General features: G+C 64.5%; 42 protein-coding genes (2 of these 42 running past the window's edge). 21 read left to right on the plus strand and 21 right to left on the minus strand.

The features are described 5' to 3' along the window. On the minus strand, nt 1–9 hold the 5' portion of the coding sequence (locus ACQ4WP_RS07950; protein WP_436519467.1) for a membrane-bound PQQ-dependent dehydrogenase, glucose/quinate/shikimate family. 2442 nt of this gene lie to the left of the window's left edge; only the first 9 of its 2451 coding nucleotides appear in the window; it begins with the start codon at nt 7–9; its stop codon lies beyond the left edge, outside the window. Between the two features lie 312 nt (nt 10–321). On the opposite strand from ACQ4WP_RS07950, the gene ACQ4WP_RS07955 reads away from it, so the two are divergent. The 9 genes from ACQ4WP_RS07955 (at nt 322) to ACQ4WP_RS07995 (ending at nt 12476) form a co-directional block, all read left to right on the plus strand. Then, nucleotides 322–2019, plus strand: a complete 1698-nt coding sequence (locus ACQ4WP_RS07955) for a methyl-accepting chemotaxis protein (protein ID WP_436519468.1) — start codon at nt 322–324, stop codon at nt 2017–2019. 93 nt (nt 2020–2112) lie between these two features. Further along, complete coding sequence (locus ACQ4WP_RS07960; protein ID WP_436519469.1) at nt 2113–2739, plus strand: hypothetical protein; 627 nt, start codon at nt 2113–2115, stop codon at nt 2737–2739. Then, nucleotides 2736–3656: an HDOD domain-containing protein gene (locus ACQ4WP_RS07965; RefSeq protein WP_436519470.1), complete on the plus strand. Its 921-nt coding sequence runs from the start codon at nt 2736–2738 to the stop codon at nt 3654–3656. The genes ACQ4WP_RS07960 and ACQ4WP_RS07965 overlap by 4 nt, the downstream gene beginning before the upstream one ends. Nucleotides 3657–3730: 74 nt before the next feature. Next, nucleotides 3731–4348, plus strand: coding sequence for a response regulator (locus ACQ4WP_RS07970; protein ID WP_436519471.1), 618 nt, complete (start codon nt 3731–3733; stop codon nt 4346–4348). A gap of 42 nt (nt 4349–4390) precedes the next feature. Continuing rightward, on the plus strand, nt 4391–4753 hold the full coding sequence (locus ACQ4WP_RS07975; protein WP_436519472.1) for an Hpt domain-containing protein: 363 nt from the start codon (nt 4391–4393) through the stop codon (nt 4751–4753). After that, complete coding sequence (locus ACQ4WP_RS07980; RefSeq protein WP_436519473.1) at nt 4750–6966, plus strand: hybrid sensor histidine kinase/response regulator; 2217 nt, start codon at nt 4750–4752, stop codon at nt 6964–6966. Before ACQ4WP_RS07975 ends, ACQ4WP_RS07980 begins: the two co-directional genes overlap by 4 nt. Before the next feature lie 179 nt (nt 6967–7145). After that, nucleotides 7146–8846 (plus strand): sensor histidine kinase, encoded by a 1701-nt coding sequence (locus ACQ4WP_RS07985; RefSeq protein WP_436519474.1) that lies wholly within the window; start codon nt 7146–7148, stop codon nt 8844–8846. Nucleotides 8847–8894: 48 nt separating this feature from the next. Continuing rightward, nucleotides 8895–12317, plus strand: a complete 3423-nt coding sequence (locus ACQ4WP_RS07990; RefSeq protein WP_436519475.1) for a response regulator — start codon at nt 8895–8897, stop codon at nt 12315–12317. 33 nt (nt 12318–12350) lie between these two features. After that, a complete protein-coding gene (locus tag ACQ4WP_RS07995; protein WP_436519476.1) occupies nt 12351–12476 on the plus strand; it encodes a hypothetical protein in 126 nt (41 codons plus the stop codon). 7 nt (nt 12477–12483) lie between these two features. On the opposite strand, the gene ACQ4WP_RS08000 is transcribed toward ACQ4WP_RS07995, so the two are convergent. From ACQ4WP_RS08000 to ACQ4WP_RS08040, 9 genes are all read right to left on the minus strand, one after another. Further along, nucleotides 12484–13695, minus strand: coding sequence for an NnrS family protein (locus ACQ4WP_RS08000; RefSeq protein ID WP_436519477.1), 1212 nt, complete (start codon nt 13693–13695; stop codon nt 12484–12486). Between the two features lie 124 nt (nt 13696–13819). Beyond that, a complete protein-coding gene (locus ACQ4WP_RS08005) occupies nt 13820–14482 on the minus strand; it encodes a response regulator (RefSeq protein ID WP_436519478.1) in 663 nt (220 codons plus the stop codon). A 24-nt stretch (nt 14483–14506) separates the two neighbouring features. Further along, complete coding sequence (locus ACQ4WP_RS08010) at nt 14507–16408, minus strand: type IV pili methyl-accepting chemotaxis transducer N-terminal domain-containing protein (RefSeq protein ID WP_436519479.1); 1902 nt, start codon at nt 16406–16408, stop codon at nt 14507–14509. Nucleotides 16409–16434: 26 nt separating this feature from the next. After that, complete coding sequence (gene moaA / locus ACQ4WP_RS08015; RefSeq protein WP_436519480.1) at nt 16435–17421, minus strand: GTP 3',8-cyclase MoaA; 987 nt, start codon at nt 17419–17421, stop codon at nt 16435–16437. Nucleotides 17422–17523: 102 nt separating this feature from the next. After that, nucleotides 17524–18270, minus strand: coding sequence for a peptidylprolyl isomerase (locus ACQ4WP_RS08020; protein WP_436519481.1), 747 nt, complete (start codon nt 18268–18270; stop codon nt 17524–17526). Between the two features lie 15 nt (nt 18271–18285). Continuing rightward, a complete protein-coding gene (gene narI, locus ACQ4WP_RS08025) occupies nt 18286–18972 on the minus strand; it encodes a respiratory nitrate reductase subunit gamma (protein ID WP_436519482.1) in 687 nt (228 codons plus the stop codon). A 27-nt stretch (nt 18973–18999) separates the two neighbouring features. Further along, on the minus strand, nt 19000–19668 hold the full coding sequence (gene narJ / locus ACQ4WP_RS08030; protein WP_436519483.1) for a nitrate reductase molybdenum cofactor assembly chaperone: 669 nt from the start codon (nt 19666–19668) through the stop codon (nt 19000–19002). A gap of 9 nt (nt 19669–19677) precedes the next feature. After that, nucleotides 19678–21228 carry a nitrate reductase subunit beta gene (gene narH / locus ACQ4WP_RS08035; RefSeq protein WP_436519484.1) on the minus strand — a complete coding sequence of 517 codons (1551 nt, stop codon included), beginning with the start codon at nt 21226–21228 and terminating at the stop codon, nt 19678–19680. Between the two features lies 1 nt (nt 21229). Beyond that, complete coding sequence (locus ACQ4WP_RS08040; RefSeq protein ID WP_436519485.1) at nt 21230–24928, minus strand: nitrate reductase subunit alpha; 3699 nt, start codon at nt 24926–24928, stop codon at nt 21230–21232. A gap of 233 nt (nt 24929–25161) precedes the next feature. On the opposite strand from ACQ4WP_RS08040, the gene ACQ4WP_RS08045 reads away from it, so the two are divergent. Further along, a complete protein-coding gene (locus ACQ4WP_RS08045) occupies nt 25162–25533 on the plus strand; it encodes a ribonucleotide reductase subunit alpha (RefSeq protein ID WP_071077550.1) in 372 nt (123 codons plus the stop codon). On the opposite strand, the gene ACQ4WP_RS08050 is transcribed toward ACQ4WP_RS08045, so the two are convergent. Genes ACQ4WP_RS08050 through ACQ4WP_RS08060 form a run of 3 tightly spaced genes read right to left on the minus strand, consistent with a single transcriptional unit; the run spans nt 25519 to nt 28921 of the window. After that, nucleotides 25519–26214: a carbonic anhydrase gene (locus tag ACQ4WP_RS08050; protein WP_436519486.1), complete on the minus strand. Its 696-nt coding sequence runs from the start codon at nt 26212–26214 to the stop codon at nt 25519–25521. The genes ACQ4WP_RS08045 and ACQ4WP_RS08050 overlap by 15 nt on opposite strands. Nucleotides 26215–26270: 56 nt before the next feature. Then, nucleotides 26271–27668, minus strand: a complete 1398-nt coding sequence (locus tag ACQ4WP_RS08055; protein WP_436519641.1) for a NarK family nitrate/nitrite MFS transporter — start codon at nt 27666–27668, stop codon at nt 26271–26273. 8 nt (nt 27669–27676) lie between these two features. Next, complete coding sequence (locus tag ACQ4WP_RS08060; protein WP_436519643.1) at nt 27677–28921, minus strand: MFS transporter; 1245 nt, start codon at nt 28919–28921, stop codon at nt 27677–27679. Between the two features lie 282 nt (nt 28922–29203). On the opposite strand from ACQ4WP_RS08060, the gene ACQ4WP_RS08065 reads away from it, so the two are divergent. Together ACQ4WP_RS08065 and ACQ4WP_RS08070 are read left to right on the plus strand one after the other, a co-directional pair. After that, nucleotides 29204–29650 (plus strand): GNAT family N-acetyltransferase, encoded by a 447-nt coding sequence (locus ACQ4WP_RS08065; protein ID WP_436519487.1) that lies wholly within the window; start codon nt 29204–29206, stop codon nt 29648–29650. An 87-nt stretch (nt 29651–29737) separates the two neighbouring features. Further along, nucleotides 29738–30115 (plus strand): SirB2 family protein, encoded by a 378-nt coding sequence (locus ACQ4WP_RS08070; protein WP_436519488.1) that lies wholly within the window; start codon nt 29738–29740, stop codon nt 30113–30115. Nucleotides 30116–30119: 4 nt separating this feature from the next. Here the strand turns inward: ACQ4WP_RS08070 and ACQ4WP_RS08075 are convergent, their stop codons facing one another. From ACQ4WP_RS08075 to ACQ4WP_RS08085, 3 genes are all read right to left on the minus strand, one after another. Next, nucleotides 30120–32582: a TonB-dependent siderophore receptor gene (locus ACQ4WP_RS08075; protein ID WP_436519489.1), complete on the minus strand. Its 2463-nt coding sequence runs from the start codon at nt 32580–32582 to the stop codon at nt 30120–30122. 84 nt (nt 32583–32666) lie between these two features. Next, entirely contained in the window at nt 32667–33668 is a 1002-nt protein-coding gene (locus ACQ4WP_RS08080; protein WP_436519490.1) for a FecR domain-containing protein, read from the minus strand. Further along, on the minus strand, nt 33641–34153 hold the full coding sequence (locus tag ACQ4WP_RS08085; protein ID WP_436519491.1) for a sigma-70 family RNA polymerase sigma factor: 513 nt from the start codon (nt 34151–34153) through the stop codon (nt 33641–33643). Before ACQ4WP_RS08085 ends, ACQ4WP_RS08080 begins: the two co-directional genes overlap by 28 nt. A gap of 189 nt (nt 34154–34342) precedes the next feature. Between ACQ4WP_RS08085 and ACQ4WP_RS08090 the strand changes: the two genes are divergently transcribed. Then, a complete protein-coding gene (locus ACQ4WP_RS08090; RefSeq protein WP_436519492.1) occupies nt 34343–34855 on the plus strand; it encodes a hypothetical protein in 513 nt (170 codons plus the stop codon). Between the two features lie 10 nt (nt 34856–34865). On the opposite strand, the gene ACQ4WP_RS08095 is transcribed toward ACQ4WP_RS08090, so the two are convergent. The 5 genes from ACQ4WP_RS08095 to ACQ4WP_RS08115 all read right to left on the minus strand — a co-directional run bounded on the left by ACQ4WP_RS08095 (nt 34866) and on the right by ACQ4WP_RS08115 (nt 47675). Next, nucleotides 34866–36191 (minus strand): DUF3472 domain-containing protein, encoded by a 1326-nt coding sequence (locus ACQ4WP_RS08095; protein WP_436519493.1) that lies wholly within the window; start codon nt 36189–36191, stop codon nt 34866–34868. Between the two features lie 63 nt (nt 36192–36254). Then, nucleotides 36255–37646 (minus strand): Gfo/Idh/MocA family protein, encoded by a 1392-nt coding sequence (locus tag ACQ4WP_RS08100; RefSeq protein WP_436519494.1) that lies wholly within the window; start codon nt 37644–37646, stop codon nt 36255–36257. Nucleotides 37647–37710: 64 nt separating this feature from the next. Next, nucleotides 37711–40758: a TonB-dependent receptor gene (locus tag ACQ4WP_RS08105; protein WP_436519495.1), complete on the minus strand. Its 3048-nt coding sequence runs from the start codon at nt 40756–40758 to the stop codon at nt 37711–37713. Between the two features lie 505 nt (nt 40759–41263). Then, entirely contained in the window at nt 41264–44224 is a 2961-nt protein-coding gene (locus ACQ4WP_RS08110; protein ID WP_436519496.1) for a TonB-dependent receptor plug domain-containing protein, read from the minus strand. A 100-nt stretch (nt 44225–44324) separates the two neighbouring features. Next, entirely contained in the window at nt 44325–47675 is a 3351-nt protein-coding gene (locus tag ACQ4WP_RS08115) for a TIM-barrel domain-containing protein (protein WP_436519497.1), read from the minus strand. 359 nt (nt 47676–48034) lie between these two features. Here ACQ4WP_RS08115 and ACQ4WP_RS08120 point away from each other — a divergent pair, with 359 nt between their 5' ends. The 8 genes from ACQ4WP_RS08120 to ACQ4WP_RS08155 all read left to right on the plus strand — a co-directional run. Next, the gene (locus tag ACQ4WP_RS08120; protein WP_436519498.1) at nt 48035–49171 is read left to right on the plus strand and encodes an AgaS family sugar isomerase; all 1137 of its coding nucleotides are present in this window, start codon (nt 48035–48037) and stop codon (nt 49169–49171) included. Beyond that, nucleotides 49158–50123 (plus strand): ROK family protein, encoded by a 966-nt coding sequence (locus ACQ4WP_RS08125; protein WP_436519499.1) that lies wholly within the window; start codon nt 49158–49160, stop codon nt 50121–50123. Before ACQ4WP_RS08120 ends, ACQ4WP_RS08125 begins: the two co-directional genes overlap by 14 nt. After that, entirely contained in the window at nt 50123–51466 is a 1344-nt protein-coding gene (locus ACQ4WP_RS08130) for a D-tagatose-bisphosphate aldolase, class II, non-catalytic subunit (protein WP_436519645.1), read from the plus strand. The genes ACQ4WP_RS08125 and ACQ4WP_RS08130 overlap by 1 nt, the downstream gene beginning before the upstream one ends. A 35-nt stretch (nt 51467–51501) precedes the next feature. Then, nucleotides 51502–52269 carry a DeoR family transcriptional regulator gene (locus ACQ4WP_RS08135; RefSeq protein WP_436519500.1) on the plus strand — a complete coding sequence of 256 codons (768 nt, stop codon included), beginning with the start codon at nt 51502–51504 and terminating at the stop codon, nt 52267–52269. 3 nt (nt 52270–52272) lie between these two features. Then, nucleotides 52273–53367, plus strand: a complete 1095-nt coding sequence (locus ACQ4WP_RS08140) for an N-acetylglucosamine-6-phosphate deacetylase (protein ID WP_436519501.1) — start codon at nt 52273–52275, stop codon at nt 53365–53367. Nucleotides 53368–53404: 37 nt separating this feature from the next. Then, the gene (locus tag ACQ4WP_RS08145) at nt 53405–55192 is read left to right on the plus strand and encodes an MFS transporter (RefSeq protein WP_436519502.1); all 1788 of its coding nucleotides are present in this window, start codon (nt 53405–53407) and stop codon (nt 55190–55192) included. A gap of 200 nt (nt 55193–55392) precedes the next feature. Beyond that, nucleotides 55393–56790 (plus strand): branched-chain amino acid transporter BcaP, encoded by a 1398-nt coding sequence (bcaP, locus tag ACQ4WP_RS08150; RefSeq protein ID WP_436519503.1) that lies wholly within the window; start codon nt 55393–55395, stop codon nt 56788–56790. A gap of 77 nt (nt 56791–56867) precedes the next feature. After that, on the plus strand, nt 56868–57671 hold the 5' portion of the coding sequence (locus ACQ4WP_RS08155; RefSeq protein ID WP_436519504.1) for a DUF445 domain-containing protein. The gene runs 483 nt beyond the window's last position; 804 of the gene's 1287 nt are visible here — the first part of the coding sequence; the start codon lies at nt 56868–56870; its stop codon lies off the right edge, out of view.

Here is a 57671-nt window from a genome sequence, read left to right on the forward strand (position 1 = left end):
GGCAGTCATGATGCTCCTTTACAAGAGTCAATCGGCGGCACGCGCCTGCGCACCGTATTTAATGGCGATCAAGGAAATTACATCTTTTCACTAATTGACCAAGCGTGGCACACGCCAGAACGCAATATCCACGCGGTGTTGCTTTTCATCACACCCATCCTCCGCTCAGTCCGTTCTTCATCGGCGACTTCAAAAAAACAAAATAAATCATATGAATAACAAATTTCTCGAATAAATCAAATTTTTATCGTAAAATGAAAAAAACGAACTATGACAAACGATTTTCCCGATTTTCAACCTTCACGTGGAGCGGCACCCATCATGACTATCGCCCAACGCCTGTATGCATTGATACTCTCCGCCGTCCTGGGACTGGCCGCCCTGGCGGGCGTCGGCATGTATGAAATGGACCGCGTGTACACGGCGGCCAGCTATGCCACGGTCAACACCGTTCCCAGCCTGCTGACCTTGAACCAGACTTTCGTGCCCTTCACACAGATGCGCACGGCCGTCTGGCAGCACGTGGCCAGCAAGGATGCCGCCATGCGCGACAAGCTGGAAGCGGGCATCAAGCAAGCGCGTGCGGCAGTCGACCAGGCGCTCGACAAGTATGAAAAGGAAAACCTTTCTGATGAGCAAGACAAAGCGCTGCTGGCCACGGACCGTGCCGTACTGTTGCGCTACGATGCCGTGCGCGACAAGGTACTGGCCCTGTCGAAGGCGGGTGAACTCGACGCGGCGCGCGACTTGCTGATGCAGAACCAGCCCATCATCAAGGAACTGGTCGACGCCCTTGCCGCCCACCACCGCTACAACGAAAGCCTGGCCGCCAGGGGCGCGGCCGACGGCGCGGCCGCCGCTGACAGTGCGCGCTGGATCTCCATCAGCCTGGCCCTGGTCGTGACGGTACTGGTGGCCGGCATGGGCCTGCTGCTGGCGCGGCGCATCGTCGCCTCGCTGACCACCGCCATCGGCGTGGCCCGCACCATCGCAGGCGGCGATCTCAGCGTGCAGGTCCACGCCAGTTCGAACGACGAGGTGGGTCAGTTGATGACAGCCATGGCCGAGATGAGCGAGAGCCTGGTGCGCATCGTCTCCGAAGTGCGCTCCGGCACGGAGACCATCAACACGGCCTCGAGCGAGATAGCGGCAGGCAACCTGGACCTGTCGGCACGCACGGAACAGCAGGCCGGTTCGCTGGAAGAAACCGCCTCGGCCATGGAAGAACTGACGGCCACCGTGCGGCAAAACTCGGACAACGCCCGCCAGGCCAAACAAATGGCTGTCAGCGCCTCGGACAAGGCGGTGCGGGGCGGCGAGGTGATGGGCGACGTCATCCGCACCATGGAAGCGATCGACAGCTCATCCAACAAGATCGCCGACATCATCGGCGTCATCGACGGCATCGCCTTCCAGACCAACATCCTGGCCCTGAATGCGGCCGTGGAAGCGGCGCGGGCCGGGGAACAAGGACGCGGTTTTGCCGTCGTGGCGACCGAAGTGCGCAACCTGGCGCACCGTTCGGCGGCCGCGGCCAAGGAAATCAAGGCACTCATCAGCGACTCCGTCGAGCAGGTGGAACAAGGTGGCAAGCTGGTCCAGCAGGCCGGCGCGGCAATGACGGATGTGGTCGACACGGTACGCAGCGTCACCGACATCGTCAGCGAAATCTCGGCCGCCAGCGCGGAGCAAAGCACGGGCATCGACGAAATCAACCGCGCCATCACGCAGATGGATGAAGTCACGCAGCAGAATGCGGCCCTGGTCGAAGAAGCGGCGGCGGCATCGCAATCGCTGCAGGAGCAGGCGGGCAACCTGGCCAGCGTGGTGGGCGCCTTCAAGCTGGCGCATGGCCAGGCAAACGCGGCGCAACAGAGCACGCCGGTGCGCCATGCCCCAGCGGCCAAGCCGCCTGCACCGCGCAAGACGGCGCCGCTCAAGCTGGTCGCGCGGCGCGACCCCGGCCCGGCCCGCAGTGCGGCCAGCACCGGTGCCGGCGGCGACTGGGAAGAATTCTGAAGCCACCGCCACGCAGGATCACTGGCATCGATCGCCCTGGAGCATCGCCATGACAACCGTTTTCAACCACTCTCACTGCATGCAGGCATTGCCATGAACGCCTTCCTCGCCGTCCATCCCTACCTTCGCTGCGACGACGTCTCGCTGATGCGGCCGGCGCTGGCCCTGGCAGGCCTGCTGTTGCTGCTGGCCGCCCTGCTCTGGCGCCGCCTCCGCTGGCGCCAGGCCGGCCGCGCGCCGGCTGCCGATCTGCATCAACTGCTGCAAACGCGCAGGGTCACCCAGCCGGCCAAGGCGGCAGACACGGCGCCGCCACAGCCCCTGCCCGAAGCGCTGGACACGCCGCCGTTCGAGCTGGCCCGCCTGGATGCCATGTTCGGCTACGACCGGCGCCTGCAGGGTGAGATTCTGGCCCTGTTCGTGGCCGAGACACGCGACCGCCTGGCCGGCATCGCCCATGCGCTGCGCTGCGAACGCCCCGCCCCGGCACGCGTGCTGGCACAGGAAATTCTCGACAGCAGCCACGCCATGGGACTGCTCCCACTGCAGACCCTGGCGCGCCAGGCCGTGCATGCGGGCTTTTCCAATGATATCGGCGCGCTACGCCGCCTGCATGCGGACCTGCTGATGGCGCTCGACGTGCTGTCGCAAGCGGTCACGGCCCTGCAAACAGGCGCCGCGCAGGCGGATGACTGCAGCGGCATCGGGAGCCGGCCATGAATGCGCACATCGCTCTGGCGAGCCGGCTCGGCGGCGCCATCCTGCCCTCGCCCGCTTGGCGGCGCCACTGGCTGGCGACGCTGTGCCAGCAGCAGGTAGCGTTCGATGAGCTGGCCGAACAACTCGGCTGCGATCCGGCCCTGACCGGCAAGCTCATCGGCCTGGCGAACGCCGCCGTGCCACCGGGCGAGCGCGTGCATGCGGCAGTCGACGCCGCGATGCTGGCCGCCATCAGCCTGCCCGCCCTGCGCCAGGCGTTCGCCATCCCGGCCCTGCCAGCGGCCACCTGTGCGCACTTCGACGAGCAGCGATTCTGGTCGCACTCGCAGGCCATGGCCTGCGCCGCCCGCGTGGCGGGCGATGCGCTGCAACTGGCGCCGGCCAAAGAGCTGTACACATGCGGCTTGCTGGCCAACATCGGCCAACTGGCCCTGGCCATGCTGCATCCGCAAGCGTATGGACAACTGCTGGACCAGCACGGCAGCGCTGCCAGGGAGCTGCTGCTGTGCGAAGAATCACGGCGCTTCGGCCACCATCAACTGGCGCTGTCAGCCAGCCTCATGCGGGGCTGGGGCATGCCGGACATCCTGTGCGACGCCGTGCGCTGCCATGCCGCGCCGCCCGGCTTCGGGCAGTCCGGACGCATGACAGACCTGGCCTGGCTGCTGAAACTGGCCAGCAGTTTCGCCGACCTGATACTGCGCAATGGCGTGGGGCCGCGCGGGCCGGCCATGGCCGCCGCGCGGGTACTGGGTCTGGATGCGGAACACATGGAAACCCTGCTGCGCCACAGTAACGCGGAGTGGAGCGAATGGCGCGCGATCCTGGAGCCGCACGCCCATCTTGCCCCCTGCCGTACTCGCACGCGCACCAGAGTCCGGCCCGCCGCACAGCAGGTTTCTAGTGAATTTATCTAATTTGTTGAAATTGATTTTTTGAGCGTGATTGCGTATCATTCCATTCAACTTCACCCTCGAGCATAAAGTTCATCATGCACACTGCAGACGTATGCACTACCCAAAAGGCCGCCGAAATCCTCGGCATCTCGGTCACATCGGTGCAGCAATTGGTCGAGGCCGGCGTTATCGAAGCCTGGAAGACCAAGGGCGGCCACCGGCGCATTCCCCTCGCGGCCGTCGAGGCCTACAAGGGCAATCCCGGCCAGGACCAGCGCGCGGCACGGGCCAACCGCCCCGCCCCATCGGGGCGCCCGCCGTCCATTCTGGTGATCGAAGACAATCCGATCGAACGCGCGCTGTATGAAAAGCAGATCGGTTCATGGGGCTTGCAGGCAAGCTTGCGCTTTTGCGAGAACGGCTACCAGGCGCTGATGGAAATCGCCCGCGACCAGCCCGACATCCTGCTGGCCGACATCATCATGGAAGGCATCGATGGCTACGAAGTGATCCGCACCATCCTGGCCGACCCGCTGCTGGCTGACATGCATATCGCCATGCTGTCGAGCCTGACGCCGGAGGAACTGGAAGAACGCGGTGGCGTGCCGCCCGGCGTGGTGTTCTTTGCCAAGCCCGTCAATTACGACGAGTTGCGCGGCTACCTGCGCGCCTGCTGCGCCGGCCATGCGCGGCGCAACAGCCTGGCCGCCTAGCCTGCCGCCGCTTCCCCTCTTGCCCCTTGCCACGGAGCCGCCATGCCAGCCTATCGCCACATCGATCCAGCCGTGCTGTTCCAGGCCACCGGCCATGACCTGGAGATGTTCCGCGCCCTGTCCCAGACCTACCTCGACACGTCGCCAGCCATGTTTGCGCGCGTGGAGCAGGCCGTGCGCAGCGGCGCGGCGCAGGCCATCGTGCATAGCTGCCATACCTTGCGCGGTACCGTGGCCCTGCTGGGCGCCGGCGCGCTGGTGGCGCGCCTGGCGGAGCTGGAGCAACTGGTGCGCCACCAGGGTGTGGCGGCCGCCGGCTGGCTGGCGGAAACGGCGGCGCTGCTCGGCGCAGTGGAGCAGGAGGTACGCCGCAGCATGCTTGACTACACGGGCGCGCAGGCATGAACGCACGCCAGGCCGTCTTGCGCCTGGCGCACCGCTATCGGCCGCGCACCACGGCGGCTATCGTGGGCCTGGTGCTGGTGGGCCTGCTGGCGCTGAGCATCGTCGCCTCCGGCGTGCTGCTGCACCGCGAAGCCATCGATGACTGGAAACAGGACCTGTCCAGGCTGTCGCTGCTGCTGGCGGAAAACACGGCGCAAAGCATGACGGCGGCCCGCCTGGTGCTCGACAGTGTCAGCAACGACATCCTGGCCACGGCCCCAGTGGACGCGCACGCGCTGGCCGCCGCCGTCGGCACCCCGGCCATGCACCAGATGCTGCTGCACAAGATCAGCGGCGTGCCGCAAGTGGACGTCGTGTCCATCGTCGGCAGCGATGCCAGCGTACTGGCCTTCAGCCGCGCCTATCCCGCGCCATCCATCCGCCTCGACGAGCGCGATTACTTCGAGTATCACCGGCGCCACCCGGACGGCGGCATGCATGTCAGCGCGCCCGTGCAAAACAAGGGCAATGGCGCCTGGACCTTCTATATCAGCCGGCGCATCAGCGGGCCGGACGGCCGCTTCCTGGGCGTGGTGCTGGTGGGCCTGTCGTGCGACTTCTTCAGCAAATTCTTCCAGAGCACCAGCATCGGCGAACACACGGCCTTTTCCCTGTACCGTAGCGACTACACGCTGCTGGCCCGCTGGCCGGCCGTGCCCGCCATGATGGGCAAGCGCAACCTGACGGGCAGCACCTACCGCCTGCTGGAACAAGGCAAGACCGATGGCGTGCTGCAGGTGGACTCGCCGCGCGCGGCCGAGCAGGGGCGCATGGTCGACCGCCTGGCCGGCATACGGCTGGTGCGCGACTATCCGCTGGCCATCAACGTGACCATTACCGACGACGTCTACCTGGCGGCCTGGCGGCGCATGCTGCGCACCATGGGCGGCGCAGCGGTCATCAGCCTGCTCGTGCTGGCCCTGGCCATCGCGCTGATCATGGCCCTGCTGCGGCGCCAGGAGCGCGACGAGGCCATGGCGCTGGCGCTGCAAGCGCGCGCGGAAGCGGCGAACGCCGCCAAGTCGCGCTTCCTGGCCATCATGCGCCACGAGATCCGCACGCCCATGGCCGAACTGCTGCAGGAAACCGAACTCGGTGCCTCTCAGCAACAATATGCGCAGCGCATCGGCGATGGCGTGCAGCACCTGATGCGCATCCTGAACGACATTCTCGACCTGTCCAAGGTGGAGGCAGGCCAGATGGGCATCGAGCTGCGCGACTTCGACCCGCGTCTGCTGCTCGACGACGTGCTGGCACTGCACCGCCCGCAAGCCGACGGCAAGAAGTTGCACCTTGTCAGCGAAATCGGCAACAGCGTGCCGCAACGGGTGTGCTCGGATCGCACGCGCCTCGCGCAAATCCTCGGCAACCTGCTCAGCAATGCCATCAAATTTACGCCCTCCGGCAGCGTGACCGTGCGCCTGCACCTGGAAGCGGCTACACCGGACGGCGCCAGCGCCTGCCTCGTCGCCAGCGTCAACGACCAGGGCATCGGCATGAGCCAGCAGCAGCTGAGCCGCATCTTCGAGCCGTTTTGCCAGGCCGACGACAGCATCGGCGGCGCCTATGGCGGCACGGGACTGGGTCTGAGCATCTGCAAGTACCTGGTGGCGCTGCTGGGCGGCGAGATTTTCTGCAGCAGCGCGCCCGGCGCCGGTTCCCGCTTCACCGTGCGTATTCCCTGCCAGGCGGCCCAGGCGGCAGCCGCTGCCACGCCGGAGCCTGAGACGGCGCCAGCGCCGCCCGCCGAAGCCATACCGGTCTCGGCATCGGCATCGGTGCCGGGCGCGCGCATCCTGCTGGTCGAGGATACGGCGCTGAACCGCCAGCTGGTGTGCCTGCAGCTGGCCGCCCGCGGCTACAGCATCGACACGGCGGAGAACGGCGCACTGGGCCTGCAAGCACTGGCCGCGCAGCAGTACGACCTGGTCCTGATGGACTGCATGATGCCCGTCATGGATGGCTACCAGGCTTGCCAGGCCCTGCGTGCCCGCGAAACGGCCAGCGGCGCGGCGCGCCTGCCCGTCATCGCCCTGACGGCCGGCGTTACCGAGGACGACCGGCAGCGCTGCTTGGCGGCCGGCATGGACGATTATCTGTCCAAGCCCTTTACGGCCGCCCAGCTGCGCGCGATAGTGGACCATTGGCTGACCCGCCAGGCGGCAATGCGCTAGCCACCCAGGCCGGCGATGAATACAACACTTCTGCATAAAAATCAATTTATTCGATAAAATCAATTATATTCGCTATAATTGGCAGATCAACGCACCAGTGACGCCGGGCATCCGCGCATAGTGGCAGACCTGGCAGACCTGGCGGAGGCAGCATGCGGGAGTACAGAAACTGGAAGGCCATGGCCTGGGAGGGTTGGCAGGGCTGGCAGGGCTGGGATACGCGCAGCCTGCTGTCGCTCTTCATGGCGGTCCTGCTGGCGGGGCTATGGAGCATCACCGTGCTGCAATTGCAGCGCGCGCACGCCGCCGCCATCACCGATGCCGGGCGCGATGCGCGCAGCATGGCGCGCGTCTTCGACGAACACGCGATCCGCACGATCGAGGCGGCGGACCAGGCTGTCACCTACCTGCGCAGCCGCTACCAGGCGCTGGGCAAGCGCCTCGACATCGTGGCGGACCTGCAGCAAGGTCTCAATCCCGGCCCCCTGTACAACCTGTTTACCATCGTCGACGAACGGGGCGACACTGTGCTGTCGAGCCACCCCTTCAAACCGACCAAGCTGGCCGACCGCGAGCACATCCGGGTACACATGCAGCGCGACAGCGGCGAACTGTATATCAGCAAGCCGGTACTGGGCCGCGTGTCGAAAAAATGGTCGATCCAGATGACGCGCCGCATCAACCATGCCGATGGCCGCTTCAAGGGCGTGGTGGTGGTCTCGATGGACCCGTATTACTTTACACGCCTGTACGACGAAGTCGACCTGGGCGACAACAGCTCGATCACGCTCGTCGGCAGCGACGGCGTGGTGCGCGCGCGCCGGGTCGGCGCCGTCAACACCATCGGCCAGGATGTCGGCGGCAGCAAGGTATTTGCATTGATGCAAGGTAACACGCGGGGCAGCTTCACCGAGCGCAGTCCTGTCGACGGCACACTGCGCATTTACGCCTTCGAAAAACTCGCCAACTACCCGCTCTACATGCTGGTCGGACTGGACCGCGACACGGTATTGGCCGACTACGTCTCGCGCCGCAACCAGGCCTTGCTGATGGCCGCCGTCACGAGCGCGCTGATCGTGCTGTCCTGGGCTGCGCTGGCGCTGCTGATCGGCCGCCTGGTCGACAGCCGCGCCAGGGCCATCGCCGCCAGCGAGGCCAAGTCGCGCTTCCTGTCGAACATGTCGCATGAATTGCGCACGCCCCTGAATGGCATCCTGGGGTTCTCCGAGCTGCTGCTGGAGCAGCTGCGCGAGCCGGAACAGGCCGCCTACGCGCAAACGATACAGGACAGCGGCCGCCAATTGCTGGCCATGGTTGAGGCGGCGATGGAACTGAGCGCGCTCGAAAACGACCAAGTGCGGCTGGAGTCTGCCGCCGTGCCGCTGGACCAGCTGCTGGCGCTGGCGCTGGCGCCGCACCGGCAGCGCGCGGCGCACAAGGGCCTGCTGCTGGCCGCGCATGTCGCGCCCGCAACGCCGCTCAGCATCGATTGCGACCGCGTCCGCCTGGTGCGCGTGCTCGATATCCTGCTCGACAATGCCATCCGTTACACGTCCGCAGGGCGGGTCGATGTGCACGTCATGCTCAGTGGCGCGGACTTGCAGATCGAGGTGCGCGATACGGGCATCGGCATCGCGCAGGCGCAGCAAGCCGATATCTTCGACAAATTCTCGCAGGCGGACGACTCGCCAAGCCGCGCCCATGGTGGCGCCGGCATGGGCCTGGCCATCGCGCGCCAGCTCGTCACCTTGATGGGCGGCAGTATCGGCGTGGCATCCGCACCGGGCCACGGCGCCGCCTTCCGCCTGCGCCTGCCACTGGGCGGCACGACCCGCGCGATGGCGGCGGACGGCAAATTGACCACACTATCGCATGCATAGTCGTACGCTAACGTTGTTATCCATCCCTATCGGGTATAGCATCGCCCCATGACCTACCATACAGATGCGGCGGCGGTACGCAGAGAATGGATCGAATGGCTGTTTTTACTCCTCGGGCTGCTCCTCGTGGCTACCGTCCTTGCCTACGCGCATCTGGCCGAAGCCTCGCGGCACGACGCGGCCGAGCGTGAACGGCTCAGCGTGCTGACGGCACTGTTGGCAAAAAATATCGAAGTCGACCTGGCAGCGACCAACCTGGTGCTCGACGGCGTGATCCGCGACTATCTTGGCGCCGGTGCCGCGGCGGACTCCGGGCAAGCCCTGCCGCGGCGCCTGGCCGCGCTGGTCGACGCCATGCCGGGCGTGCGCACCATGCTGGTCATCGATGCGAAGGGCAAGCCGATCGCCACCAACATCCCGGAACTGGCCGACCAGGATTTTTCGCGCCGCGGCTACTTCCAGACGGCGCGCGACGCCCCTGATGCGCGCATGCTGTACATCTCGGCGCCCTTCCTGTCCTTCAAGCGTGACCTGGTCATCACGGCGTCGCGCATGGTGCAAGACCGGCAGGGCAGCTTTGCCGGCGTGGTGGTGGCCACCCTCGATCCTGAATACTTCACGGCCAAGTTCCGCACCGCCATGTATGCCCCCGACATCTGGGCCGTGGTGCTGCATGGCGATGGCCGGCAATTCCTGAACTATCCCGCCAGGGCTGCCAATGGCGGCAATGTGGATGTCCCCGGCAGCTTCCTGCGGCGCTTCCGCGACAGCGGCTACCAGGCTGGCGTCCTGAGCGGCGTCGAGATTGCCGGCGCCGCCACACCCCGCATCATGGCCATGGCGACCATCGCGCCTCCCGCACTGCACATGGACCGTGCCATCATCATCGGCCTGAGCCGCGAAGAGGCGGCCATCGCCGCCCCGCTGCGGCGGCAGGCACTGGCCTACGTCCTCTGCTTTGGCATGCTGGCGCTGGCCGGGGCCAGCCTGTTGTTCTGGAGCCAGCGGCGGCGCCGGCAGCAGGCCGCCTGGCATGCGGAACAGGAAATGGAGCGCCAGTCCATGCAAGCCGTGTCCGACAGCGAAACGCGCTTTCGCACGCTGATCGAAGATGCGCCCGTGGCCATCGCCATCCTGCGCCACGGCCGCTTCATCTACTCGAATCCCCGCTACCGCAGGCTGCACGGCTACACGGAGGACGACGATCTGAACGGCCTGCCCTGGTCCGCCATGATTTCCGCGCAATCGCAGGCGGCACTGGCCACCAACGAAGCGCTGATCGAGGCGGACTCACCCAGCGAACAGGTGTTCGAAGCCATCGGCCTGGACAAGCAGGGCCTTCCCGTGCCCATGTTCAAGACCACCACGCGCGTGATGCTCAAGGATGGACCGGCCACGCTGATCTTTGCACAGGATATTTCCGCGCAAAAGCAGGCCGAAGAGGCCATGCTGCTGGCGCGCGATGTGGCCGAAGCGGCCAACCGCAGCAAGGCGGAATTCCTCGCCAACATGAGCCATGAAATCCGCTCGCCGCTCAACGCCATCCTCGGCATGGCGTGGCTGCTGGAACGGAGCAGCCTGGATGGGGAAGGACTCATGATGACGCGCAAGATCCGCTCCGCCGGCCAGTCCTTGCTGGGCATCATCAACGACGTGCTCGACGTGTCGAAAATCGAGGCGGGCCACATGACCATCGAGCAGGCGCCGTTCCGCCTGGCCGAGGTGATCGAGAAAATTGCCGCCAGCATGGGCATTGCCGCGCTTGACAAGCCGATCGCCGTGCGCATCGGGCCGCTACCCGATGGTGTGGACCAGGTGCTGGGCGACGCGCTGCGGCTGGAACAGGTGCTGCTCAACCTGACCAGCAATGCCATCAAGTTCACGGCGCAAGGCACGGTCGAGCTGGTGTCCACACTGGAGCGCCGCGACGGCGCCGCCGCGGTGCTGCGTTTCAGCGTGCGCGACACGGGCATCGGCGTCGCTCCCGAAGTGCAGGAGACGATCTTTTCCGCCTTCGCCCAGGCCGACACATCCACCACGCGCCGCTTCGGCGGCACGGGCCTGGGCCTGACCATCTGTCGCCAGCTGGTCAGCCTGATGGGCGGCTCGCTGCGCCTGAAAAGCGGCCTGGGCCAGGGCAGCGACTTCAGTTTCACCGTGCCGCTGCAACTGATGCCCGCCGGCCCCCCGTCCTCGCCCGACATGCAAGCCTTGCATGCCCTGCTGGTCGATGCCAACGCCGACAGGCGCGATGCCGTTGCCGCCGTGGCGCGCGGCCTGGGCTGGAGCGTGCATGCCGTGGCCGGCGGGCGGGCGGCCCTCGACCATGCGCTGGCCTGCGCCGAGGGCGCGCGGCCCGGCGTCGTCCTGCTGGCCGCGCGCATGCCGGAGCTGGATGGCGAAGCCACGGCACGCGCGCTGCGCGAACACCTGCCACCGCAGGAATGCCCCATCATTATCCTGGCGGCCAGCGGCGCGCCAGCCACGCGGCCAGCGCGGCGCCATACCGACCCGGCCGATCCGGCCGACGCCGTCCTCAACGAACCGGTGACGGCTTCCAGCCTGTACAACGCGACGATGGACGCGCGCCGGCAGCGCGCCAGGGCCGCCGGCCAGGACACCAGTCTTGTGCCGCTGGAAGAACGCCAGCTCGCCGGCGTGCGCGTGCTGGTGGTCGACGACAGCGACATCAACCGCGATGTGATCAAGCATATCCTGTGCGACCAGGGGGCCGTGCCGTCGTTCGCCTGCGATGGCCAGCAGGCGCTGGACTGGCTGCTGGCCCACCCCGCCGCCGTCGACATCGTGCTGATGGACGTGCAGATGCCCGTCATGGACGGCTTGCAGGCGACGCGCGCGCTGCGCCAGCTGCCGCAATTTCAGGACCTGCCCGTGGTGGCGCTGACGGCCGGGGCGTTCCAGACACAGCGCACGGCGGCACTGGAAGCGGGCGTGAACCATTTCATCAGCAAACCGTTCGACGTGCCGCAAACCATCGCCCTGATCGCGCGCGCACACCGGCGTCATGCACAAGGGCTACCGGCCATGGCCGAAGCGGCGATGCCCGTGGTGCCGTGCGGTGCGGCATCCGTTATCGACCTGGCGCAAGGCATGGCGCAGTGGCTCGATGAGGCGCCTTACCGCCAGCATCTGTCGCGCTTTGGCAACACCTACCGCAACACGGTGGGCGCCATGCGCGCGCTGCTGGCGGCCAACGCACGCGGCGACGCTGCCGCGCTGGCGCACAAGCTGGCGGGCGAGGCTGGCAGTCTGGCCCTGCCCGCCACCCTGCAGGCCGCGCAGCAAGCAGAACAGTTGCTGCACGCCGGCGACGATGCGTCAGCCGCGCTTGTTACACTGGAACAGGCCCTGGCGCACGCCATCGATGCCATCGCTGCCTTCACGACGCAGACGCCCCCACCCGGCCAGCCGGCCATGCCAGAAACTCAGCATGGCAGTGCATGCCAATGATAAACTTGCCAATATGAAAATTTGGGAGACGCCATGATCTGGTGCAGGGATTTGCTGCTGAGAGCCTTGATGCTGGGCATGCTGCTATTCGTCGTGGGCGAATCGCTGTCCTACTGGACGCCGGAGATCAGGAAACTGATGGCCTGGCGCCCTTTCTGACACCCGCCTAGCCTTCGCGCCCATCCACCCTGACGCGCCACAGATAGGGCGCATACACGCACGCAAACAAGCCAAAGGCCAGCGACCAGCACGCGCCTGCTATCAGCAGCAGCGGCATGGCCAGCGCTGCGGGACCGACAGCGGCCAGCAGGCGAGCCAGCGCGCCCAGCTGGATCAGCCAGTACATCGCCGCTTCCGCCCGGCCGCCCGTCAAAGGGCGCCCCGTGTGGCCCAGGGTGGTGCGCGTCATCATGCCGATGATCAATCCCGCCATCGACCCCACCGTCAGCGCGTGAAATGCGGCGCTGGCCGGCAGCAGACCCAGGCTGGCCAGCGCCAGCAGCGCAAAGCCGACGCCTATCCACGCATACGACAGGTGCAAAATCCACAGCAAGGGCACGCGCAAGGTGCGCTGTGGCTGCCAAGCCAGCAGATTGGCCAGCGACACGCCGCTTGCCGCCAGGGCCAGCGGCGCCGTCAGCCAGGCTGGCGCACCTGCCAGCCACGCGATGGCCGCCGCCGCCATGCAGGCCACGGCGACCAGCGCCCGCTTCGGACTGGCCACCGGCGTACTGCCTGGCGCCCCATTGCGCGTAAACATGGGGATCACGCGCGCACCGATCACCGATTCGATCAGCACGATGATGAAGATGGCCGCCTGCACGGGCACGAACAGCGACAGAGGCAGCGCGCCCAGCACGGCCGCGTGGAACAGGCCATTGGCCAGCGCCAGCAAGGCCAGCAGGCCCACCAGGAACAGGTTGCGCGTATTGCCCGAGCGGCGCAGCACCTGGTACAGGGGCCAGGCGGCCAGCGGCAGGAACAGCCACTCGACCAGCGCCGCCACCAGCCCGGGGCTGCACAGCATGGCGATGCGCCCGGCCAACCATAGCGCCACCAGCGCCATCAGCCGGGCGCCATGCGGCGTGGGCAAGCCCGTCCAATTGCGCCCCGCCGTGTACAAAAAGCCCACGACGACGGCCAGCGCGAAGCCGAACACCATTTCATGCATATGCCAGCCCAGCCCCAGGTGCAGGCCGCCCGGCAGCAAGCCGGCATAACTGGCCAGCCACAGGGGTATGCTGACGGCCGCAAACAGCGCCGCCAGCAGGTAAAACGGGCGGAAACCCAGTTGCCAGACGGCGTGGCGGGCATGCCAGGGAGCGGCGCCGGCTGTTGTGGAAGAAGAGGAAGGTTCGCTGATCGGGGTGATGGCCATGATGGACTCGTATTTGAGATATATTCGTTAAAGATATATTCAATATACTACTTTAAAAGCGCGAAAACAGCCATCGGTAAAAGAACTAGCCGGCTAGCCCGCAATGACTAGCCGGCAGCGCAGGCTACTTGCCCTGGCGGTGTTCGACCGCGTACACGGCCGCCTGCACGCGGCTGGTGAGGTTAAGTTTTTTCAGCACGTTCTGCACGTGGATCTTGACCGTGCTTTCGGCCAGGTCGAGGGTGCGCGCGATGCCCTTGTTGCTCTCGCCGCGCGACAGGCAGTCGATGATTTCCTTTTCGCGCGGCGTGAGCTTGTCGAGCTCCGACACGGGTTCCTCGCGCCGCGTGCCCGCCTGCAGCTGCGCCACCAGCTTGCCCGTCATCGCTTCGGCGATGACGACTTCGCCGGCTGCCGCGCGGCGGATGGCGCGCACCAGGTAGTCGGCGTCGATATTCTTGATCAGGTAGCCGCAGGCACCCGCGCGCAGGGCCGTCGCCAGGTCTTCGGCGTCTTCGGAGACGGTCAGCATGACGATGGCCGTGTCGGGACAGTCGTGCTGCATCAGCTGCAGCGCTTCGACGCCCGACATGCCGGCCATGTTCAGGTCCAGCAGCACCACGTCGGGCTGCAGCTGGATGGCGCGCTTGATGCCTTCCACGCCATCGGCCGCCTCGCCCACCACGGAAAAGTCGGTATGCCTCTGCAGCAGCGAGCGGATGCCGCTGCGGAACAGCGCATGGTCGTCCACCAGCATGACGGTGATCGGTTTGACGGGAATCTCCATTTTTTTGTACTTTCAGATAGTTGCTTATGCGGCGCGGCGCTGCTCGCGCGACAGGTGCAGTTCGACCGTGGTGCCGCCACCGGGACAGGCATGCACGTCGAACGTGGCCTCGATGCGCTGCGCGCGCTCGCGCATGATATGGATGCCGACATGGCTGTCGCCCTTTTCCAGCACGGCGCAAGCATCAAAGCCGACGCCATTATCGCTGATCGTCAGCGCAAAGTCCTGGTGATCGGCGAGGCGCACCTCGACATGGCTGGCCTGGGCGTGCTTGCGGATGTTCGACAACGCTTCCTGCACGATGAATAGTAACTGCAATTGCTGTTCGCGGGGGAATGGCGCGCCATCGACATCGGCCAGCAGCTCGGCGTCGATGCCCGTCTGGCGGCGAAATTTGTCCACCGCCGCGCGCAGGGAGCCGATCAGGTCGTCCTCCATCAGGCGGCTGCGGAAGTTGACCAGCAGTTCGCGCACGTCGTCATAGCTTTCCTTTACGCCCGCATGCAGGGCCGGCACGATGCCCGCCACTTCATCGAAGCGTGCATTGCGCACCGAATCGTCGAGCATCTGCACTTGCAGGTTGAGGAAATTGAGGCTTTGCGCGATGCTGTCATGCAGGCCCTGCGCCACCAGGTTGCGCTCTTCGGAAATGGCCATTTCACGCTCGCGCGCGGCCAAGCGCAGGTTTTCCAGCGCGATGCCCAGCAGTTGGCCCAAAGTTTCCAGCAGCGCCAGCTCGCGCGCGGAAAACACGCGCGCATGACGGAAATGCAGGTTGAAGAAGCCCAGGTGCTGTTCGTGCGCATGGATATGGAAGACGGAGACGGTGGCAAAGCCCTCGCGGTGGCAGCGCAGCTGGTGCGCCTTGTCGATACGGCGCATGTCGTGCACCTTCGCCACCTTCATTTCGACAGCCGTGCCGCACAGGCAGTCGCCCACCTTCAGGCAATGCTCGGACGCCACCAGTTCTTCCGACAGGCCGTGGTGCACCACCATGTGCAGGTTGCCCCGCTCGGCATCGAGCACGCGCACGGTGGAGCCGTCCGCCTCGAAATAATCGACGATGCGCTGCATGAAGCCGCCGCAAATATCGGCCAAAGGTTGCGGGCGCTGCAGGAAAGCGGCGCTTTCGTACAGCAGGGCCAGTTCGCGGTTACGGTACTCCAGCGTGGCCGTCTTGCTGCGCACGCCCTCCTCCAGGTTGCCGTACAGCGCCTGCAGGCGGTCGGCCATCTGGTTGAAGCCACTGGCCAGCTGGCCGAATTCGTCATTGCTTTCGACGGCCAGGCGCACGCTGAAATCGCGCTCCTTCATGCGCTGCATGCCCAGGCGCAGCCGCGTCACCGGTTCGATGATGAGCATGAACATCAGGTAAATCATGCTGACCGTGCCGATGACAGCCATGCCCACCAGGATCAGCTGCGAGGCGCGCAGCCAGAAGGTGCGTTGCTCGCTATCGTGCTCGATCAGCCGCACCAGCTGATCGACCTGGCCGACAAAGGTATCGGCGTCATGCTCGAACTGGCGCGCGCGCGCGGTGCTATCGGCGGCCAGGGCGGCCGGGCGCAAGGCGCCGCGCCAGGCGGCGCCGATGCGCTTGAATTCCGACTTGATGGCGCTGCTGGGGGGCAGGAACAAGGGACGCTGCGGGTCGCCGTGGCCGATCTTGGCCAGGGTCTCGTCGATCAGCAGCGCTTGCTGGCGCGCCTGTTCGCGTGCGTCGCTGGCGATCAGCAGGGTCAGACGGTAAGTCTGCATGCGCAAACGGCCCGTCTCGTTGATGGCGGCAGAACTGCCTTCGAGTTGCCACGACAGGAACAGGGTGCAGCCGATGGCACTCAATGCCAGCACCAGCATGAGCAACAGCGCGCCGACGATCTTGGTCGACAGCTTCTGCCAGGAGGAAAACATCGCTTTAAATTTCATACACCCTTTACTTGGCACCGCCCCGTTCAGCCTCCGGTTTGGGCCATAAAACGGATAATCTTGTCTGGCTGCGTATTGAAATCGTGCTGCTGCGGCTTGAGTTCGATGGCGGCGCGGATCGCCGCTTCGATTTCCGCATCGGTGGCCCCGCCGCGCAGCATCGGGCCGAAGGCGAATTTCTCTTCCTGGCCCAGGCACAGATACAGGGTACCATCAACGGACAGGCGCACGCGGTTGCACGTGGCGCAAAAATGCTGCGACATGGGCGTGATGAAGCCGATGCTCGAGCGTCCATCGGGGGTCGCCATATAGCGCGCCGGCCCGCCGCCCAGTTCCTGCGCCTGCGGCACCAGGCCAAAGCGGGTCGCCAGGCGCTCACGCACGGGCCCCAGCGGCATGTAGCGGGCATTGCGGCCCGTACTGCCCATCGGCATGGCTTCGATCAGGCGCAGGATGAACTGCTGCTCGATGCAGAAGGCCGCCATGGCCTCGATCTGGCCGTCATTGACGCCGCGCATGGCCACCATATTGATCTTGATGGGATCAAAACCGGCCGCCTTGCCCGCCATCAGGCCGTCTAAAATAGGCTGCAGGCTGTCGCGTCCCGTGATCTGCTGCATGCAGGCGCGGTCCAAAGAGTCCAGGCTGACATTGATGCGGTCCACGCCCGCCGCGCGCAGGGCCACGGCGTGCTTGCCCAATTGGGTGGCATTCGTCGACAGCGACAGGTCTTGCAAACCGGGCAGTGCCGTCAGCCGCTGCGCCAGCTCGGGCAGGTTGCGCCGCAACAGCGGCTCGCCGCCCGTCAGGCGCACGCGGCGCGTACCGAGGCGAACAAAAATACCCAGCAAACGCTCGATCTCGTCGAACGTCAGCCAGCCCTTCGGCTCCTCGAAGCCGCGAAAGCCCTTGGGCATGCAATAACTGCAGCGCAAATCACAGCGATCGGTGACGGATAGCCGCACATAATCGATCGAACGGCCAAAACGGTCCTGCAACTTGACGCTACCCATGACACAACTCCTGTTTCTTCCTTGATTGTAAAGGCTGGGACACGATCTGGCTGTGCCCCAGAAGGCCTAGCGGCCTACGCCTTCCGGCCTACGCATTTCAGCCTACTGAACCAGCGGACTGGCTGTGCCTTCGAGCTCGATGCCCGCGATGTCGGCGCGCCCCACCAGCAAGTGCAGATACTGGTGCACGGCGCGCTGCCACGCTGCGCGCGACAGGCGGTCGGCGATCTGCGCCTGCACCGCCTCGTAGGCGATGGCCTGGCCTTCGACCCGGCGCTGCACCTGCACGATGTGGTAGCCGAAGCGCGTTTCCAGCAAGTGACCGGCCAGCGCGCCCGCCTCCAGGCGGAACAGCAGCGCGTCGAATTCCGGCACGCTCTGGCCCGGCGACAGCTGGCCCAGGCTTCCGCCCAAGGCGCCGGACGGGCAGTTCGAATACTGCGCCGCCAGTTCGGCGAAGCGCTCGGGCGCCAGTTTGAGGGCGTCGAGCACGGCTTGCGCCGTGGTGCGCAGCAGCTCCAGGGGCGCCTCGGGCGTCACCTGGAACAGGATGTGGCGTGCCTCGACCAGCGCCCCGCTGCGAAACAATTGCGGACGCTGCGCATAAAAGGTGCGGCAGGCTTCGTCGTCGGCCGCCGGCACTTGCACTTCCTGCTCGAACAGCGCCTCGATGCGGCCATCGTCGCTGTCGCCATGCACGCCGAGGCGCTCGGCCTCACCCAGCAGCAGGCGGCGCAGCACCAGTTCATGCACGGCCTGTTTCAGCGGATTGCCGGCACGGTCGTGGTGCGGCAATTCCAGTGCGATGTCGGCATCGTCGATATCGATGCCATTGACGGAGATTCCCATGATGTGACTCCTTTCTTAGCGGCGGCGCACCAGTTGATAGGCACGGCCAAGGTATCCGATGGCGCCAAAGCCGCTCCACACGTGCACCAGACGGGTGAACGGGAAGATGACGAACAGCGACATGCCCATGAACAGGTGCAGCTTGAAGACCAGCGGCGCATCGACGATGAAGCTGGCGGCGTCGCCGCGGAAGGTGACGATGTGCTGCGCCCAGTTCATCAGCAGGACCATCATGTGGCCATCCATGTGCGAGGCCGAGACAAAGATCGACGACAGGCCCAGCAGCAAGGTCAGCAGGATCCAGACCATCACCAGCTTGTCGCCGGCCGTGGTGACGGCGCGCAGCCGGTCATTGGAAAAGCGGCGCACCAGCAGGATCAGCAAGCCGACCAGGCACAGGCCGCCCATGATGCCGCCGGCAGCCATCGCCACGCCTTGTTTCAGGCTGTGCGACACGCCCAATGTATCCCACACCCAGACGGGGGTCAGCAAGCCGGCCGCATGGCCGAACAGCAGGCCGATGATGCCGATGTGGAACAGGATATTACCCAGGCGCAAGCTGCCGCGGTGCAGCAACTGGCTGGAATCGGACTTCCACGTGTATTGCTCGCGGTCGAAGCGGATCAGGCTACCCAAGAAAAAGATGGCCAGCGCGATGTATGGATAGATGCCATACACAAATTGATGCAAATAATTACTCATGATAACTCCTCGTCATGCGGGCGCCGTTCAAGCGGCGCGCCGCGGCTGCGGGTGAAAGTGCACGGGATGGACGCCGCCCGGGGCCTGGCCCAGACCCTGGCGCAGCAGCGGCTCGACGCCGTCCGCTCCGGGGCCGAAGGTTTCCAGCGCTTCATCCATGTCGCGGATGGGTGGTTCGGCCAGCATTTCGGCCGCCACGGGGCTGAGGCGTTCGAGCACCGTGAAGACGGGCGCATACGGACTGCCGTTGGCCGTCAACTTGCGGCCGATATGCGCCAGCACGTGGACGGCGTCACCCAGCAGCGGCGCCGATGCCGCCTCGTCGAGCTGCGCCAAAAATTCCAGGAACAGCGGCACGAAGTCGGGCAAATCGTCGCCCGTCATCTGCAAGCCATGGCGCTTGTATTCCTCCATCAGGTCGACCATGGCCTGGCCCCGGTCGCGCGATTCGCCGTGGATATGCTCGAACAGATGCAGCGAATGCGACGGGTTGCGGTCAAACGTGGCCACGTACTGCTGCTGCAGGTCGATCAGGCTGCTGTTTTCCAGGTGCGCCAGCAAGGGCCGCAACAGCGCGTGCTGCTCCGGCACGGCCGCCAGCGCCGCGTCCAACTCGGGCAGGTGCGCGATCAGCTCGGGTTCCGGATACAGCAACAGGCGCGAGAGGATTTGATAGTGATTCATAGCGTGTGTCATATCGGTTCCTTAAGCGCCTGGCGCCGTTTTGCGCGACTTCGGCATCTGCATGAAGATGGCCGAACCGTGTTTTTTCTTGCCGAACAAGGTAGGCTCGCTGGCACCGTCCGAACAGCCGTTACCGAAACTGAAGCCGCACGAACCCTTCTCGTTGAAGCTGTCTTCCGCCATTTCCTTGTGGCTGCTCGGGATGACGAAGCGGTCTTCGTAATTGGCGATGGCCATGATGTGGTACATGTCTTCCACCTGCGCCTTGGTCAAGCCCACCTGCTTCAATACCGTCAGGTTCTCTACCTTGTCGACGGTCTTGCTGCGCATATAGGCACGCATGGCCAGCATGCGGTCCAGCGCCGAGACGATGGGCGGCTGGTCGCCGGCCGTCAGCAAATTGGCCAGGTACTGCACGGGAATGCGCAGGCTTTGCGTGTCCGGCAGCATGCCATTCACGCCCAGCTTGCCCGATTCGGCCGCCGCCTGGATCGGTGACAGGGGTGGCACGTACCACACCATCGGCAAGGTGCGATATTCAGGATGCAGCGGGAACGCCACTTTCCAATCGACGGCCATCTTGTAGACGGGCGACTTGGCGGCCGCTTCCAGCCAAAGATCCGGGATGCCCTGGCGGCGCGCCTCGGCGATGATGGCCGGGTCGTGCGGATCGAGGAACAGGTCCAGCTGCGCCTGGTACAGGTCCTGCTCTTGCGGCACGGAGGCGGCAGCCTCGATCTTGTCGGCGTCGTACAACAGCACACCCAGGTAGCGGATGCGGCCGACGCACGTTTCCGAGCACACGGTAGGCTGGCCCGCTTCGATGCGGGGGAAGCAGAACGTGCACTTCTCCGCCTTGCCGGACGACCAATTGTAGTAAATCTTCTTGTACGGACAGCCGGAGATGCACATGCGCCAGCCGCGGCACTTGTCCTGGTCGATCAGCACGATGCCGTCGTCTTCGCGCTTGTACACGGAGCCGGACGGGCAAGACGCCACGCACGTCGGGTTCAGGCAATGCTCGCACAGGCGCGGCAGATACATCATGAAGGTGTTTTCGAAGGTGCCGTACATTTCCTTCTGCATGTTGTCGAACAGCTTGTCCTTGCTGCGGTGGGCGAACTCGCCCCCCAGGTCATCCTCCCAATTCGGACCCCATTCGATCTTTTCCATCTTTTTCCCCGTCAACACGGAGATCGGACGGGCGGTCGGCGGCGTCTGCGACAGCGGTGCGCTTTGCAGGTGCTCGTAATCGTAGGTGAACGGCTCGTAGTACTCGTCGATGGCCGGCAGGTTCGGATTGGCGAAGATATTCGCCAGGATTTTCAGGCGGCTGCCCTGGCGCGGCTCGATCTTGCCCGCGTCCGTGCGGCGCCAGCCGCCATTCCACTTGTCCTGGTTTTCCCACTGCTTCGGATAACCGATGCCCGGTTTCGTTTCGACGTTGTTGAACCATGCGTACTCGACGCCGTCGCGGCTGGTCCACACGTTCTTGCACGTGACGGAACAGGTGTGGCAGCCGATGCACTTGTCCAGGTTCAGCACCATGCCGATTTGCGCTCTGATTTTCATACTATGCTCCTTCTTCCTGCAACGGGCCTTCCAGCCAATCGACCTTGTTCATTTTGCGCACCAATACGAATTCATCGCGGTTGGAGCCCACCGTGCCGTAGTAATTGAAGCCGTACGCCAGCTGGGCGTAGCCGCCGATCATGTGCGTCGGCTTGGGCACGGCGCGCGTCACGGAGTTATGGATGCCGCCCCGCTTGCCCGTCATTTCCGCGCCAGGCACGTTGATGATTTTTTCCTGCGCGTGGTACATCATCGTCATGCCGGACGGGATGCGCTGGCTGACGACGGCCCGCGCCGTCAGGCTGCCGTTCACATTGAAGACCTCGATCCAGTCGTTGTCGACGATGCCGGCCGTCTTCGCGTCGATTTCCGACAGCCACACGTGCGGTCCGCCGCGCGACAGGGTCAGCATGCGCAGGTTGTCCGAATACGTGGAGTGGATGCCCCACTTCTGGTGCGGCGTCAAGAAGTTCAGCGCCAGTTCCTTGTTGCCGTTCGGCTTGGTGCCCAGCAGCGCTTCCGTCGTCTTCGTGTTGATCGCCGGCTTGTACACGCACAGGCCTTCGCCGAAATCGCGCATCCACAGGTGATCCTGGTAAAACTGCTGGCGGCCCGTCAGCGTGCGCCATGGGATCATTTCATGCACATTCGTATAGCCGGCCGTGTAGCTGACTTCTTCGCTTTCCAGACCCGACCAGGTGGGCGAGGAAATGATCTTGCGCGGCTGCGCCTGCACATCGCGGAAGCGGATGCTGTCATGCTCGCGCGGCTTGGCCAGATGCGTGTGCTCGCGTCCCGTGATGGCGGACAGCGCGGCCCAGGCTTTGACGGCCACGTGGCCATTCGTTTCCGGCGCCAGCGTCAGGATCATCTCGGCCGCATCGATGGCCGTATCGAGGCGCGGCTGGCCCTTCGACACGCCTTCATCGAGCACCGTGCGGTTGATGCCGCGCAACACTTCGACTTCATGCCCCGTTTTCCAGGAAATGCCCTTGCCGCCGTTGCCGATGGTTTCCAGCAGCGGTCCGATCGAGGTGAACTTCTTGTAGACGTCGCGGTAATTACGCTCGACCACCGTCATGTTCGGCATGGTCTTGCCCGGAATGGCGTCGCATTCGCCGGCGCGCCAATCCTTGGGATCGAAAGGCTGGCCCAGCTCGCCCGGCGTATCGTGCATCAGCGGCGTGAGGATGATGTCTTGCTGGGTGCCCAACAGTTCGCCACCGATTTCCGAGAATTTCTCGGCGATGCCCTTGTAGATTTCCCAGTCCGACTTCGATTGCCACAGCGGCTGCACGGCTTCCGACAGCGGGTGGATGAACGGATGCATGTCCGAGGTATTCAAGTCATCTTTTTCATACCAGGTGGCCGTCGGCAGCACCACGTCGCCATACAAACACGTGGTCGACATGCGGAAGTCCAGCACCACCAGCAGATCGAGCTTGCCTTCGGCGGCAGGACGCACTTTCACCTGTTTCGGCGTGATGCAGTCGTCTTCGTCGCTGAGCAAACCGTTCTGCGTGCCCAACAGGTATTTCAGGAAGTATTCGTGGCCCTTGCCCGAGCTGCCCAGGATATTCGAGCGCCAGACAAACATGTTGCGCGGGAAGTTGGCTGGATTGTCCGGGTCGTCGCAGGAGAACTGCAGCTGGCCGGCCTTGATCTGGTCGAGCGCATACGCGGCCGGCGCCTGCCCTGCTGCCTTGGCGGCCTTGGCCACTTCCAGCGGATTGGTTTGCAGCTGCGGCGCCGATGGCAGCCAGCCCATGCGCTCGGCCTTGGCGTTGTAGTCGAGCAGGGTCAGGTCGCCCGTGCCGCCGGCGGCCGATGGCGAGGCGATGTCGCCCGTTTCCAGCTTTTCATGGCGCCACTGGCTGGTGTGGGCATAGAAGAACGAGGTGCCGTTCATCTGGCGCATCGGACGCACCCAATCCTGGGCGAAAGCCAAAGGCGTCCAGCCCGTTTGCGGACGCAGTTTTTCCTGCCCCACGTAATGGGCCCAGCCGCCGCCCGACTGGCCGATACAGCCGCACATCATCAGCATATTGATGATGCCGCGATAGGTCATGTCCATGTGGTACCAGTGATTCAGGCCGGCGCCCACGATGACCATGCTCTTGCCGCGCGTCTGATCCGCGTTTTCCGCGAACTGGCGCGCCACGGTGATGACGTCGGCGCGCTTCACACCCGTGTGCTTTTCCTGCCATGCGGGGGTGTACGGCACGTCGTCGTCATAGCTTTCCGCCACGTTTTCACCGCCCAGGCCACGGTCGATGCCGTAGTTGGCCAGGGTCAGATCGAACACGGTGGTGACCAGGGCGGTGCTGCCGTCGGCCAGGCGGATGGTTTTCACAGGCACTTTGCGCAGCAGCATGTCGGCCGCATCCTTGCCGCCGAAGTAGGCAAAACCCACTTCCGTGACAGCGTCGCTGTCGTTGATCATGGACAGCATCGGCACGATAGGCACGCCGCTGCCGCCTGCCTTCTGCTCCAGGTTCCACTTGCCCGATTCGCCCCAGCGGAAGCCGATGGAGCCGGCCGGCGCCGTGATGGTGCCCGTGGTTTCGTCGATGACCAGGGTTTTCCATTCCGGGTTATTCGTTTCGTCGAGGTTGTTGTCCAGGTGCGAAGCGCGCAGGAAGTAATCGGGCACCAGGGTGCCGTTATGCTCCTTGAGCAGCACCAGCATGGGGAAGTCCGTGTACTGGCGCGCATATTCGCGGAAGTAGTCGGACTGGCCTTCCGAGTGGAATTCCTTCAGGATGACGTGGCCCATGGCCAGCGCCAGCGCGGCGTCCGTGCCCTGTTTCGGGGCCAGCCAGATGTCGCCGAACTTCACCATTTCGCCATAATCGGGCGAGATGGCCACGGTTTTCGTGCCCTTGTAGCGCACTTCCGTGTAGAAGTGGGCATCCGGCGTGCGCGTCATCGGCACGTTCGAGCCCCACACCATCAAATAGGTCGAGTTGTACCAGTCGGCCGATTCCGGCACGTCCGTCTGTTCGCCCCACACTTGCGGGCTGGCCGGCGGCAAGTCGCAGTACCAGTCATAGAAACTCAGGGCCACGCCGCCGATCAGCGACAGGTAGCGCGTGCCGGAGGCATAGCTGACCATGGACATGGCGGGAATCGGCGAAAAACCGACGATGCGGTCCGGGCCGTATTTCTTGATCGTCAGCGCATTCGCGGCGGCGATGATTTCATTCGATTCTTCCCACGTGGCGCGCACGAAGCCGCCCAGGCCACGGATGGATTTGTATTGCTGCGAGCGCACGGGGTCCTGGCTGATCCAGTCCCAGGCGGTGACGGGGTCCATGGTCTTGCGCGCTTCGCGCCACATTTCCATCAGGCGGCCGCGCACCATCGGGTATTTCACGCGCTGGGCCGAATACACATACCAAGAATAGCTGGCGCCGCGCGGGCAGCCGCGCGGCTCGTGGTTGGGCAGGTCGGGCCGCGTGCGCGGGTAATCGGTTTGCTGGGTCTCCCAGGTGATCAGGCCATTCTTGACATACACCTTCCAGCTGCAAGAGCCGGTGCAGTTCACGCCATGCGTGGAACGCACGATCTTGTCGTGCTGCCAGCGCTGGCGATAGGCGTTTTCCCAGGTACGGTCTTCATCGACCACGGTGCCATGGCCGTTGGAAAACGGCTCGGCAGGCTTGCTAAAAAATTTCAGGCGGTCCAGAAAGTGACTCATGCTACCTCCACATTGCGCCGCAGGCAGCGGCGCCAGGTCTTAAAAAACGCTGCAAGCAGGATGGCTCAAGCGTCGATACACACAGTCTATCGATGCGCCCCGCCCGGCGGTATTGGCAAGAAGTCGGTTTCCCGCACCAGGAATGCATAGGCGGGTAGTCACTATTGCCTATGGGCGCCGCGAGCGTGCTGCGGTATACCTGTCGTCATCGTTCAACACAGAGAAAGAGCATCATGTCCATTACCGATTACGCCAGCCTGCTGCGCAGCGCCCGCGACCAGGAACAGCCGCAGCGTCTGCTGTTCACCTTTACCCAGGCGCAGGCCCAGCCAGGCGGCCAGGGCAAGTCCCTCACGCCCGTGATGTGCGCCGACAAGCTGCCCGATGAACTGGGCAGCTTCGAGACATTGATGGAGGAGTCGAAACAGATGCAGACGCACTGGGACGTGGTCTTCGTGGCGGGACTGGCGGGCCAGGACGGCCAGCCGCCCGCCGCGCAGGAATGCGAGGCGCCCCTGCGCGCCATGGTAACGGCCATCGAGCAAGGGCGCATCGACGGCCTCCTGGCGTTTGACCGCAGCGGCGATCTGTTACGTTTTAGCTGAATCCGGCCAAGGGCGCTCGTGCAGGTGGCGCGCCCTTTCTATCGGACACACCAGCGGCAAAAACTGCTGCTGGCGCGCCGAATACGCCATCAGGGCGCCGCTATCGATGTCGAAATACCAGCCATGCAGTTTTAACACCCCCTGCTCCACCCGGCGCTTGAGCCACGGATAGGTCAGCAGGTTGTCCAGCGACTGCAGGATGCTGGCCAGCTCGCACGCATGGTGCTGCTCTTCCGATGAGCGGTGCGCCAGATCGCGCCGCACGCGCTGCGCCACCGGTTCGGCGATGCGCATCCACTGTCCCACGAAGTCCGTTTCCTGGCCTTCCGCGCGCGGCTGCGGTTCCAGCAGCGCACGGATGCCGCCGCAGCGCGCATGTCCCAGCACGATGACCCTGGCCACTTCGAGCTTGCAGACGGCAAACTCGATGGCCGAACTGACGCCGGGCGGCGCGTCGGGCGTGCACGGCGGCACCAGGTTGGCGATATTGCGCACGACGAACATGTCACCCGGGTCGCTGCCCGTCAGCAGCATGGGGTCGACGCGCGAATCGCAGCAGCCGATCAGCAAGGTCGTGGGCCGCTGCCCGTCGCGCAGGCTGTCGTACAAGGTCTGCGGCTCGCTGAAGTACTGCTGTTGAAACAGGCTGAAGCCGTTGACGAATTTTTCCAGTTCTTCCATGACATACTCTCATTTCCTCAACGTCTGGCAAGAACGACTTGCCAGACACTCCAACTTTAGCAAGGCATGGGCGCATTCTTGCGCGCATAGCACCACCAGGTAATCGCGATGCAGCTCACATAAAAGCCGATGAAGCACCACAGGGCCGCGTCGGGGCTGCCCGTCAGCGAAATCGAGGTACCATAGCTTTTCGGAATGAAGAAGGCACCGTAGGCCGCCACGGCCGACGTGAAGCCCAGGACTGCCGCGCCTTCCTTGTTGGCGTCGACGATGGCCTGCTCCTGCGCCGCCTTGCCCTTGCCGGCCGCGGCGCGCTGGTGCTCCGTCAAGAAGATCACGGGGATCATGCGGAAGGTCGAAGCATTGCCGATGCCCGTGCCGGCGAACAGCAGCATGAACATCCAGAAGAAACCCTTGAAACTACCCGCAGTGTGCACACCTTCGCCGGCTTGCGGCATGAAGTACAGCACGCCCAGCACGGCGCCTATCATCAGCAGGAAGGACCACAAGGTGACTTTGGCGCCGCCCAATTTATCGGAAATCACGCCGCCGGCCACGCGCGCCAGCGCGCCTACCAGAGGGCCCAGGAAGGCGTAATCGAGGGGATTGACGTCGGGGAACTGGATCTTGATCAGCAGCGGGAACGCGGCCGAATAACCGATGAAGGAGCCGAAGGTACCCGTGTACAGCCAGCACATGAGCCAGTTGTGCTTGCGCTTGAAGATCACGGCCTGTTCGGAAAACGAAGCCTTGGCCGAGGCCAGGTCATTCATGCCGAACCAGGCCAGCAAGGTACTCAAGGCGATGAATGGCACCCATATGAAGCCCGCGTTTTGCAACCACATGTCCTTGCTCATGCCATTCTTGACCCAGGTGAGCGAATCGCCGCCCCAGGCGCCGAAGACGGCAAAGGTGATCACCAGCGGCACGACGAACTGCACCACCGACACGCCCAGGTTGCCCAGGCCCGCATTCATCCCCAGCGCGAAGCCCTTGCTCGCCTTCGGATAGAAAAAGCTGATGTTGGCCATCGACGAGGCGAAATTGCCGCCGCCGAAGCCGCACAGCAGCGCCAGGATCAGCATGGTCGGATAGCCCGTGTTCACATCCTGCACGGCCAGGCCGATGCCGATGGCGGGAATCAGCAGCGACCCCGTGGAAATGGCCGTCCAGCGGCGGCCGCCAAAGATGGGCACCATGAACGAATAAAAGATGCGCAAGGTGGCGCCGGACAGGCCCGGCAAGGCCGTCAGCCAGAACAGCTGGTTGTTACTGTAGGTAAAACCGATGTTGGGCAGGTTGACCACCACCACGCTCCACACCATCCACACGGCGAACGCCAGCAGCAGCGCGGGAATCGAAATCCACAGATTGCGCGCGGCCGTGGCCTTGCCCGTGCTTTGCCAGAAGCTCGGGGTTTCCGGCTCCCAGGTATTGATCATGTAGCGGCTCACGGGGTTACTCATAACGTTACTCCTGCAGGTTGATTGGTTGGTGCCGCGCGCAGCGGCTTGAACGAGAAATACATCCAGACGAGGGAAACGCAGACGGTGCCGTACAGGAGCATGAAGGCGCTCGAACGCACACCGGTGAAGTCCACCAGGGCGCCGAACATCACGGGCAGGACGAAGCCGCCGAGACCGCCGGCCAGGCCCACCACGCCCGAGACGGCGCCGATGTTGTCGGAAAAATCATCGCCGATGAACTTGAAGACGGACGCCTTGCCCACGGCCATGGCGATACCGACGATGAACAGCAGCACGGTGAACCACAGCGGCGACAGCCCGATGTGGAAGGCCAGCGGTCCCGTGACGGTTTCCACCACCATCTGGGTTTGCGGATACGACAGCAGGAAGAAGCACACCCAGCACACCCACATCACGGCCCAGGTGACTTTCGCCGCACCATATTTGTCGGAGATCCAGCCGCCAAACGCGCGCAGCACGCCGCCTGGCAGCGAGAAGCAGGCGGCCAGCAGCGCCGCGTGCTTCAGGTCGAAGCCGTATTCGGCCACGTAGTACTTCGTCATCCACAGCGCCAGCGCCACGTAGCCGCCGAACACCACCGAGTAGTACTGGCAGTAGCGCCACACGCGCGGATCCTTCAGCACCTTCATTTGCGCCGAAAAACTCTCGCCCGATGGCGCCAGATGCGATTTGTCCGTGTACGAAAACAGCCAGAAGATGATGGCCGTGGCCAGCATGGCTACCGCATACACCTTCGGCAGCATTTGCCAGCCGAAGGCGGCGACGATGCCCGGCGCGACGAACTTGGTCAGCGCGGAACCGGAGTTGCCGGCGCCGAAGATGCCCATCGCCAGGCCGCGGCGCTCCTTTTCATACCAGCGCGCCACATACGGCGTGCCGACGGAAAACGAGCCGCCCGCCAGGCCCACGAACATGCCCAGCACGAGGAAATGCCAATAGGCGGTGGCGTAGGAGATCAGGTAGATCGGCACCACGCTGGCCAGCATCAGCCAAAAGAAGACGCGGCGTCCGCCGTATTTGTCCGTCCAGATGCCCAGGGGCACGCGCACGAGGGAGCCCGTCAGCACGGGCATGGCGGCCAGCAGGCCAAATTGCGTTTCCGTCAAGCCCAGGCTGGTCTTGATGGGGATGCCCAGTACGGCAAACATCATCCAGACTGCAAAGCAGATGGTAAACGCGAAGGTACTGCTGACCAACACGGAAAACTGCTTGCGCCGCATGCCGGGGTCGACTGCCTTGTTACTACTGTTGTTCTTAGTGCCATCTAGAGTAGCCACGATGTTTCTCCATGAATGCACTGGCCGTCTGGCCAGCCGTCCCGACCAGCTTACGTGGCAGAGGGGAAAGGTACTATCGGCCACAGGGTGATTCTGAAAAGGCAATCTGGATAGCCGTATCGGCAAAAGTGACTAGATGGCGGGGTGTGGACCTAGCCTGGATGGCGGGTGTTTTACAAACGACTGTATTTTTGGCACACTCGGCGCCTGGAGCAAAGGAGCGGCATGGAGAACAGGTACGAAACAGAGCAGATCATCACCCGCGTGGCCCAAGCTGGCGATGTGGACGCCATGCTGGCCTGCGATGCATACGCGCAGGCGCACGCCAGCCGGGGCGATGCCGTGCGCGCCGCCGTCGGCAAGGGGCACTGCCAGGTCGCCATCCGGGCCGGCCAGGTCGCCGGCTATGTCCTCACGCACGACGACTTCTTTGGCTACGGTTTTGTCTCGCTGGTGGTGGTCGCTCTCGGGCAGCAGCGGCGCGGCGTGGGATTGCGCCTGATGGCGGCCGCCGAAGCCGCGTGCCAGACAGAGAAACTGTTCACCTCGACGAACCAGTCCAACCTGGCCGCGCAACGGCTGTTCGCCAGCGCGGGCTTCGTGCGCAGCGGCCAGATAGACCATCTCGACGAGGGAGACCCGGAGCTGGTGTACGTGAAATGGTGCCGCTGATTGCGCGTCCTCCCGACGGCGTATGGCGCGGCGCGCCAAAGGCGGCTATGCTGTCGCTACCATCAATCAACGCCCCCGACATCACGCATGGATTATCTGAGCCTCAAGCATTTCCACATGGGCTGCGCCGCCGCCAGTGGCTTTCTTTTCCTCTTGCGCGGCGCCTGGATGCTGCGCGCCTCGCCCGCCTTGCAGCAGCGCTGGGTAAAAATCCTGCCGCACCTGGTCGACACGGCCCTGCTGGCCAGCGCCATCACCCTGGCCGTGTGGAGCGGCCAGTCGCCGGGCAGCCAGCCCTGGCTGGCCGCCAAGCTGTGCGCGCTGGTGGGCTACATCGTGCTGGGCACCATCGCCCTCAAGCGGGGCAAGACGCCGGCCGCGCGCGGCGCCGCCTTCGCAGGGGCCGTGCTGCTGTTTGCCTACATCGTCGCCGTGGCCATCACCAAACAGGCCTGGCCATTCTGATACATCAGAAGATGTAGCGAAGGGTGACGCTGGCATTGCGCGGCGCGCCCCAATACGCCTGGTTGTACATGCCAAGCTGGCTGTAGTAATGCTTGTCGAACAGGTTGTTGACGTTTGCCTGCAGCGACAGCTGACGTGACAGCGCATATTTCGCCATCAGGCTGGCCACGCTATAGCCGCCCTGCGCCACGCGCTGCGTGCCCTTCGGTCCCGTGGCGTCGCGGTAGGCGCCTCTCTGCCAGTTCACGCCGCCGCCCACGGACAAGGCGCGCCAGTCGCCATCGAGCTGCCAGGTGGAAAACACGCGCGCCAGGGTCTGCGGCACATAGCTGTTCAGGCGTGCGCCCGCGTTGTCCTCAGCCGCCGCGTGCGACACGCTGGCCGATACGTTCCAGCCCTTGGCCAGCTCGCCCGAGACGTCCAGTTCCACACCCTTGCTGGTGGTGCCGGCTGACGCGAAATACGCCTGCGTCAGCGAGTTGCCGACAACATGCCCCGTGTCTTCCTGCGCCAGGCCATCCTGCGCGATGTGGAACACGGCCAGTGCCGCATTGAGCTTGCCGCCGAAATACTCGCCCTTCACGCCAGCTTCCACATTCTTGCCCTGCGCCGGGTCGAGATAGCGGCCAAACCGGTCCTGATAGCCCTGCGGCTTGAAGATCTTGCTGTAGCTGGTGTACAGCGCATGCTGCGCATCGATATCCCACACCAGGCCCGCGTACGGCGTGACGGCATGCTTGGCATAGGCGTAGCTGCCGCCCCAGTCATCGACATGATCGGCCTTGTAGCGGCTGTAGCGCGCGCCGACGATCAGTTTCAAGGGGGCGGCCAGAGAAAAGCGCGCCGTGCCGTAGATGCCGCGCTGCTGCACCGTGTCGAGCAGCTTCCAGCGCGAGAAATTCGGGTCATTCCAGTCCGGCTCCGGCGTCACGCCCTGCCATTGATGGAAATTGCCGTAATCGACGCTGCCACCGGCCAGGCCCGGATTGCTGGAGAACTGCTTGCTGCCCGAAACGCCGAACGCCAGGTCGTGCGTACGCCCCAGTAGCTGCACCGGCCCCTGCACATAGGTGTCGACGCTGCCCTGGCGCCGCGTGCCCGAGTAAAAACCGGAGTAGCCCGTCAGGCCCTGCCCCGTGGCCTTGTCCGGCCAGGTGTTGGCGAAGAGTTCGGCCGCCGAGTAATTGCCCCAGCCGTGATTCAGCATGGCCGTCAGGTTCCAGCCCTTGCCCAGCTCCTGCTCCAGGCGCAGGAAAGCCGTCTGGCTGGTGCTGAACCAGCGGCTCCAGGTGGTCGCCGTGGTGGCGGAGCGGGACAAGGTGGCCCGTTCGCCATCCGCATACCACAGCGGCAAGCCGCCATACATGCCGCCGCACGGGCGGTTATCCTGGTATTCATAGCCGGCGATCAGCACGCTGCCAGGTGCCAGGTCCGCTTCCACGGTGGCATAGGCCATGGCCTTCTTGCCGTGATACAGGTTCACATACGATTCGCTGTCCTGGTAGCTGGCCACGATCCGCCCGCGCACCTTGCCATCCGCACTCAAGGGCGTAGACAGGTCTGCGCTGACGCGCGCATTGTGCCAGGATCCCAGGCTCAGGGCGGCGCTCCCGGCCAGCTGCCTCGATGACGCGCGCTTGCGCACCAGGTTGATGGTGGCCGACGGCTCGCCCGCGCCAGTGAGCAGGCCCGTGGCGCCACGCACGATCTCGACCCTGTCGTAGACCGTCATGTCCAGCGTGCTGTCGCCCACGCTGAATGCATTGTCGACCGTGGTGGGGATGCCGTCGTACTGGTAGCTGGCAATGGAAAAGCCGCGCGCGAAGAACGAAGTACGGTCGCTGTCGTAGCGGTTGATGGCCACGCCTGCCGCATTTTGCAGCACGTCTTCCACCGTTTGCAGGTTCTGGTCATCCATCTGCTGGCGCGTCACCACGCTGACGGCTTGCGGCGTCTCGCGCACGGACAGGCCCAAGCGCGTGGCCGAGCGCATGCTCTGTGTCGTGTAAGCGCCGCTGCCTTCCGTCGCGCCGTTCGCCTCGGCGCTGGCGCTGACCTTCGTCTCGGGCATGGTCTGGCCGCCATCGGCGGGCGCCACGTCGAGCACATAACCGCCATTTGCCTGCGGCACGGCGCGCAAGCCCGAGCCGGCGACGATGGCGCCCAGCGCTGCGGGCACGCTGTAGCTGCCCGTCAGTCCGGCGCTGCGCTTGCCCGCCAGGCTGGCGGCCTGGTAGGAAATCATGGTGCCCGTCTCCTGGCCGAAGCGCACCAGCACCTGTTCCAGGGTGCCGGCGGGTATCGCCAGTTCGATGCGCGCCGCATTGGCTGCCTGGGCAAGGGGTGCGGCAGCCGAAGCGCCGCTGGCGGCGAGCAGCCACAGGGCCTGGCTGACGGCCAGCGCCGCTACGCTGCGGCGGCATACGGTGGAAGCGGAAGTGGCGTAAATAGGTGTTGTGCTGGGCATGCGGACTGGTTTCCTGAAAGTGAATGAAGGGTTCACTTGCTATGTCACGCGAAAATCGCAAACCCCTCACTTTTCAGAAAATAATTACGGATGCTTCCGATGCGGCACCACGGTCACCCAGAAGCGCGTGCTCTGGCGCACGTCGACGGGCAAGGTGCGCGTCAGCATGTCGAGCACTTGCGTGGTGTCTGCCAGCGGGTAGATGCCCGACACGCGCAGATGGGCGATGGCCGGATCGCAGGCCAGGCGCCCGTGGCGGTAGCGCGCCAGCTCGCCGACAAAATCGGCCAGCGGCATGTCGTGCGCCACCAGCATGCCGGCCGTCCAGGCGTCCGCGCCGGCAGGCAGGGACTCAACGGACCCGATGCGGCCCGCCGTGAAAGTCACTTGTTCGCCCGCCTGCAGCCTGCGCACCGCATCGGGCGCTTGTTCCGGCACAATGTCGACGGCACCCGCAAACACGCCCAGGCGCGTGACTTCGCTGCCGGCGCGCACGGCAAAGCGCGTGCCCACGGGCTGCAAGCGGCCCTGAGCCGTCTGCACGATAAAAGGCCGGCCCGCAGGATCGCGCGCCGTGCTGACCATGATCTCGCCCTTTAACACCGTCACCAGGCGTTGGCCCGCGTCATGGCGCACGTTGATGGAGCTGGCCGTATTGAGGGCGATGCGCGTGCCGTCTGCCAGCACAATGTGGCGCAATTCGCCCGTGGCCGTGCGGTAGTCTGCCAGCCAGCATCCTGCCTGTTCATCGCCGCCAGCCAGCCAGGCGCCGCCGCCCACGGCCAGCAGCGCCAGCAGCTTGAGCGACTGCCGGCGCGCGGCATTGGCCTGCGCATGGATCGGCTTGCGCGCCAGCGTGCCGTGCGCCAGCGGCGCGGGCAAGGCACGCATGCGGGCCATGCAGCCTTCCACATGCAGCCAGGCTTGCTCATGTTCCGGATCGCTGTCGCGCCAGGCGCGCCAGGCCTGCTCCACTTCCGGCGTGGCGTCGCCAGCCTGCAGACGCACCAGCCATTCGACCGCCTGCAGGCTGGCCGCTTCCGGCGTGAAGGCGCCTTTCACGGCACCGAGGGAGAAAAGAAACACTGATGCATGGCCTTGACCAGGTAGCGCTGCACGGTGGCCAGCGAGATATTCAGTTCCAGCGCGATGGCCGCCTGCGGCATGCCATCGAGCTGCGACAGCAGAAACGCGCGACGCACGACTGGCGTCAGGCCATGGAGGCGGCGGTCGATGTCGAACAAGGCTTCGAGCAGAATGGCCTGCGCCTCGGGATCGGGCGCGTGCTGCAGCGGCAAGCTGGCCAGGGTGTCCAGGTACGCCGCTTCCAGGTCGCGGCGGCGGTACAAATTGCCCAGCACGCGCTTGGCCACCGTCGCCAGGAAGGCCCGCGGCTCGCGCGCGGCGATGGCCTCGTCGCGATTGAGCAGGCGCATGAAGGTGTCGTGCGCCACGTCGGCCGCGTCAAAGGCGTTGCCCAACTTGTGCCTGGGCCAGCCTTGCAGCCACCGGTGGTGTTCGTGATACAGGCTGCCCACCTCCTGGTGAGCGCCGGGTTGGGCAGCCGACACGTCGCATACTCCCTGGTTCGCAAATAATAATGATTCGCATTCTATATCTATGCGGTGCTGCGGCGCAAGCGGCCTGCGATGGGCGCGTGGTCGGTTCTGCCGAACGCGTCAGCTTGCACGGCAATGATAGTATTTATGACATCATGCACAAGCCGGCCACCTTGGCCATGCCCCCATTGAACGGCAAACATGTTGCTATCTGAACTGCTGACCAAGCTGACCTGCGGTGACCTGGAAGGAGAGGAGCTCGACGAAGCCGTCACCGCCATCTCCGATGCGCCCTCCGCTCCACGCGACGAGTGGAGCGATAGCGATGCGCAAGCCTACGCGATGGCGATCCTCTCGCATCCGGGCGGCTATATGGCGTCGAGCGACAAGCTCGATGAACTGCACAAACAGATACAGGAGATATTCGACGAATTCCCCGACTTCCCGTACGAACTGCTCAAGGACAGCGACGGTAGCGCGCGGCCCTATTTCGAGTGGTTGGACACGGAACTGGCGCAGCGCGCCGTGGACGAAGGCGGCTATGACCTGATACAGATCGATGGCAACGGCACCGATGAAATGGATGCGCTGGTGGTGTACCGGCGCGATACAAACGACATTATCCAGGCGGCGGCATTGATGGGAGTGACGCTAGCCCGGCCGCCCACCTACTATCGCGGCATCGAGGCGATGGTGGGCAAGCGGCCGGACTGAGGACCAACGCCTATTGCATCGGCAAGGCGCTCACATCGACGTCGGGTGCCTGCCCCGTCGCGGGCCGCGTGAAATTCTGGCCGGTTTTCACGTAAGCGGCAAAGAAGCCACCGTTATGCAGGTAGAACCTGCCGTTTTCCAGGCCGCCCGCATAATCCATGCGCTGCGCATTGCTGGCCGTGGCGTCGCCCGTGTAGCGCCCTGCCGTCACTTCCGACCAGGTGCCGGAAACGTTCCTTGCCCACTGGTTGCCAAACTGGACGCGGCGCTCCGTGTAGCCCAGGGTATCGATGAAGTTCTCGAGAAAGGAATGCACGCCCGTCAAATACGTGCTGATGGCCGGGCGCTTCCAGGTAGCGATGTAGCGCCACTTGCCCGTCTCGGGCGCGAAGAACCAGGCCGAGTAATCGCTGCCGCCCTTGCCGTCGGGCCGCGCGCGCGTGATGAAACGGTAGGTGGTGCCGGCCGCCCAGTTATATGAAAGGTAAGTCTGCCCGCCCGTGCCCTCGCCGCCAAACGCATTGTCGACCACGCCGGCACCCTTGCTGACCAGGGTGGTCTTCGCGCCATTCTCGGCGTCCCACACGGAAAACAGGATCCAGCGTTCGCTGGGCGACTTCACCTGGATGCCCATGTAGCCCTGGCCGAAGCCGTTGGCCATGAAGTAGGAGCCGATGGCATCCTGCCCCTTGGGTATCGTCATCTCGTTATAGAAATACTCGGTATTGGCCGGCACCGCGTAGCCCATGTGCACGGACGGCCCGCGCCGCGACCAGTAATAATTGGCGGGGTCGTTGGCATAGTTCAGCGTGGCGCCGGCCGTCACCTTCAGCGCGGAGACGTCGCCAAACGTGCCCTTCACGCGCGACAGCCCCTGCAAGTCCACCTTCACATAGCCGGCCGCCGGCACATTGACCGTGCCCACGGCGTAGGTCTTGCTGGCCTTGCCGGCCAGCTTGACGTCGAACGGCGTGCCGTTGATCTTCACGCGGATGGTGCTGTTGCCGCCATCGGCCAGGCTGGCATCGAGCGCCACCTGGACGGGACCCGCCCCGTCGACGCGGAAATACGTGCTGGCGATGGCAGCCGGATTGCTCCAGCCGGCCAGGCCATGTTCGCCGATGACGGCGCCCTCCTGCCTGCTGGTGATGAAGGCATTGCCGGCCAGTTCCACGCTGGCGGACGTGACCGGTGCGGCCACGCTGGCGGTCAGCAAGGCGGTGCCGCCCGTGCTGGTGCTGGTGCTGGTGGCGGTGGCGGTGGCGCCGCCGCAGGCTGCCAGCAGCAAGGGCATGGCGGGAAGGACTGCATAGCGTAATGAACTTCTGTGTTTCATCAACGTCTCCCGGGATAGAAAAAACCCGCTACGGCGGCAGGCGCGGTAGCGGGCGTATGGTGCTTAGTACTTGCCGTCGAGGGCGAAGATCGGCTTGCGCGATTTCCATTGGCCGCCCGTGAAGTCGGGGAAGTCCAGGGTCTGGAAGTTGGCGGCGATCGACTGCTCGGACAGCGGCGTGATGGCGCTCCACGTCACGGCATCGTAGATATCGATCGGCATCGGCGCGTTGGCCTTGAGGGCTTCGACAAAGGCGTGGATGACGAAGAAGTCCATGCCGCCGTGGCCCGCGCCCTCGGCCTGCGCCGCATATTTGCGCCATACGGGGTGCTCATACTTGTCCTGGTAGGCCTTGAAGTCGTCCCACTGGTGCGGCTTGCTGACGCCTTCGATGTGGATCGAGTTGTTCAGGTCCATCCACAGGCCGTCCGTGCCTTGCACGCGGAAGCCCAGCGAATACGGGCGCGGCAGGCTGGTGTCGTGCTGCAGGATGATGGTTTCGCCGTTGTCGCACGCCAGGGTGGTAGTGACCACGTCGCCCAGCTTGAACTTCACCTTGGCGTTCGCATGCTGCGCGCCGCCCGGCTGCTTGACGATGTAGTCGTGCAAGCCGCGCGCCTTGGTGGCAAAGGCGTTGATGCGCGTAAAACGGTTTCCGCGGTTGATGTTGGTGTACATGGCGCACGGGCCGATGCCGTGGCTCGGATACAGTTCGCCATTGCGCTCGACCGAGTGCTGCGTGCGCCAATGGGCTTCCGACCAGCCCTTTTCGCCGAATTCCACGCCGCCGCCATACGGCTTGGCCGGATTGCCGCTGTTGAATTTGACGGCGCGCAGGTCATGCTGGTAACCGCCCTGCAAGTGCAGCAGTTCGCCGAACAGGCCCGCGCGCACCATCTGCAGCGCGGCCATCACGTCGCGGCGGTAGCACACATTTTCCAGCAACATGTACGGCGTGCCCGTTTTCAGCTGGGTATTCAGGACATCCCAGTGGTCTTGCAGGGTGATGCCGGCCACCACTTCGCAACCGACGGGTATCTTCGCCTGCATGGCGGCGATTGCCATGGGCGCGTGGAATTCCCACGGCGTGGCGATGATCACACCATCGAGGCCGCCAGCGTCCAGCATGCGCTTGTAGGCTTTCTCGTCGCGGTCTTCGCCATACGTGCGCGGACGCGGCTTGCCGGCTTTTGCCACCTGGCCAAGCGCGTGTTTCAGCATGATAGGCTCGATATCGCACAGGGCGACCACTTCCACGTCGTCGCGGCGCACCAGTTCAGCCAGCAGCACCTGGCCACGCATGCCCGTGCCGATCAAGCCCAGACGGACCTTGTCGCGGCCGGCGGCAGGTGCGGCGTTAGCGTCGCCAGGCAGCAAGGCGCTGCCGGCCATGGCGCCACCGGCCAGCGCGGCGCTGGCGGACAGGAAATTGCGTCGATTGAATTGTGTCGTCATTGTCTCTTCTCGCTCCATTGGTAATAATCGTCACCGGCCCGCCATACAGCGGGCCGGCTGCAGTTTAATAGGTGTATTCCGCCGTGAAGCGCACCGAACGCGGCGCCGTGCGTCCATCGACCTGCAGGTAATTGCGGGAGATAGCGCCATGGTCTTCGCGCGTTTCGGTGTAGCGGGTCACGGTCTGGCTGTTGAACACATTGAAGACGTCCACTTTCAGGCTCAGGCCTTTGACGGCGCTGGGAGTATAGGCCACATTCATGTCTAACTGGGCTTGCCACGGCAGGCGGCCCTGGCTGCCGCGCGGCGCCGGCTTGCCATTGCAATAGAAGTAGGAATCGCCGTAGTCGTTCTCGAACTTCAGGTTATCGGGCAGCGCGCCGATGCAGTTGCGCGGTGCACCCGAGGTCAGCGACAGGTTGGCGCCGACCATCACGTCCGGGATAACCTGCATGAAACCATAGGCCTTGAAGGCGTGGCGGTGGTCGCCAGGCAGGTAGCCATAGGCGTTGTACATCAGTTCCTTGTGGTCGTCGCTGACCGTCAGGCCCACGTCGCCGCCGCCGATGCTGTCCGTCTGGCCTTCCATATTGCCCTTCAGGCCGGACAAGGTGTAGGTCAGCTTGCCGTACCAGCCGTTCGTGTACGGGTGCTCGACGAACATGTTCAAGGCGCGGTAGGTGCGCGATGGCAGCGGGTTGCCCCACTCTGCCGCCGAAATATCCACACGGCGCAAGCCCTTGCCATCGTCAAAGTCCACCATCAGGCTGTTGTCGCGGCCCGGGTTGATGATGGCGCACTGGAAGCCGCTCCAGTTGCCCGTGTCGACGCCGTTGCGCGTGGCCCAGGCTTGCAGCGGACGCGCGTCGCAGGTGTCGTCGTTGGTGTCGTTCAGCTTGCGGTACAGGACGCTGGCGCCCACCACCAGCTTCTTGCTCAGGGCACGTTCGAAGCCCAGCGAGAATTCATCCTGCGACAGCGGCTTCAGGCCAACGGCCGTCACTTCGCGGGCATCGCGGCTCTGGCCGTACGCGTTGTTGGCCGAATACGGCTTGCTGATGGCGTGCAGGCCTGTCGGCGCGCCCGTGACGGGATCGACACCCGTGTAGGTGAACATCTCGCTGGTGGCCAGGAAGGGGCTGGCCATGTTGCTCGACAGGTTAGACGGCACCGGCAAGTGGTAGCGGCCGCCGTTGGCGAAAAATTTCAGCGTGCCGTCACCCAGGTAGTCCCAGGTGGCGCCCACGCGCGGGGCGATCATGTTGCGCTGCGAAATGAAGGCCACGCCATCGGTACTGTAGTTGGTGAACTGTTCGCGGCGCAGGCCCAGGTCCAGCAGCACCCGTTCCGTGACCTGGTAGTGATCCTGGATGTACTGCGCCGACTGCACGCTGGTCGGACGCGCCAGGTTGGCATTCAGGTCCTTGCTGACATAGTAGCCATCCTTGCCGTAGCCGCCGCCCTGGGCCGGCGTCTCAAAGGCGCCGTTGATCGGCAGATTCGCATCTTTGGCTTTCAAATAGCTCCAGCGGTAGCCGCCCGCCAGGCTCAGGCCCACTTGCGATTCCACGTCGATGCGGTCGATGCCGCCGCGCAGCGAGTGCTTGCCCAGCTTGTATTCCAGGTCCAGGCGCTTGGCTTTCTGGCGGTCTTCCGAGGAAGGATCGACCAGGGTGCCCGTCACCGCTTGCGGATTGGCATAGGAGAGGCCCGGCACCTGGGTCGACGTGTTCGACGAGGTCTGCGCCAGCAGCGGGTTGTAGCCATTCGGCGTGCGGGTGTGCGCAGTGCGCGACTGGCCCATCATGGCCGTCACCGTCAAGTTGTCCGTCAGGTAGCCCGTATACTTGAAGATGTCGACATTCGCGCCTGGCGCAGCCGACGAGCCGCAGCAGTTGATGGTGGTCTCGCTCCCGCCGCCAGGCACGTTGTTGCGTTTCAGCGTGGCATAGTCGAAGCCATAGCTCTGGCTGTCCGTTGTCGTGCGGTCATACAGCTTGGTATATTCAAAGTGATGATCGTCCGTCAGATTGTAGTCCAGCTTGGCCATCATGCGGTCAACCTTGCTCTTGCTCTCGCGCCAGCCGTTCGGCAGCACCTTGTCCACCAGGTCGTCGCGCGCACCGGCGACGGAGCCGCCGTCCGTGCGCGTCTGTTCCAGCGCCACGAAGGCGAACAGTTTGTTCTTGATGAGCGGCCCGCTGCCGTACAAGCCGACGACCTTGCTGGTGCTGCCGTTATCGCGGTTCCAGTACTTCAAGGTGCCATCCGTCTTCGGATTGGCGCCCGTGTTCGGGTAATACCGGTTTTCCGTTGTGCCCTTCAGCGAACGGGGAATAATGGAAACCTTGCCGCCGAATTCGACCTTGTTGCCGCCGCTCTTGGTGGTGATGTTGATCACGCCGCCCGTGGAACGGCCAAATTCCGAGCCGTAGCCGCCCGACAGCACCTGCAGGTTGGAAATCGCGCCAAACGGCAGCTCCGACGCGCCCACCTGCGTCAGGATATTGGTGATGGGGAAACCGTTGACGTAAAACGCGTTTTCCGACTGGCCCGAACCGCCGATCGATGGCGCATTGCCATACACGCTGTTGGTGCCGCGCGCCACGCCTGGCGTCAGCTGCACGATGGAGGCCACGTCATTGCCGACTGGCAGCGCTTTCAATTCCTTGGCGGTGAAGATCACGCCATTGTTCGTGTTCGACACGTCGATCGGGTTGCGCGACGCTTTCACCACGACGGTCTGCTCCTGGCCCACGGTACCGGCCGCGCCGGCCGGGCCGAAGTTCGCTTCCGCACCGGCGCCGATCAGGGCTTCGACTTCCTGCGATGCTTCGACCGAACCGGCACGCAGCACGCGCACCGCATAGCGGCCTGGCGGCATGGAGTTGGCCACATAGCGGCCCGACGTATCCGGCGTCAAAGTGCGCTGCACGCCCGTCGCCAGGTTTTCCAGCACCACGGTGGCGCCAGCCGGCGCACTCACTTCGCCGAAAATGGTACTGGTGGCGTTCGACTGTGCCCAGGCCTGGCCTGGCACGCCGGCCGCCAATGCGATCACGATCGCGGCGGCACGGCTGATGTCGCGCAATTTGAGTCGGGTGCTATGCATGATTGTCTCTCCGTCTATATCGAGGGTTATACGCGCCCTCCCCGCTCCAGGGCGGAGTCGGGGGAACGCAATTTTTATGGTGGTCGTCGGCCGGTGCAACCAGGCAGTTGCACCTTTCGGGAAATCAGTCCGTATCGGCCGATTTTCGTTTTCTTGGGATTACTTTAAAAAGAAAAATAAGTATCGTCAACAAAAAGAAAGCTATAACGCAAATTTATCGTTCAATTTGGCAAATAATGGCGATTTATCTTTCGGTTTAGTGAGTTGCGTGGCAAATAACTTTCGTTATCGTGGTGTGGCAGATACACACGCACGCGAGGGGATGGTCAGCAGGGCACAATCCACGCGGTAATCCGGGGAGAAAAACGCGAAAGAAGACAGGGGTATCGCCTTTCGCTTACGTTTATCTTTCGTATTGTGCATTTCGGAACATTATCTTTTTCTTTCCATGACAAGACCCCGGCCCACCACCATGCCGGCTGGCGGGCCGGGGCAAGGTCATGCCTTAAAAGAACTTGTAGCTGGCCGAGAGAGCAAACTGGCGGCCGAACAGGTCCTGGCTATGGTTGTAGCCTTCCCAGCCGTTCGGGTCGTAGTAAGGCTGCTTGTTGAACGCGTTTTTCACGTTCAGGCCCACGTCCAGGTTCTTCACCGGCTTCCAGCTGAAGGCCAGGTTGACCGTGGTGTACGACGGCGCGCCCTTGCACTGGCCGGCCGGCAGCGCCACGGAGGCGGCGGTGCAGTTTTCCGGCGTGTTGTCCTTGTCCCAGGGACCGTAGGCCCAGCGCGTCTTGCCCGAGTAGTTGACGAAGACGCTGCTGACGAAGTTGCGGTAGCTCCAGTCGGCGTTCACAGTGGCGCGGTAGCGCGGCGAATCATAGTAGCCGACGGTATTGCCCTTGATGTCGCTGCCGTCTTCGCTGTCATGGGTGTCGCGCTTGCGGATGGTGGCCGCGATGCCAGTACTCAGCTTGCCCCAGTCACCGAGCGCAAAGCGCGTGCGCGCATCGATGTCCACGCCGTCCATCAGGGTGCGGCCGCGGTTCGAGTACGAGTTGATCAAGCCGCCCAGGTTGCCCACCGAGTAGCCCGGCACGCCGCCCGAGCACACGCCCGCGTTGGCGGGGTTGGCGCACATGGCAGCCACCGCCGCCACATTGCCCCGGTCCGCATCGGTCAAGCTATTGCGGATGGCGCTCGGCGTGCCGGCCAGGGTCGGGCCATACTTGTCCACCAGTTCCGTAAACAGCTCGTTGAAGTCCTGGCGCACGATTTCGTCGCGACGGTTGATGAACCAGTAATCGATGGAGATGCTCAAATCCTTGGCCGGTTGCAGGACCAGGCCCACGGTGGAAATCTTGGCTTTTTCCGGGCGCAGGTTCTGGTTCGGCGGCGTCAGGCCGCCCACCGTCGTCGAGCAATTCGAATTGAGCAAACTTTTGCCCAGGTCCGCATCCGTCGCCACCCTGGACTTCATCAGGGCGCGCGCCATGGCATTCGTTTCGTCGCAGCGCACCGTATCGCGGATACCGCCCACCTGCGCAAAGACGCCGCCCGTGCCCGATTCAGCCAGGTTGGGCGCGCGGAAGCCTTCGGAATACGTCCCGCGCAGCATCAGGTCGGGTCGCGCGCGCCAGATCACGCCCAGCTTGGGCGCCAGGTTGGCGGCAAAATGCGGGTATTTGTCCAGGCGCGCGGCCGCATTGACTTCCAGCGTGTCGCTGAGCGGCACCACCACTTCGCCAAACACGGCGGCGATGGTGCGCCGGCCATCGAACCAGGAACCGCCCTGCTGCGTGATCAAGCCATTGGCCGCATCCGCGTTGCCGGGCGTGAGGAAGCTCTCGCGCATGATGTTGGTGCCCACGGCGGCGCGCACTTCGCGCTCACCGAGCTTGAACAAGGTGCCTTCCAGCTTCGCATCCCACGTCATCAGCTTGGTCCAGGATTCGATGGCGAAGGTCGGGTAGGCGGCGCGCAGGAGCGCCGCGTTGGCGTCGCTGATTTCGCCGAACTTGTAGGCGGGATTGTCCGAGATGTACGTGCGGCCGCTGACGGGGTCTTTCGTGAACGGGCCGAACGCCTGCTTGAAGCCATTGATATTCAGATTGGCCGTCTGGAACAGCGTGGAATGGCTGCCCGCCACGCTGAGCGCCGTTTCAAAATCCCAGCCGCCGCCGATGCTGCCGCGCAGGCCGACGAGCGCGCGGTAGTTTTCATCCACATTCTTCTGGCCGAAGTGGCCCGTCGCATCCTGCAACAGGTAGTTCAAGCCAGCCGCGCCGCCCATCCTGGCCACCATGTCGGCATCGAGCTTGCCCTTCAGGTAGACGTTGTTCGGACTCAGAAAAGGTGTGGCGAAGGTGTTCAGGGTATTGCCTGTGTTGCGCGCGAACCAGTTGTTCGTGCTGCCGCTATTGAAGCTGGACGGACCGTTTTCACCGCGCATCTTGATGTGGGTGAAGGCGCCGTCCGTGAACGCTTCCAGGTCGCCGCCCAGTTTCAGCCGGCCGCTCAGGTAGGCTGTGGCGCGCTCCGAGGTAGGACCCGTGTCGAGCTGGTTGGGCAACGCATTCCACACGCAGCGCGTGCCCGACGCTTCGGTGATGCTGGTGTTGCAGCCAGGCGCGGCGCGCTGGGTGCGGGCATTGTTGTTGGCCTTGTCGAAGACAAAGAAGGTCCCGGGATTCATCACGCCCGGTTCGCTGCCGACGCCCAAGCGCATGTTCGGAAGGAAATTGGGATTGTTCACATAAAAATACGAGGGACGCTTGCGCCAGGTATCGGCCAGCGCGATGCGGTCGCGCTGGTAGACGTTCACGGAACCGTAGATGTTGTAGCCGTCACTGGCCAGGTCGCCCAGGCCATACAGCACGCTGGCCTGGCGCTCGCCATAGGCTTTCACGCTGGGCGAAAACTCGCCATTGGCGCGCGCTTCCAGGCCTTGATACGACTTCTTGGTGATCACGTTGATGACGCCGGCCACGGCATCGGAGCCGTACACGGCCGACGCGCCGTCCGTCAAAATTTCCATGCGCTCAATCGCGGCGGCAGGAATGGCATCAATGTTGACGAACATGGTCTGGAAGCCGGCCGGCGCGCCGTAGAAAGACAGGCGGCGGCCATTGAGCAGCACCAGCGTACCCTGCGCGCCGAGGCCGCGCAGGTTCGCTTGCGAACCGCCATCGGACCCTGTGAACATGGAGCGGAAGTCCTGCTGCGCCGGACGGGCGGCGGGCAGGTTGTCCAGCACTTGCAGCAAGGTGAGCGCGCCCATGTTTTCGATCTGCTTGGCGTTGATCACCTGTACGGGCGAGGCCGTTTCCGCGTTGATGCGCTTCAGGCTGGAGCCAGTCACTTCGACGCGCGCCAGCTTTTCCTCCTCCGCTGCCAGCGCCGTTGATGCCAGCGCAGTTGAGCCCAACCCTACCGCCACCATGGCGGCCATCAGTTTTTTCAAGTGCATTCCCATCTCCCTTTTTATAAGTGATTTGTTTTCGTCAGGCTGCAAGAGCCCCTCCCCGGTCCGAAGAGGGGCTCGTTTTTAGTGAAATGATGAAGTGTGTCTAGCGCGGCTTGACTGTCGCGCCTTCCGTACCGGTCAACACGGCGTTGGCCCAGTTACCGCAAACCTGGGCCGGGTGGGCGCCGCGCGCGCCCAGGGTGCGCAAACTGAGCTGGCTCAGGCCGCGCACGTCGATTTCGGGTTTGACCACCCCGGGAGCCGTGACCAGGCCGCTGTCATACAGCAGCCGCTCACCGCTCCAGACCTGGAATTGCAAGCCGCCCGCACTGCGGCAGCTGTCGTCCACGCCCAGGTCGGCGCGCAGCAGATTCCAGTTGCCCGCCAGCTGCAAGTCGATGCGGCTGGCCGGTCCCACGCCGAGGCCCTTGCGGAACCACAGCCCGTTCATGCGCATCTCGGCCGCCTTGCCGGCTGGCCGGTCTCTCGCGATATTCTTCGGCAGCGCCAGGTCCGACAGATAGCGCTGCACCTCCTCGCCTTCAGCCACGCGGTGCTCAAGCACGCGGAATTCGGACAGGGTGACGGGCGCCACGTCGGTCGCCAGCGCCGCGTCAAACGCGCGCGCCACCGGCCCCGCCTGCGCCGCCGTGACCATCGGGTCGGTGGACGCCGCGCCATCGCCTTCCGGATTTTGCGTGCTCATGACGCGGAAGCGCAGCAAGCGCCCGGCCGTGGCGGGGAAGTTGATCGTCTGCTTGCCTTCCAGCAGCTTGAGGGTGCCGCGCTGCAGGGGCGCGCCCCATTCGCCGTTGTTGTCGCCGATGTAGATTTCATAGTCGCGCACCTGGCCATGTTTCCAGTGCTGGTCGTTGCGCGGCGCCAGTTCGATGCCGTCCACCAGGCGCCGCTCCGTAAAGCCGATCACCCATTCGTGCGGACCGCTTTTCACGGACGGGCTGCGCACGGTGCGGAACCACGTCTCGGGCTTGCCGTCGAAGGCGTTTTCCAGCGGATAGCCGCTTTCTTCAAAGGGACGCGCCACCACCTGCATGGCGTCGGCCGGCAAGGCGCGGCCCGGCACGGGGGCGGCCGGAAAGTCGGCATCGATTCTCGCCACGGTCAGCGCGCCGGCGACCCGCAGAATCAAAGGCTGGCGGACATCCTGCGCCGCCACTTTCACGTGCAGGGTGCCTTGGCGGTCTGCCGCGTCGAAATACCAGCCTTCGACCGCCTTGTCGTAGGCGGCACGCTCGCCGGATGCCGCGATCAGCCGTTCGCCAGCGCGCACGGCGGCCGGTGCCTGACCGGCCAGCATGCGCAGCGCATAGCCACGGCGCGCTTCCTGGCCCTGGTACTTGCCATCGACGGCGCCGATATCGACCTGCACGTCGCCGCCCGTCTGGCGCATGCGGATGACTTGCTGGCTGAAGGCGCCGCCCTGGTACTGGCGCGTGTTGCCATCGTCTTCATACAGGGTGTAATCCGAGTCGCCATGCGGATAGATATCCAGCGTGAGTTGATCCTTCGGCTTCTGGCCGTCGTACAGCATTTCCGGATACATGGGCAGGATGGCGCCGGCGCGCACGAACACGGGCAGCTTGTCCAGGGTCACCTGCATATCCAGGTCGCGCCCTTTCGCGCCCGCCGTGGCCTGGCGACCATCCCAGTAGTCGTACCACGTGCCTTGCGGCAGGTGGATGCCCTTGCGCCAGCCGCCGCTAACAGCCTGGCTGCGGTAGACGGGCGCCACCAGCACGTCGCGGCCCAGCAGGAATTGATATTTATAGGCTTCCGTGTAGGCTGCCGGGTCTTGCGGAAAATCCCACATCAGCCCCCGCACCAGCGGCGCGCCCGATTGCTCCGCTTCGCGCACGAGCGTATACATATACGGCGTAAGGCGCATCTTAAGCTTCAGATAGCGGCGGTTGATGTCGCGGTACGGCGCATCAAACCACCACGGATGCTTGCGCTCGGCCGCGGCCCAGCCGGACATGCCCATCAGGACAGGCGTAAAACTCTTCCACTGCAAATCGCGCAAATAGGTTTCCGGGCTGCCGCCGAAGATGGCGTCCACGTCGCCCGATGCATACGCCTGGCCGGACAGGCCCGAGCCGATCAGGGTCGGGATGTGCCAGCGGATGTAGTCCCAGCTGGCGCTCTGGTCGCCCGTCCACGCCACGGCGTAGCGCTGGATGCCGGCCCAGCCCATCACCGTCCACAGGAAGGGGCGGCTGTCGGAGTTATTCAGGATGCCGTCGTAGGCGGACTTGTTCGCGTCCATGGCGAACTGGTAACCCTTGCCCGTCCACGCCACGTCCAGCTTTTGCACGCGGCTGCCCGCCTGGCCCACTTCCCAGGCGATCTTGTCGACGCCGTTTTCCGTCCACAGGCCCGTGCGGAAGCCATAGCCTGCCAGGCCTTTCACCGTTTCCGGCAAGTTCGTGTAGCCGCAGCCATAGCCATCGTTGGGCAGGATCCAGCCACCCGGCATGTCATGTTCGCGGTACTGGCGCGCCACCGTTTCCACCACGTCCGGCGTCTTGCCGGTCGGGCCATCGCTCCAGCCCTTCGGCACGGAGCCGGGCTTTTTCACATTGTCGCCATCGTTGTAGCAATCGGCGTCGCCGTATTCCAGCGCCCAGCGGGGCAGCATGCGGGCGCGGCCCGTCAAGTCCGTGTAGCGGGCGACGACGTCGCGCAGATCCTTGCCGACAAAGAAATACGCATCGAAGCGGCCTTCCGCGTGCTGCAGCGAGATCTGCTCCTTGTCGCGCAAGTCGTAATTACCGTCGGACCAGGTATTGCGCAGCACGCCCCAGCCCCGTGAGCTCATCAGGAACGGCGCGGGGTTCGGCCGGTCGCCCTCTTCCCAGCCGCCCGAATACGACACGGGCACCTGCTTGCCCTTGAATTCGAAGCGGCCATTCTGCTGGCCGCCGCCAAAGTAACGCTCGCCCGGCAGGCTCGATAGCACTTGCACGCCCTGCTTTTCGTCGAGCGACAGCGGCTGCACCTCGCGCCATAGCGGCACCGCGTCGCCCTTGCGCAGCAGGGTAAAGCGCAAAGGTGTACGGTCGATGCGCAGGCTCAGGGCCTCGGTACTGATCAGGATATGCTCGGCCTGCTCGCTGAGCTGATAAGCCACCTGCGCGGCAGGCTGGCCCACGACGATGGGCGCGGCCTTGTCGCCCGGCCCTGTCAAACCGGCCTTGCCGCCCGCCTGGATACGCAGCACGTCCGCCTGCGGCAGGCTGACCCGCAGCTGCATGCCCGTATCGCTGCGCAGGTCCCAGCCCAGTGCCTCGCCCTTCGCCACGTCGGCCGCGTGCACGGTGGAGAGCGACTGCAAATTACCGATAGTCGCGGCATGCAGGCCAGGCGCAGCCAGGGTGGCAAGGGCGGCGAGGACACAGGCAGCAAGGGCGCGACGGGGAAGCGGGAGTGGTTTCATCAGGCGGCTTTCAGAAAATCGAAGTGATGGAAATACTTTAAGAAGAAAAATAAATATCGTCAATCAAAAGAAAGTTTTTACCACCAATTTATTAATAGAATGCCCAAAATTGGCGCACTTTTCTTACGTTTCACCAAAATGTCACAAAACATACTTTCGTTATCGTCGCATTTCAGCGACAAGCGGCAGCAGCACTGGTTTCATGCGGCACCGCAACATGATTCAGGCACGGGATAACCCCAATAAGAACAACATTATTTCGCAAGACAGAAAAGATTTTACTTTCGTTTTACTTTCGTATTTGACTTTTCGAAATTTAGTATTTATGCTTTCTCCAACAAACACTTTACTGACACTCCATGACTACCCTTCTTCAGCGTGACATTCAAACCTGGCGCGACATCGGCGGCCTGCACACGGCCGAGGAAATCGCCCACCAGCCGGCCATCTGGCGCGCGCTGGCCAGCATTTTGCGCAGCGAGCAAGCCAGCCTGGCCGCCTTCCTGGGCGGCGCGCTGTCCGATCCCCGCCAGCGCGTCATCCTGACGGGCGCCGGCAGCTCGGCCTATGTGGGCGAGATCGTCGTCGATACCTTGAATACGGCCTGGCCCGCACAAATCCGCGCCATCGCCACCACCACCCTGCTGACGCACCAAGATCTGTACCTGGAAGCGGAGGCGCCCACCCTGCTCGTCTCGTTTGCCCGCAGTGGTGACAGCCCGGAAAGCCTGGCGGCAGTCGAACTGTTGCGCCAGGTCGTGCCCGGCGCGCGCTTCCTCAACATCACCTGCAACGCGGACGGCAAGCTGGCGCGCCAGGGCGCCAATGACGCCAACACGTATAACCTGCTGATGCCGGAAGGCAGCTGCGATCGCGGCTTCGCCATGACCAGCAGCTTTAGCAGCATGCTGCTGGCGGCCCTGTCGGTGCTGGGCAAGGACACGGACTTGTCTCGCCTGGAGACCCTGGCACAACTGGGCGAGCAAGCCTTGCGCGACTGGTCGGCGCCTGTGGCGGACCTCGGATCAACCCCCGTGCAGCGCGTGGTCTACCTGGGCAGCGGCCCGCTGGAAGCGCTGGCCAAGGAAGCGGCATTGAAAATCCTGGAATTGACGGGTGGCCGCGTGATGGCGATGGCAAATACCGCGCTGGGTTTCCGCCACGGCCCGAAATCGGCCGTCACCACGGAGTCCCTGGTGATCCTGCTGCGCAGCAGCAAGCCGCTGGCGCGCCAGTACGAAGACGACCTATTGAAAGAACTGCAGCGCGACAGCGTGGCGCAGACGTGCCTGACGGTGGGCATCGGCGGCGACCTGTCGGCCGACGCACCGGCCTGGCCCGACGCCTGGCTGGCGCCATTGTGGCTGCTGATGGCGCAGCAATATGCGCTGCACCAGTCCGCGCTGCTGCAACTGCGCCCCGACAATCCATTCGCCGGCGGCATCGTCAACCGTGTCGTGCAGGGCGTCACCATCTATGGCCATGACCAATTCTAATCAGACAACGGGCTACCACGCGGGCTACCACGGCATCGACATCGGCGGCAGCAAGATGGAGCTGGTCGCCTTTGCCGACCGCGACGGCGCGCTGGCCGAGGTGTTCCGCGAACGGGTGGCCACGCCGGCCGACGATTTTGCCGCCTTCGTGCAAGCCATCGTCGACCTGGTGGCGCGCGGCGACGCCGCCCTGGGCACGACGGCGCCTGTCGGCATCGGCTTGCCCGGCGTGATCGATAGCGCCAGCGGCCGGCAACTGAGTTCCAATGTGCCGGCCCTGAACGGCCGCCTGGTGGCGCAAACCTTGCAGCAAGCCTTGCAGCGCCCTGTCGCCATCGGCAACGATTGCCAGTGTTTCGCCCTGTCGGAAGCACAAGGCGGCGCGGCCGAGAATGCCGCCAGCATGTTCGGCGCCATCCTTGGCACGGGCGCCGGCGGCGGCTATTGCGTGGGCGGCCAGCTGCTGCGCGGCTTTAACGGCGTGGCCGGCGAGTGGGGCCACTGGAGCCTGCCCGCCACCCTGCTGGCGCAGCATGGCCTGGCCGACTATCCCTGCCCGTGCGGCAAGACTGGCTGCCTGGAACGCTATGTCTCCGGCCCCGCCATGCGCAAAATCCACGCGCACTTTGGCGGCGACGGCGCCGAGCCGCTGGCCATCGTGGCACGCGCCAACATGGGCGATGCCGTGGCCGAACGCACGGTGGCCGTGCACCTCGATGTGCTGGGGCATGCGCTGGCCAGCCTGGTGCTGGCCTACGACCCGCACGTCATCGTGCTCGGCGGCGGCCTGTCCAAGCTGCCGCACCTGTACGACAAGCTGCCGGCCGCCGTGAAGCGTCACCTGTTCCCCGGCGTGCACGTGCCGCCCATTTTGCCGCCCCGCTTTGGCGACGCCGGCGGCGCGCGCGGCGCGGCCCTTTTGATACGACAACATACAAAGGCGTCAACATGATGAAGCAAGTGGAAAACCCGACTTTTACCTTGTCCCCGATCCAGCAAGTGATCAAGGCGCACCGCCGCGGCGAGCGCGTGGGACTGTACGCCGTCTGCTGCAGCCACCCGAGCGTGCTGCGCGCCGCCATGCGCGTGGCCAGCGACTACGACACCGTGCTGCTGGTCGAAGCGACCTCGAACCAGGTCGACCAGTTCGGCGGCTATACGGGCATGACGCCGGCCGTTTTCCGCGACACCATGCTGGCACTGGCGCGGGAACAGGGTTTCCCGACCGAGCGCCTGGTGCTGGGCGGCGACCATCTTGGCCCGAACGCCTGGCAGCACCTCGATGCAGGCACCGCGATGGCCCACGCCGAAACCCTGATCGCCGCATATGCGTCGGCCGGTTTTCATAAAATCCACCTCGATTGCAGCATGCGCTGCTTTGACGACCCCTTACAGCTCGACGATGAAACCGTGGCGGCCCGCTCGGCGCGCCTGTGCATCGTCGCCGAAGCGGCGGCCGCCGCCGCCGGCTTCGAGCCACCCGTCTACGTGATCGGCACGGAAGTGCCGATTCCCGGCGGCGAAGCGGCGCTGGCGCTGGCCGGCGCCGTCACCAGCCCGCAGGCGGCGCGCCGCACGCTCGATGTGCACCGCCGCGCGTTCCTGGAAAATGACTTGCACGGCGCCTGGCGCCGGGTCATCGCCATGGTGGTGCAGCCGGGCGTCGATTTCGACCAGAACAGCATCCAGCACTACGATGCGGATGCCGCCACCGAACTGTCGGCCTTTGTGGCCGAGCAGCCTGGCCTCGTGTTCGAAGCCCATTCCACCGACTACCAGCGCGAATCGGCCCTGCACGCCATGGTGCGCGACCATTTCGCCATCCTGAAAGTGGGCCCGGCCGCCACCTTCGCCTTGCGCGAAGCGCTGTACGCGCTGTGCCAGATCGAGCAAGAAATGCTGCCGGCGCACGCCACCTCGCAGCTGATGCAGGTACTCGACGATGTGATGCTGGCCAAGCCGAAGAACTGGATCAAGCATTACCTGGGCACGCCGGACGAACAGCGATTGATGCGCCGCTATGGCTTGAGCGACCGTTGCCGCTATTACTGGGGCGAGCCGGAGGTGGCTGCCGCCGTCGGCAAGCTGCTGGCCAACCTGGATACCCTGGCGATACCGTTGCCGCTCCTGAGCCAGCATTTGCCGGAACAGTGCCTGGCCGTGGTGCAGGGCAGCCTGCAGGCGCGGGCGCCGGCCTTGATCGAGCACAAGATCGGCAGCTTGCTGGCGCAATATGCGCGCGCCTGCAACCGCAATGCGGCAGTCCCCGTCATTGCCGAAGCGGCAATCTGTTAAGCTCGGTATTTTCATTTTTTACTGAGCCCGCCACCATGCGAAATACCAGCCAACGCCGTGAATCCATCCTCCAAATGCTTGCCCAGCAGGGCTCGGTGCAAGTGACCGATCTGGTGGAAAAGCTCGGCGTGTCCGCGGTCACCATCCGCAGCGACCTGAATGCGCTGGAAGCGCAAGGCATGGCCACGCGCAGCCACGGCGGCGCGACCCTGACGCGCACACCGCCGCTTGAACACACGATACGCCAGAAGGATGCCATCAACCACGAGCAGAAGGAGCGCATTGGCGCCTTCGCCGCGCGGCTGGTGGAACCGGGTGACAACATCATCATCGACTCGGGCACCACCACCATCTCGCTGGCGCGCCATTTGCGCGATGCGACCGGCGTGACGGTGGCCACGAATGGCCTCAACATCGCATGGGAACTGGCCGACGCGCCCGGCGTGGACCTGATCCTCACGGGCGGCCTGCTGCGCAAGCAGTCGCTGTCGATCCAGGGCAGCCAGGCCGAAACCTGTCTGCAGGCCTACAGCTTCGACAAGCTGTTCTTGGGCGTGGACGGCTTCGACCTGCAATTTGGCGTCACCACCCACCACGAAGCGGAAGCAAGCCTGAACCACAAGATGGTGGAGCGGGCCAAGAAAATCATCGTCCTCACGGACGCCTCCAAGTTCGGCCGCGTCAGCCTGCACCGCATCGTGCAGCTGGACCGGGTCGATACCGTCATCACCGATGCCAGCATCAGCCAGGAATACCGCGAAGGGCTGCAAAAGCTGGGCATCGAACTTTTTATAGCGGAATAACACATGCTGAGCGGCAGAATCCTTACCCCATCTGGCTGGATCACGGGCACCATCACTTTTGATCAGCGTATCGTCCAGATACAAGAAGACCCTGCCGCCGACAACGCGCTGACCATTTTGCCCGGCTTCATCGACCTGCACGTGCATGGCGCGGCGGGTGTCGATATCATGGAAGGCGGCGACGCGGGTGCCACCGTGGCCCGGGTGCACGCGCGCCACGGCACCACGGCCCTGCTGGGCACCACCCTGACGGCCAAGGAACCCTCGATCCTGCGCGCCCTGCAAGGCCTGGCCGGCGTCATTGCCGAGCGCCCGGCCAACGGCGCGCGCATGCTGGGCGTGCACCTGGAAGGACCATTCCTGAACCTGCACCGCCTGGGCGCGCAGCCGCCCGACGTGGTGCAAGCCAGCCTGGCGCTGGTGCAGCGCTTCCACGCCATTGCCCCCATCAAGGTGCTCACCATGGCGCCGGAAATCCCCGGCCACCTGGAGCTGATCCCGCAACTGGCGGCCATGGGCATCCGCGTGCAGATCGGCCACAGCGCCGGCACGTATGACGAAGGCGTGGCGGCGCTGAAAGCGGGCGTCTCCGGTTTTACCCACCTGTACAACGGCATGACCGGCATGACGCATTACGACCCGGGCATGGTGGGCGCGGCGCTGGCGCACGCCGAGTACGCGGAAATCATCCCCGACCTGCAGCACGTGGCCAAGGGCGCCTTGCGCGCAGCCCTGCGCGCCATCCCGCGCCTGTACGGCGTGACGGACGCCACCTCGGCCACCGGCATGCCGGACGGCGAATACGGCTTGGGCACGCAGCGCGTCTACAAATGCCTGGGCTGCGTGCGCCTGGCCACAGGCTCTCTGGCCGGCAGCGTGCTGACCATGGACCAGGCCCTGCGCAATTTCGTCGACCTGGGCCTGGACCTGGCCGACGCCTCGAACCGCTTGTCGCTGTACCCAGCCGACTACCTGGGCGAATCCGAACGGGGCCGTTTGGCGCCCGGCGCCTGGGCCGATATCGTCGTCCTCGATGCCGACTTGCAGCCAGTGTCCGTCTTCGTCGAAGGCGCGGCCATCGATCTTTCCACCCGCTAGACCACCCACCCCACCTCAACCCCGTCCCGGAGTTTTCATGCACGACACGTCACACAAGGCCCCCGTGTGGGCCATGCGCTACCTGCTATTTATTGCCGGCATGGGGGGATTGCTGTACGGCATAGACATCGGCATCATCGCCGGCGCCCTGCCCTACCTGGAATCGACGGCCTCGGTAGCCTGGAAACTGACGGCGCAGCAGCTGAGCTTTATCGTCGCCGCCGTGCTCTTGGGTTCAGTCCTTTCTTCGCTGTTCGCCGGCGCCCTGGCCGATCTGCTGGGCCGGCGCTGGGTGATGTTCCTGGCCGGCGCCCTGTTCAGCGCCAGCATCCCCCTGATCGCCCTGGCCGACGGCTACATGCCGCTGCTGCTGGGGCGCCTGCTGCAAGGCATCAGCGGCGGCTTGATCGGCGTCGTCGTGCCCCTGTACCTGGCCGAATGCCTGCCCGCGCAACAGCGTGGACGGGGAGCCGCCCTGTTCCAGCTGCTGCTGACCATCGGCCTGGTGGCGGCCGCCCTGATCGGCCTGCAGCAGGCGCAGACGGTGGAAACGACCACGCAGGCGGCGCAAGCCTTGCCGGAAGCGGGCCGCATTGCCGCCATCTTCACGGCCAAGGACCACGCCTGGCGCAGCATCTTCTGGGTCTGTCTGACGCCTGGCCTGGTATTTACCGTCGGCGCCCTGCTGCTGGCCGAGTCGCCGCGCTGGCTGGCGCAACGGGGCCGCATCGAACAGGCGCGCCAGTCGCTGCTGCGCACGCGCCTGCCCGCTGCCGCCGACATCGAGCTGCGCGAGATGCAAGACACGCCAGAGAACGCGGCCAAGGCCACCGGCAAGGCCAGGGATCCGCTGCTGAGCCGCCGCTACGTGCTGCCCTTCCTGCTCGCTTGCCTGATCCTGGCCTGCACGCAGGCGACGGGCATCAATTCCATCCTCGCCTATGTCGTCAATATCCTCAACCAGGCGGGCCTGTCGGGCGCCTCGGCCAACATGGCTGACGTCTTGTTGAAAGTGCTGAACGCCGTGATGACGGTGGTGGCCGTGCTGCTGGTGGACCGCAAGGGCCGAAAATTCCTGCTGATGCTGGGCACGGGCGGCATCGTCATCTCGCTGCTGGCCGCCGGCCTGCTGTTCCGCGGCGCCGAAGCGCACCTGGCCGACGTGCGCCCCGCCATCGCGGCGCAAGTGCAAGCGGACAGCCTGGCCTTGCGCCTCGATGCGGCCACCTTGACGGCCCTTGGCGCGGCGGCCGACGGCACGCCGCAGCAGCTGACCATCGCCTACGCCTACGGTCCGTTCACCAACGTGACAAGCCTGCGCAGCGACGATCCCGTGCTGCACCAAGTGACGATCGCCCGCGAAGACGCCGTGCAGGCCGACAGCGTGATTGGCGTGTTCTTCCGCAAGCTGCACCTGAACCCCTTCGCCGACCCGGTCGCCGGACGCGAGGCGCCGCTGCGCATCGAGAAGGCCAGCCTGGGCCCCGTGCCCTCGTCCACGCATGGCTGGCTGGTGGCGATAGCCATCTGCGTGTTCGTTTCCAGCTTTGCCGTGGGACCGGGCGTGTGCGTGTGGCTGGCCCTGTCCGAGCTGATGCCAACCCGCATCCGCTCGAACGGCATGAGCATCGCCCTGCTGGTGAACCAGTTCGTCTCGACGGTGATCGCCGCCATCTTCCTGCCGACCGTGGGCTTGCATGGTTACTCCACCCTGTTCTTCTTCGGCGCCGGCTGCACCGTGCTGTATTTCCTGGCAGCCGCCTTCCTGCTGCCGGAGACGAAGGGGAAAACCCTGGAAGAAATCGAAGCGCACTTCGCCAAGTAAGCAACTGTAGCGGCCTCCTTTCCAACCCCGGCCCACCATCCGGGGCTGTTTTTTTGCCTGCAAGGCAAGCTTGCAGGCTGGCGCACACGGCAAAGTACAGTTTTCCTACTGGAACGACCGCCGCCTGGGCTAGAATCTGGCTGCGTCGTGCTACTCACGAGGCGGCAATGGCGCCATGACAAAAACTACCAGGAGACACAGTGAGCTTATTTAGAACCAAGAATTTGGATGACATGATTGCCCACAGCAAGAAGCCGGGAGGACTGGCGAAAGTGCTGGGGCCCTTCGACCTTGTCCTCATGGGCATCGGTGCCATCGTCGGCACCGGCATTTTCGTGCTTACCGGCACGGGTGCGCTGACGGCAGGCCCGGCCCTGTCGCTGTCGTTTGTCGTGGCGGCCGTCGCCTGCTGCTTCGCCGCCCTGTGCTATGCGGAATTCGCCTCCACCGTGCCGGTGGCTGGCTCCATCTATACCTACAGCTATGCCACCCTGGGCGAGCTGGCCGCCTGGATGATAGGCTGGGACTTGCTGCTCGAATATGGCCTGGCCGCGGCCGCCGTCTCCGTCGGCTGGTCTGGCTACTTCCAGTCGCTGCTGTCGGGCTTTGGCATTACCTTGCCTGCAGCCCTGACGGCCGCACCGGGCGCCCTGCCCGGCGTGACGACCTTCATCAACCTGCCGGCCCTCGTCATCATGCTGCTGCTGACGGCCATGCTGGGCTGGGGCGTGCGCGAATCGGCGCGCCTGAACAACATCATGGTGGCCATCAAGGTGGGCGTGGTGCTGCTGTTCATCATCTTCGGCGCGCGCCACGTGCAGCCAGCCAACTGGCAGCCCTACATGCCGTTCGGCTACCACGGCATGCTGAGCGCAGCCGCCCTCGTCTTCTTCGCCTTCATCGGCTTTGACGCCGTCACCTCGGCCGCCGAAGAAGTCAAGAAGCCGTCGCGCGACTTGCCAATCGGCATTATCGGCTCCTTGGCCGTGTGCGCCGTGCTGTACGTGGTGGTGTCTGCCATCATGACAGGCATCGTGCCGTATCAAAAATTCCTCGGCGTCGACCATCCCGTCTCGCTGGCCCTGCAATATGCAGGCGAAAACTGGATCGCCGGCTTCGTCGACCTGGGCGCCATCCTGGGCATGACGACCGTGATCCTGGTGATGGCCTTCGGCCAGACGCGCATCATCTTCGCCATGTCGCGCGACGGCTTGCTGCCAAAGCGCCTGTCGACCGTGCACCCGCGCTTCCACACGCCGTTCTTCGCCACCTGGTTGGTGGGCATCGTGTTTGGCCTGATCGCCGCCGTGATCCCGCTCAACATCCTCGCCGAGCTGATCAATATTGGAACTTTGGCCGCCTTCACCATGGTTTCCGTCGCCGTGGTGGTGCTGCGCAAGAAGCGTCCCGACCTGCCGCGCGCCTTCCGCTGCCCCGGCGTGCCCTACGTGCCGGCGCTGGCCGTGATCCTGTGCGTGGGCCTGATGACTTTCCTGAGTTGGGTCACCTGGATGGCCTTTTCCATCTGGCTGGCGATTGGCCTGGTCATCTACTTCGGCTACGCGCGCCGCCGTTCGCTGCTGCACCCGCCGCAGTAAAAAGTCCCCTGCAGCGACATATCCTGTCGCTGCCGCAGTTAAGATGGCGGTCTCGCAACCAACGCAGGCCGCCATCCATGCAACGTTCCCCCGACCTCATCGCACAACTGGACCAGAGCACGGACCAGCTCAAGCGCGCGCGCCTGCGCAGCATGCAGCTGCTGGCCGTCGGCTTGCTGCTGCTCGCCGCGCTGGTCTTCGCCGTGGCCCGCTCGCAGCGGGGCGGCCATCCCGCCTGGGGTTATGTGGAAGCATTCGCCGAGGCGGCTATGGTGGGGGCGATTGCCGACTGGTTCGCCGTCGTCGCCCTGTTCCGCCACCCGCTGGGCATCCCCTTGTGGCATACGGCCATCATCCCTAACAGCAAGGCGGACATCGGCCGCAGCCTGGGCGCCTTCGTGGAAAACCATTTCATTACCGAGCAAGGCATCGCCGAGCGCATCGTGCAGGCCGATCCTGCCGCGCGCCTGGGCGCCTGGCTCAGTGACGATATCCACGCGCAGCAGCTGGGCATGGCCAGCGCCGGCGTGATGAAACAGCTGCTGGCGATGGCCGATCACGACAAACTGGGCCGCCTGCTGCGCGAACAGGCCAGCAGCTACCTGGGCCAATTGAATCTGTCGGAAGTGGCGGCCGACTGCATCGACGCGCTGATCGCCGACGGCAAGCCGCAGGAACTGCTGGACTTCCTGCTCGACCGTAGCGCTGCTTACCTGGGCGACGAGGCGCACCACGCCGCCATCGGCGACTTCGTGCTGGGCGCCTTCCAGATCGAGAACGCACTGGTGAAAAAAGCCGTGAAAGCGTACGAGCCGCGCATGATCGCCTCGCTGCAAAAGTTTGCCCTCGCCGTGCGCATCGATCCGCAGCACCCGCTGCGC

The sequence above is a fragment of the Janthinobacterium lyxosi genome, from assembly GCF_051380665.1.
In the GTDB taxonomy this organism is placed as follows: domain Bacteria; phylum Pseudomonadota; class Gammaproteobacteria; order Burkholderiales; family Burkholderiaceae_D; genus Janthinobacterium.

What these genes read in the sequence shown, in the direction of transcription:
- ACQ4WP_RS07955 (WP_436519468.1), top strand. Translation starts at nt 322, where the DNA reads ATGACTATCGCCCAACGCCTGTATGCATTGATACTCTCCGCCGTCCTG.
- ACQ4WP_RS07960 (WP_436519469.1), top strand. Translation starts at nt 2,113, where the DNA reads ATGAACGCCTTCCTCGCCGTCCATCCCTACCTTCGCTGCGACGACGTC.
- ACQ4WP_RS07965 (WP_436519470.1), top strand. Translation starts at nt 2,736, where the DNA reads ATGAATGCGCACATCGCTCTGGCGAGCCGGCTCGGCGGCGCCATCCTG.
- ACQ4WP_RS07970 (WP_436519471.1), top strand. Translation starts at nt 3,731, where the DNA reads ATGCACACTGCAGACGTATGCACTACCCAAAAGGCCGCCGAAATCCTC.
- ACQ4WP_RS07975 (WP_436519472.1), top strand. Translation starts at nt 4,391, where the DNA reads ATGCCAGCCTATCGCCACATCGATCCAGCCGTGCTGTTCCAGGCCACC.
- ACQ4WP_RS07980 (WP_436519473.1), top strand. Translation starts at nt 4,750, where the DNA reads ATGAACGCACGCCAGGCCGTCTTGCGCCTGGCGCACCGCTATCGGCCG.
- ACQ4WP_RS07985 (WP_436519474.1), top strand. Translation starts at nt 7,146, where the DNA reads ATGGCCTGGGAGGGTTGGCAGGGCTGGCAGGGCTGGGATACGCGCAGC.
- ACQ4WP_RS07990 (WP_436519475.1), top strand. Translation starts at nt 8,895, where the DNA reads ATGACCTACCATACAGATGCGGCGGCGGTACGCAGAGAATGGATCGAA.
- ACQ4WP_RS07995 (WP_436519476.1), top strand. Translation starts at nt 12,351, where the DNA reads ATGATCTGGTGCAGGGATTTGCTGCTGAGAGCCTTGATGCTGGGCATG.
- ACQ4WP_RS08000 (WP_436519477.1), bottom strand. Translation starts at nt 13,695, where the DNA reads ATGGCCATCACCCCGATCAGCGAACCTTCCTCTTCTTCCACAACAGCC.
- ACQ4WP_RS08005 (WP_436519478.1), bottom strand. Translation starts at nt 14,482, where the DNA reads ATGGAGATTCCCGTCAAACCGATCACCGTCATGCTGGTGGACGACCAT.
- ACQ4WP_RS08010 (WP_436519479.1), bottom strand. Translation starts at nt 16,408, where the DNA reads ATGAAATTTAAAGCGATGTTTTCCTCCTGGCAGAAGCTGTCGACCAAG.
- moaA (WP_436519480.1), bottom strand. Translation starts at nt 17,421, where the DNA reads ATGGGTAGCGTCAAGTTGCAGGACCGTTTTGGCCGTTCGATCGATTAT.
- ACQ4WP_RS08020 (WP_436519481.1), bottom strand. Translation starts at nt 18,270, where the DNA reads ATGGGAATCTCCGTCAATGGCATCGATATCGACGATGCCGACATCGCA.
- narI (WP_436519482.1), bottom strand. Translation starts at nt 18,972, where the DNA reads ATGAGTAATTATTTGCATCAATTTGTGTATGGCATCTATCCATACATC.
- narJ (WP_436519483.1), bottom strand. Translation starts at nt 19,668, where the DNA reads ATGACACACGCTATGAATCACTATCAAATCCTCTCGCGCCTGTTGCTG.
- narH (WP_436519484.1), bottom strand. Translation starts at nt 21,228, where the DNA reads ATGAAAATCAGAGCGCAAATCGGCATGGTGCTGAACCTGGACAAGTGC.
- ACQ4WP_RS08040 (WP_436519485.1), bottom strand. Translation starts at nt 24,928, where the DNA reads ATGAGTCACTTTCTGGACCGCCTGAAATTTTTTAGCAAGCCTGCCGAG.
- ACQ4WP_RS08045 (WP_071077550.1), top strand. Translation starts at nt 25,162, where the DNA reads ATGTCCATTACCGATTACGCCAGCCTGCTGCGCAGCGCCCGCGACCAG.
- ACQ4WP_RS08050 (WP_436519486.1), bottom strand. Translation starts at nt 26,214, where the DNA reads ATGGAAGAACTGGAAAAATTCGTCAACGGCTTCAGCCTGTTTCAACAG.
- ACQ4WP_RS08060 (WP_436519643.1), bottom strand. Translation starts at nt 28,921, where the DNA reads ATGCGGCGCAAGCAGTTTTCCGTGTTGGTCAGCAGTACCTTCGCGTTT.
- ACQ4WP_RS08065 (WP_436519487.1), top strand. Translation starts at nt 29,204, where the DNA reads ATGGAGAACAGGTACGAAACAGAGCAGATCATCACCCGCGTGGCCCAA.
- ACQ4WP_RS08070 (WP_436519488.1), top strand. Translation starts at nt 29,738, where the DNA reads ATGGATTATCTGAGCCTCAAGCATTTCCACATGGGCTGCGCCGCCGCC.
- ACQ4WP_RS08075 (WP_436519489.1), bottom strand. Translation starts at nt 32,582, where the DNA reads ATGCCCAGCACAACACCTATTTACGCCACTTCCGCTTCCACCGTATGC.
- ACQ4WP_RS08090 (WP_436519492.1), top strand. Translation starts at nt 34,343, where the DNA reads ATGTTGCTATCTGAACTGCTGACCAAGCTGACCTGCGGTGACCTGGAA.
- ACQ4WP_RS08095 (WP_436519493.1), bottom strand. Translation starts at nt 36,191, where the DNA reads ATGAAACACAGAAGTTCATTACGCTATGCAGTCCTTCCCGCCATGCCC.
- ACQ4WP_RS08100 (WP_436519494.1), bottom strand. Translation starts at nt 37,646, where the DNA reads ATGACGACACAATTCAATCGACGCAATTTCCTGTCCGCCAGCGCCGCG.
- ACQ4WP_RS08105 (WP_436519495.1), bottom strand. Translation starts at nt 40,758, where the DNA reads ATGCATAGCACCCGACTCAAATTGCGCGACATCAGCCGTGCCGCCGCG.
- ACQ4WP_RS08110 (WP_436519496.1), bottom strand. Translation starts at nt 44,224, where the DNA reads ATGCACTTGAAAAAACTGATGGCCGCCATGGTGGCGGTAGGGTTGGGC.
- ACQ4WP_RS08115 (WP_436519497.1), bottom strand. Translation starts at nt 47,675, where the DNA reads ATGAAACCACTCCCGCTTCCCCGTCGCGCCCTTGCTGCCTGTGTCCTC.
- ACQ4WP_RS08120 (WP_436519498.1), top strand. Translation starts at nt 48,035, where the DNA reads ATGACTACCCTTCTTCAGCGTGACATTCAAACCTGGCGCGACATCGGC.
- ACQ4WP_RS08125 (WP_436519499.1), top strand. Translation starts at nt 49,158, where the DNA reads ATGACCAATTCTAATCAGACAACGGGCTACCACGCGGGCTACCACGGC.
- ACQ4WP_RS08130 (WP_436519645.1), top strand. Translation starts at nt 50,123, where the DNA reads ATGAAGCAAGTGGAAAACCCGACTTTTACCTTGTCCCCGATCCAGCAA.
- ACQ4WP_RS08135 (WP_436519500.1), top strand. Translation starts at nt 51,502, where the DNA reads ATGCGAAATACCAGCCAACGCCGTGAATCCATCCTCCAAATGCTTGCC.
- ACQ4WP_RS08140 (WP_436519501.1), top strand. Translation starts at nt 52,273, where the DNA reads ATGCTGAGCGGCAGAATCCTTACCCCATCTGGCTGGATCACGGGCACC.
- ACQ4WP_RS08145 (WP_436519502.1), top strand. Translation starts at nt 53,405, where the DNA reads ATGCACGACACGTCACACAAGGCCCCCGTGTGGGCCATGCGCTACCTG.